52 protein-coding genes, 1 rRNA gene and 4 pseudogenes (1 of these 57 only partly in view) are annotated in these 56,043 nt (G+C 68.4%); 38 read left to right on the forward strand and 19 right to left on the reverse strand.

Translation table 11 applies throughout. From position 1 onward, the window contains the following. The 7 genes and pseudogenes from rrf to recN all read left to right on the forward strand — a co-directional run. A 5S ribosomal RNA gene (gene rrf, locus ACWEO7_RS15155) occupies window positions 1–87 on the forward strand; the annotation flags it as partial. Between the two features lie 668 nt (window positions 88–755). Beyond that, a pseudogene (locus ACWEO7_RS15160) lies at window positions 756–1,820 on the forward strand (tetratricopeptide repeat protein); the annotation flags it as partial. A gap of 287 nt (window positions 1,821–2,107) precedes the next feature. Next, window positions 2,108–2,998, forward strand: a complete 891-nt coding sequence (locus ACWEO7_RS15165; RefSeq protein WP_452423786.1) for an HAD-IIA family hydrolase — start codon at window positions 2,108–2,110, stop codon at window positions 2,996–2,998. Between the two features lie 13 nt (window positions 2,999–3,011). Then, window positions 3,012–3,314 (forward strand): hypothetical protein, encoded by a 303-nt coding sequence (locus tag ACWEO7_RS15170; RefSeq protein ID WP_355080718.1) that lies wholly within the window; start codon window positions 3,012–3,014, stop codon window positions 3,312–3,314. Window position 3,315: 1 nt separating this feature from the next. Beyond that, window positions 3,316–4,137 carry a TlyA family RNA methyltransferase gene (locus ACWEO7_RS15175; RefSeq protein WP_450026189.1) on the forward strand — a complete coding sequence of 274 codons (822 nt, stop codon included), beginning with the start codon at window positions 3,316–3,318 and terminating at the stop codon, window positions 4,135–4,137. Then, window positions 4,134–5,093, forward strand: coding sequence for an NAD kinase (locus ACWEO7_RS15180; RefSeq protein ID WP_452423787.1), 960 nt, complete (start codon window positions 4,134–4,136; stop codon window positions 5,091–5,093). The genes ACWEO7_RS15175 and ACWEO7_RS15180 overlap by 4 nt, the downstream gene beginning before the upstream one ends. Continuing rightward, window positions 5,071–6,855, forward strand: coding sequence for a DNA repair protein RecN (recN, locus tag ACWEO7_RS15185; RefSeq protein WP_452423788.1), 1,785 nt, complete (start codon window positions 5,071–5,073; stop codon window positions 6,853–6,855). The genes ACWEO7_RS15180 and recN overlap by 23 nt, the downstream gene beginning before the upstream one ends. Window positions 6,856–6,864: 9 nt before the next feature. Here recN and ACWEO7_RS15190 read toward each other — a convergent pair whose 3' ends face one another. Beyond that, window positions 6,865–7,284 (reverse strand): SRPBCC family protein, encoded by a 420-nt coding sequence (locus ACWEO7_RS15190; protein ID WP_452423790.1) that lies wholly within the window; start codon window positions 7,282–7,284, stop codon window positions 6,865–6,867. Window positions 7,285–8,006: 722 nt separating this feature from the next. On the opposite strand from ACWEO7_RS15190, the gene steA reads away from it, so the two are divergent. The 13 genes from steA to ACWEO7_RS15255 all read left to right on the forward strand — a co-directional run bounded on the left by steA (window position 8,007) and on the right by ACWEO7_RS15255 (window position 21,674). Continuing rightward, complete coding sequence (gene steA / locus ACWEO7_RS15195; RefSeq protein WP_452423792.1) at window positions 8,007–9,221, forward strand: putative cytokinetic ring protein SteA; 1,215 nt, start codon at window positions 8,007–8,009, stop codon at window positions 9,219–9,221. A gap of 8 nt (window positions 9,222–9,229) precedes the next feature. Beyond that, window positions 9,230–10,174 carry a copper transporter gene (locus ACWEO7_RS15200; RefSeq protein ID WP_452423794.1) on the forward strand — a complete coding sequence of 315 codons (945 nt, stop codon included), beginning with the start codon at window positions 9,230–9,232 and terminating at the stop codon, window positions 10,172–10,174. A 224-nt stretch (window positions 10,175–10,398) separates the two neighbouring features. Then, entirely contained in the window at window positions 10,399–12,120 is a 1,722-nt protein-coding gene (locus tag ACWEO7_RS15205; RefSeq protein WP_452423796.1) for a CTP synthase, read from the forward strand. Between the two features lie 4 nt (window positions 12,121–12,124). Beyond that, window positions 12,125–12,784, forward strand: a complete 660-nt coding sequence (locus ACWEO7_RS15210; RefSeq protein ID WP_452423798.1) for an NUDIX domain-containing protein — start codon at window positions 12,125–12,127, stop codon at window positions 12,782–12,784. Between the two features lie 6 nt (window positions 12,785–12,790). After that, window positions 12,791–13,735, forward strand: coding sequence for a site-specific tyrosine recombinase XerD (xerD, locus tag ACWEO7_RS15215; protein WP_355080735.1), 945 nt, complete (start codon window positions 12,791–12,793; stop codon window positions 13,733–13,735). A 194-nt stretch (window positions 13,736–13,929) separates the two neighbouring features. After that, entirely contained in the window at window positions 13,930–14,190 is a 261-nt protein-coding gene (locus ACWEO7_RS15220; RefSeq protein ID WP_452423800.1) for a cupin domain-containing protein, read from the forward strand. A gap of 190 nt (window positions 14,191–14,380) precedes the next feature. After that, complete coding sequence (locus ACWEO7_RS15225; protein WP_452423918.1) at window positions 14,381–15,325, forward strand: ParA family protein; 945 nt, start codon at window positions 14,381–14,383, stop codon at window positions 15,323–15,325. A gap of 395 nt (window positions 15,326–15,720) precedes the next feature. Further along, a complete protein-coding gene (locus ACWEO7_RS15230; RefSeq protein WP_452423920.1) occupies window positions 15,721–16,680 on the forward strand; it encodes a segregation and condensation protein A in 960 nt (319 codons plus the stop codon). A 55-nt stretch (window positions 16,681–16,735) separates the two neighbouring features. Continuing rightward, entirely contained in the window at window positions 16,736–17,392 is a 657-nt protein-coding gene (gene scpB / locus ACWEO7_RS15235) for an SMC-Scp complex subunit ScpB (RefSeq protein ID WP_355080740.1), read from the forward strand. A gap of 9 nt (window positions 17,393–17,401) precedes the next feature. Further along, complete coding sequence (locus ACWEO7_RS15240) at window positions 17,402–18,478, forward strand: pseudouridine synthase (RefSeq protein WP_452423802.1); 1,077 nt, start codon at window positions 17,402–17,404, stop codon at window positions 18,476–18,478. Between the two features lie 65 nt (window positions 18,479–18,543). Next, on the forward strand, window positions 18,544–19,221 hold the full coding sequence (cmk, locus tag ACWEO7_RS15245) for a (d)CMP kinase (RefSeq protein WP_450021446.1): 678 nt from the start codon (window positions 18,544–18,546) through the stop codon (window positions 19,219–19,221). Then, window positions 19,218–20,636 carry a ribosome biogenesis GTPase Der gene (gene der / locus ACWEO7_RS15250; RefSeq protein WP_452423803.1) on the forward strand — a complete coding sequence of 473 codons (1,419 nt, stop codon included), beginning with the start codon at window positions 19,218–19,220 and terminating at the stop codon, window positions 20,634–20,636. The genes cmk and der overlap by 4 nt, the downstream gene beginning before the upstream one ends. A 222-nt stretch (window positions 20,637–20,858) precedes the next feature. After that, window positions 20,859–21,674, forward strand: coding sequence for an acyl-[acyl-carrier-protein] thioesterase (locus ACWEO7_RS15255; RefSeq protein WP_452423805.1), 816 nt, complete (start codon window positions 20,859–20,861; stop codon window positions 21,672–21,674). On the opposite strand, the gene ACWEO7_RS15260 is transcribed toward ACWEO7_RS15255, so the two are convergent. Together ACWEO7_RS15260 and ACWEO7_RS15265 are read right to left on the reverse strand one after the other, a co-directional pair. Then, window positions 21,671–23,119 (reverse strand): mannitol dehydrogenase family protein, encoded by a 1,449-nt coding sequence (locus tag ACWEO7_RS15260; protein WP_452423922.1) that lies wholly within the window; start codon window positions 23,117–23,119, stop codon window positions 21,671–21,673. The two genes, ACWEO7_RS15255 and ACWEO7_RS15260, sit on opposite strands and share 4 nt — an antisense overlap. Before the next feature lie 96 nt (window positions 23,120–23,215). Then, a complete protein-coding gene (locus ACWEO7_RS15265) occupies window positions 23,216–23,392 on the reverse strand; it encodes a hypothetical protein (protein ID WP_452423807.1) in 177 nt (58 codons plus the stop codon). Between the two features lie 273 nt (window positions 23,393–23,665). Between ACWEO7_RS15265 and ACWEO7_RS15270 the strand changes: the two genes are divergently transcribed. From ACWEO7_RS15270 to ACWEO7_RS15280, 3 genes are read left to right on the forward strand one after another with little or no spacing between them, the layout of a single operon-like run. Further along, window positions 23,666–24,145: a Dps family protein gene (locus tag ACWEO7_RS15270; RefSeq protein WP_450021355.1), complete on the forward strand. Its 480-nt coding sequence runs from the start codon at window positions 23,666–23,668 to the stop codon at window positions 24,143–24,145. Beyond that, complete coding sequence (locus tag ACWEO7_RS15275) at window positions 24,145–24,585, forward strand: anti-sigma factor (RefSeq protein WP_452423809.1); 441 nt, start codon at window positions 24,145–24,147, stop codon at window positions 24,583–24,585. The genes ACWEO7_RS15270 and ACWEO7_RS15275 overlap by 1 nt, the downstream gene beginning before the upstream one ends. Next, window positions 24,575–25,411 (forward strand): RNA polymerase sigma factor SigF, encoded by an 837-nt coding sequence (locus ACWEO7_RS15280; protein WP_450021359.1) that lies wholly within the window; start codon window positions 24,575–24,577, stop codon window positions 25,409–25,411. The genes ACWEO7_RS15275 and ACWEO7_RS15280 overlap by 11 nt, the downstream gene beginning before the upstream one ends. Window positions 25,412–25,417: 6 nt before the next feature. Here ACWEO7_RS15280 and ACWEO7_RS15285 read toward each other — a convergent pair whose 3' ends face one another. Then, complete coding sequence (locus ACWEO7_RS15285; protein WP_452423811.1) at window positions 25,418–25,651, reverse strand: hypothetical protein; 234 nt, start codon at window positions 25,649–25,651, stop codon at window positions 25,418–25,420. 292 nt (window positions 25,652–25,943) lie between these two features. Between ACWEO7_RS15285 and ACWEO7_RS15290 the strand changes: the two genes are divergently transcribed. Further along, the gene (locus tag ACWEO7_RS15290) at window positions 25,944–28,055 is read left to right on the forward strand and encodes an AMP-binding protein (protein ID WP_452423814.1); all 2,112 of its coding nucleotides are present in this window, start codon (window positions 25,944–25,946) and stop codon (window positions 28,053–28,055) included. A 24-nt stretch (window positions 28,056–28,079) separates the two neighbouring features. Here the strand turns inward: ACWEO7_RS15290 and ACWEO7_RS15295 are convergent, their stop codons facing one another. After that, window positions 28,080–29,444, reverse strand: a complete 1,365-nt coding sequence (locus ACWEO7_RS15295) for a WS/DGAT/MGAT family O-acyltransferase (protein ID WP_452423816.1) — start codon at window positions 29,442–29,444, stop codon at window positions 28,080–28,082. A gap of 183 nt (window positions 29,445–29,627) precedes the next feature. Then, window positions 29,628–30,278 carry a DUF6968 family protein gene (locus tag ACWEO7_RS15300; RefSeq protein WP_452423818.1) on the reverse strand — a complete coding sequence of 217 codons (651 nt, stop codon included), beginning with the start codon at window positions 30,276–30,278 and terminating at the stop codon, window positions 29,628–29,630. A 181-nt stretch (window positions 30,279–30,459) separates the two neighbouring features. Here ACWEO7_RS15300 and ACWEO7_RS15305 point away from each other — a divergent pair, with 181 nt between their 5' ends. Further along, window positions 30,460–30,972, forward strand: coding sequence for a hypothetical protein (locus ACWEO7_RS15305; protein ID WP_452423819.1), 513 nt, complete (start codon window positions 30,460–30,462; stop codon window positions 30,970–30,972). Window positions 30,973–31,026: 54 nt separating this feature from the next. Here ACWEO7_RS15305 and ACWEO7_RS15310 read toward each other — a convergent pair whose 3' ends face one another. The 3 genes and pseudogenes from ACWEO7_RS15310 to ACWEO7_RS15320 all read right to left on the reverse strand — a co-directional run. Beyond that, entirely contained in the window at window positions 31,027–31,791 is a 765-nt protein-coding gene (locus ACWEO7_RS15310) for a hypothetical protein (RefSeq protein WP_452423821.1), read from the reverse strand. A 191-nt stretch (window positions 31,792–31,982) separates the two neighbouring features. Continuing rightward, complete coding sequence (locus tag ACWEO7_RS15315; protein WP_452423823.1) at window positions 31,983–32,366, reverse strand: hypothetical protein; 384 nt, start codon at window positions 32,364–32,366, stop codon at window positions 31,983–31,985. 130 nt (window positions 32,367–32,496) lie between these two features. Next, window positions 32,497–32,748, reverse strand: a pseudogene (locus tag ACWEO7_RS15320) (nitroreductase/quinone reductase family protein); the annotation flags it as partial. A 30-nt stretch (window positions 32,749–32,778) separates the two neighbouring features. Between ACWEO7_RS15320 and ACWEO7_RS15325 the strand changes: the two are divergent. Further along, window positions 32,779–32,910: pseudogene (locus ACWEO7_RS15325) on the forward strand (SDR family mycofactocin-dependent oxidoreductase); the annotation flags it as partial. A gap of 50 nt (window positions 32,911–32,960) precedes the next feature. On the opposite strand, the gene ACWEO7_RS15330 reads toward ACWEO7_RS15325, so the two are convergent. After that, window positions 32,961–33,539 (reverse strand): TetR/AcrR family transcriptional regulator, encoded by a 579-nt coding sequence (locus ACWEO7_RS15330; RefSeq protein ID WP_452423824.1) that lies wholly within the window; start codon window positions 33,537–33,539, stop codon window positions 32,961–32,963. Beyond that, a pseudogene (locus tag ACWEO7_RS15335) lies at window positions 33,506–33,908 on the reverse strand (LLM class flavin-dependent oxidoreductase); the annotation flags it as partial. The pseudogene ACWEO7_RS15335 and the gene ACWEO7_RS15330, both read right to left, overlap by 34 nt. Window positions 33,909–34,243: 335 nt before the next feature. Here ACWEO7_RS15335 and ACWEO7_RS15340 point away from each other — a divergent pair. The 7 genes from ACWEO7_RS15340 to ACWEO7_RS15370 all read left to right on the forward strand — a co-directional run bounded on the left by ACWEO7_RS15340 (window position 34,244) and on the right by ACWEO7_RS15370 (window position 41,550). After that, window positions 34,244–35,446: a cytochrome P450 gene (locus tag ACWEO7_RS15340; RefSeq protein WP_452423826.1), complete on the forward strand. Its 1,203-nt coding sequence runs from the start codon at window positions 34,244–34,246 to the stop codon at window positions 35,444–35,446. A gap of 61 nt (window positions 35,447–35,507) precedes the next feature. Then, window positions 35,508–35,735, forward strand: coding sequence for a ferredoxin (locus ACWEO7_RS15345; RefSeq protein ID WP_452423828.1), 228 nt, complete (start codon window positions 35,508–35,510; stop codon window positions 35,733–35,735). Beyond that, window positions 35,735–36,286: a nuclear transport factor 2 family protein gene (locus ACWEO7_RS15350; RefSeq protein ID WP_452423830.1), complete on the forward strand. Its 552-nt coding sequence runs from the start codon at window positions 35,735–35,737 to the stop codon at window positions 36,284–36,286. Before ACWEO7_RS15345 ends, ACWEO7_RS15350 begins: the two co-directional genes overlap by 1 nt. Before the next feature lie 5 nt (window positions 36,287–36,291). Further along, the gene (locus tag ACWEO7_RS15355) at window positions 36,292–37,542 is read left to right on the forward strand and encodes a hypothetical protein (protein ID WP_452423831.1); all 1,251 of its coding nucleotides are present in this window, start codon (window positions 36,292–36,294) and stop codon (window positions 37,540–37,542) included. Between the two features lie 25 nt (window positions 37,543–37,567). Further along, the gene (locus tag ACWEO7_RS15360; protein ID WP_452423833.1) at window positions 37,568–39,169 is read left to right on the forward strand and encodes an acyl-CoA synthetase; all 1,602 of its coding nucleotides are present in this window, start codon (window positions 37,568–37,570) and stop codon (window positions 39,167–39,169) included. A gap of 1 nt (window position 39,170) precedes the next feature. Continuing rightward, complete coding sequence (locus ACWEO7_RS15365) at window positions 39,171–40,292, forward strand: NAD(P)H-dependent amine dehydrogenase family protein (RefSeq protein ID WP_452423834.1); 1,122 nt, start codon at window positions 39,171–39,173, stop codon at window positions 40,290–40,292. Window positions 40,293–40,323: 31 nt separating this feature from the next. After that, window positions 40,324–41,550 carry a cytochrome P450 gene (locus tag ACWEO7_RS15370; protein ID WP_452423836.1) on the forward strand — a complete coding sequence of 409 codons (1,227 nt, stop codon included), beginning with the start codon at window positions 40,324–40,326 and terminating at the stop codon, window positions 41,548–41,550. 59 nt (window positions 41,551–41,609) lie between these two features. Here the strand turns inward: ACWEO7_RS15370 and ACWEO7_RS15375 are convergent, their stop codons facing one another. Beyond that, window positions 41,610–42,974: a cytochrome P450 gene (locus tag ACWEO7_RS15375; protein WP_452423838.1), complete on the reverse strand. Its 1,365-nt coding sequence runs from the start codon at window positions 42,972–42,974 to the stop codon at window positions 41,610–41,612. A 176-nt stretch (window positions 42,975–43,150) separates the two neighbouring features. Between ACWEO7_RS15375 and ACWEO7_RS15380 the strand changes: the two genes are divergently transcribed. After that, the gene (locus ACWEO7_RS15380) at window positions 43,151–44,350 is read left to right on the forward strand and encodes an MCE family protein (RefSeq protein ID WP_452423840.1); all 1,200 of its coding nucleotides are present in this window, start codon (window positions 43,151–43,153) and stop codon (window positions 44,348–44,350) included. A 95-nt stretch (window positions 44,351–44,445) separates the two neighbouring features. On the opposite strand, the gene ACWEO7_RS15385 is transcribed toward ACWEO7_RS15380, so the two are convergent. Genes ACWEO7_RS15385 through ACWEO7_RS15395 form a run of 3 tightly spaced genes read right to left on the reverse strand, consistent with a single transcriptional unit; the run spans window position 44,446 to window position 47,029 of the window. Next, on the reverse strand, window positions 44,446–44,904 hold the full coding sequence (locus tag ACWEO7_RS15385; protein ID WP_452423842.1) for an ATP-binding cassette domain-containing protein: 459 nt from the start codon (window positions 44,902–44,904) through the stop codon (window positions 44,446–44,448). Window positions 44,905–44,918: 14 nt separating this feature from the next. Further along, a complete protein-coding gene (gene sigJ / locus ACWEO7_RS15390; protein ID WP_452423844.1) occupies window positions 44,919–45,839 on the reverse strand; it encodes an RNA polymerase sigma factor SigJ in 921 nt (306 codons plus the stop codon). Next, window positions 45,836–47,029: an NAD(P)/FAD-dependent oxidoreductase gene (locus ACWEO7_RS15395; protein ID WP_452423923.1), complete on the reverse strand. Its 1,194-nt coding sequence runs from the start codon at window positions 47,027–47,029 to the stop codon at window positions 45,836–45,838. Before ACWEO7_RS15395 ends, sigJ begins: the two co-directional genes overlap by 4 nt. A 518-nt stretch (window positions 47,030–47,547) precedes the next feature. Between ACWEO7_RS15395 and ACWEO7_RS15400 the strand changes: the two genes are divergently transcribed. The 4 genes from ACWEO7_RS15400 to ACWEO7_RS15415 all read left to right on the forward strand — a co-directional run bounded on the left by ACWEO7_RS15400 (window position 47,548) and on the right by ACWEO7_RS15415 (window position 52,486). Then, window positions 47,548–47,733 carry a hypothetical protein gene (locus tag ACWEO7_RS15400; protein WP_452423845.1) on the forward strand — a complete coding sequence of 62 codons (186 nt, stop codon included), beginning with the start codon at window positions 47,548–47,550 and terminating at the stop codon, window positions 47,731–47,733. 58 nt (window positions 47,734–47,791) lie between these two features. After that, a complete protein-coding gene (locus ACWEO7_RS15405; protein WP_452423847.1) occupies window positions 47,792–49,636 on the forward strand; it encodes a hypothetical protein in 1,845 nt (614 codons plus the stop codon). 279 nt (window positions 49,637–49,915) lie between these two features. Further along, entirely contained in the window at window positions 49,916–51,040 is a 1,125-nt protein-coding gene (locus tag ACWEO7_RS15410; protein ID WP_452423848.1) for an amidohydrolase family protein, read from the forward strand. Window positions 51,041–51,202: 162 nt separating this feature from the next. Further along, complete coding sequence (locus tag ACWEO7_RS15415; RefSeq protein ID WP_452423850.1) at window positions 51,203–52,486, forward strand: YhgE/Pip domain-containing protein; 1,284 nt, start codon at window positions 51,203–51,205, stop codon at window positions 52,484–52,486. A 27-nt stretch (window positions 52,487–52,513) separates the two neighbouring features. Here the strand turns inward: ACWEO7_RS15415 and ACWEO7_RS15420 are convergent, their stop codons facing one another. From ACWEO7_RS15420 to fabG, 4 genes are all read right to left on the reverse strand, one after another. Then, the gene (locus tag ACWEO7_RS15420; protein ID WP_452423852.1) at window positions 52,514–53,788 is read right to left on the reverse strand and encodes an ABC transporter substrate-binding protein; all 1,275 of its coding nucleotides are present in this window, start codon (window positions 53,786–53,788) and stop codon (window positions 52,514–52,516) included. Next, complete coding sequence (locus tag ACWEO7_RS15425) at window positions 53,785–54,606, reverse strand: carbohydrate ABC transporter permease (protein WP_452423854.1); 822 nt, start codon at window positions 54,604–54,606, stop codon at window positions 53,785–53,787. Before ACWEO7_RS15425 ends, ACWEO7_RS15420 begins: the two co-directional genes overlap by 4 nt. Beyond that, window positions 54,596–55,435 (reverse strand): carbohydrate ABC transporter permease, encoded by an 840-nt coding sequence (locus ACWEO7_RS15430; protein ID WP_452423855.1) that lies wholly within the window; start codon window positions 55,433–55,435, stop codon window positions 54,596–54,598. Before ACWEO7_RS15430 ends, ACWEO7_RS15425 begins: the two co-directional genes overlap by 11 nt. Before the next feature lie 81 nt (window positions 55,436–55,516). After that, on the reverse strand, window positions 55,517–56,043 hold the 3' portion of the coding sequence (gene fabG / locus ACWEO7_RS15435) for a 3-oxoacyl-ACP reductase FabG (protein WP_452423858.1). It continues 226 nt past the right edge of the window; the window shows 527 of its 753 coding nt (coding positions 227–753); its start codon lies beyond the right edge, outside the window; its stop codon occupies window positions 55,517–55,519.

A 56,043-nucleotide genomic window follows, 5' to 3' on the forward strand; every position in this document is an offset into this window, starting at 1 on the left:
GGTCCCATTCCGAACCCGGAAGCTAAGCCTGCCAGCGCCGATGGTACTGCACTCGACAGGGTGTGGGAGAGTAGGACACCGCCGGAACATCCTTTTGTGATAGGGGACCCAGAGTCTGGGTCCCCTATCCGCATTTGAGCACCTGATAGTGCTCCGGCGAACTCGCCGTGCCCGCGCCCCACCGTAGGTGCGTGATTCAATTTGTGGGGATACAGACTTCTCGCGGAACAAAGAAAGGGAGCACCGTGCCGGAACAAAACGACGATCGGAAGCCCTTCCGGCGCGGCACTCCCGATTCCGGGTCCGGCCGGCGAGGCGACAGCCAGGACGCGGGCCGCCGCGGTGGGGGATTCAACCGTCGTGGTGACTCCGGGGAACGCGGCGGCTACGGCAGGCGCGGTGATTCGGGTGGTTACGGTGCACGGGAGGGTTCGTCGTCCGACCGGGGCACTTTCCAGCGCCGCGACAATTCCGGCGGGTCCGATCGTCGCGGAGACAGCGGCGGTTACGACAAGCGCGGCGGCGAGCGCGGTGGATTCGGACGCCGGGATTCCGGCGACCGGCCCGGTGACACCGGTGGTCCTCGTCGCGGCGGTGACGCGCCCAGGCGCGGGAGTTTCCAGCGCCGGGACGAGCCCACGGACCGTGGCGCCGCCGGTCGAGGCGGCCAGGGAGACCGCGGTGGCCCCAAGCGGTACGAGGATTCCGGCGAGCGCGGCGGCTTCAAACGCCGGAGTGATTCCGAAGAACGGCGCGATGAATCGCGGGGTGGTTTTCGCCCGGGCGGCGATTCCGGTAGTCGCGGCGGATTCCGTCGGGGTGATTCCCCGCGCGGTGGATCCGACCGTCGCCGTGACGATTTCGGCGATCGAGGTGATGCCCGCCGCGGCGAAACGGGCGAGCGGGGTGCGTTCAAGCGGCGTGGCGACTACGAGGAGCGCGGTGACGCCGGACGGCGTGGTGAGTCCGGTTTCCAGCGCCGTGACGACGATCGCCGTCGCCAGGGACCGGACCGGGAAGGCCGGCGCGACGTGGGCCGCGAGGCATCGGCACCGCGTGGCGAGGCGCCGCAGGAACGCCGCCGGGGAGGCGAAGGTGCCCGTGTCGGCGGAGGCCGTTCGCTCGACCGCCGCCCGCCGCGGCCGGAAGAACCCGATCTGCCGGATGAGGTGCAAGCGACCGATCTGGACTCGGCAGTGCGGCGGGATCTGCTCAGCTTGGACAAAGGCAACGCGGAGACGGTCGCCCGGCACCTGGTGATGGCGGCGCGTCTCCTCGATGACGACCCCGGGCTTGCTCTCGCGCATGCGAGGGCGGCGCGGCAACGCGCCGGGCGGATCGCGGTCGTGCGCGAGACCGCGGGAGTGGTGGCCTACCACGCCGGTGAATGGGCGGAGGCCTTGTCGGAGTTGCGTACCGCGCGCCGGATGTCCGGTGGCTCGGGGCTGCTCGCGGTCATGGCCGACTGCGAGCGCGGCCTGGGGCGTCCCGAGCGCGCGATCGAACTCGGCCGCAGTGACGAGGCGCGCGCCCTGCGCGGTGACGATGCCGCCGAACTGCGCATCGTCGTGGCGGGCGCGCGCATGGACCTGGGCCAGTACGACCAGGCCGTCGTGACCCTGCAGACCTCTGATCTGGACCCGTCTCGGACGGGCTCGGCCGCGGCCCGCCTCTTCTACGCCTACGCCGACGCCCTGGTCGCCGCCGGCCGAACCGACGAGGGCCTCACCTGGTTCCTGAACGCCGCTTCCGCCGACTTGGACGCGGAGACGGACGCCGAAGAACGCGCCGCCGAACTCACGGGCGACACCGACATCTGAACCTGCGATCGCGGCCTTCGACTGCACGACCTCACCCCCCGTGTCCGGGTCGCTCCCGGTGATACCGAGTCCGGAGCGAATTGCCCGGCGGACGCGGACGTATCGAGGACGAGGCCGCTGGTCGGAAACCGCCGTCGGGGTATGTGATCCGACGTCACGGGAGTGGCTGACGCCACGTCTTTCCGGTCCGCTCGCTGGCGTAGTGTCGGTGTCTCGGACTCGGCGGACGGAGGTCCGCCGGTGATGCGTCGGCGCGGCGCCGATCGGTGACACGGAGTGAGAGTGGTGTGAAGGGACTACGAGAGCGCTACCGAGCCCTGCTGCTGGATCTGGACGGCACGTTGTATCGCGGTCACGCGGTGATCGAAGGGGCGCCGGAAGCATTGGTGGCGGACGGGCAGGCGGACCAGCGGCTGGTGTACGTCACCAACAACGCCAGCCGCGGACCGCAGGTGGTGGCCGCGCATCTGTCCGAACTCGGGTTTCCCGCGTCCACCGACGACGTGGTGACCAGCGCCCAGGCAGCGGCGCGGCTGTTGGCCGAGCGGCTCGACCCGGGTGCGCACGTGCTGGTGGTCGGCACCGACGACTTGGCCGCCGAGGTGGACGGCGTCGGACTGCGGCCGATCCGGCGCTTCGACGGGGACGCGCCCGCCGCTGTCGTGCAAGGACATTCACCCCACACTTCTTGGCCGGACCTCGCCGAAGCCGCCTACGCCCTGCGTGCGGACGCACTGTGGATCGCGGCCAACACCGACCGGACCCTGCCGAACGAACGCGGCCTCGCGCCCGGTAACGGTGCGATGGTCGCGGCGTTGCGCGCCGCCTCCGATCGGGAGCCGATCGTCGCGGGCAAACCGTATCCGCCGCTACTGGAGGACGCGCTCGTCCGGGCCGGTTCCCGCTCCGCTCTGGTGGTGGGCGACCGCCTCGACACCGATATCGAGGGCGCCAACCGTGTCGGTCTGGACTCGTTGCTTGTGCTCACCGGTGTCAGCACGCTGGACGAACTGCGGAAAGCCCCGGACGGGCAGATCCCGACATATGTCGCCGACTCGCTCGACGCCCTCAACCACGCGGTCGTTGCCGCCGAGCCGGAAGCCGATCTCGGTGAGATGCTTCAGCGCAACCCGGGGCGAGCTGTGACGGTCCGCGCGTCCGATTCGGAAATCCGATAGCGTTGACGTCACGATGACTACTCCAACGCCTCGTCCGCACGGCCCCGGTACGGGCGCCGGTGCACCGGGTCCCCGCCCAGGGGCCCCACTGCCCGGTCAGCACCTGCCGGGTGCGCAAGGGCGCCCGGAGCCTGCCGATCCGGATCGAATCCGCGGCGAGGTCGACAGCTTGCTCGCCGAACTCGACTTCCCCGGCCGAAGCGGAGTCGCGACCGACAGCGCCGAAGCCGGAGTCGACATCACCCGTCGCGCTCGCATCCTGGAGCAGGCACATGACGTGCTGGTACAGGCCTTGGCCACGGTGGACAAGATCTGAGGTGGCCAGACGCGCGCGGGTGGACGCGGAACTGGTTCGCCGCGGGTTGGCGAGATCGCGAGAACACGCGGTCGAGCTGATCGGCGCGGGCCGCGTCCTGATAGCTGGAACGGTCGCGGTGAAGCCGGCGACCGCCGTCGAGACGGGCACCCCGCTGGTGGTCCGCGACGAGCCCGACGAGGTGTCGTGGGCCTCGCGCGGTGCGCACAAACTGCTCGGGGCGCTGGAGCGGTTCGAGCAGGACGGGTTGTCCGTAGCGGGTAAGCGCTGTCTGGACGCGGGCGCCTCGACCGGCGGTTTCACCGACGTGCTGCTGGCACGGGAAGCGCGGGAGGTCGTCGCGGTCGACGTCGGCTACGGCCAGCTGGTCTGGCGCTTGCGCAACGACGAGCGGGTCCGGGTGTTCGATCGGACCAACGTGCGCAACCTGACGCCCGAAACCATCGGCGGCACGGTCGAAATGGTGGTGGGCGACCTGTCGTTCATCTCGCTGAGCCTGGTGCTGCCCGCGCTGGCCGCGTGCGCCGCGCCGGGCGCCGACCTGCTGCCCATGGTGAAACCGCAGTTCGAAGTCGGCAAGGAGCGGGTCGGTTCGGGCGGTGTGGTGCGTGATCCCGCGTTGCGCGCCGAGGCGGTGCGCACGGTGGCGGCCGCGGCCGCGGAACTGGGCATGCGTACCGCCGGTGTCGTGGCGAGCCCGCTGCCGGGCCCGTCGGGCAATGTCGAATACTTCTTGTGGTTGCGTAACGACGGGCCGTTCGAATACGACGGTGAGCAGGTCGCTGCGTTGGTCGAGCGTGCGGTTGAGGAGGGTCCACAGTGAACGCCTTGGCCCAGCCCTGCGGCCGGGAGATCTTGCTGGTGTCGCATCCCGGTCGCGCGGAGATCATCGAAACCGCCCACCGGGTGGCGAAGATCTTCGCGGACGCGGGCATCTGCCTGCGTGTACTCGCCGACGAAGCGGACAGTACGCGGTTCGAGTCCGAGCCGGGCGGATTTCCGGTGCGCGTGGTCGAGCACAGCGCGGAGGCGGCGGTCGGCTGCGAGATGGTGCTCGTGCTCGGCGGCGACGGCACGTTCCTGCGTGCCGCCGAGTTGGCGCGCCCGGCCGGGGTGCCGGTGCTCGGGATCAATCTCGGCCGCATCGGTTTTCTCACCGAGGCCGAGGCCGAGCACTTGGACGAGGCGCTCGCGCAGGTGGTCCGACGTGATTACACGATCGAGCACCGGATGACCATCGACGTCACCGTGCGGATCGAGGACGAGGTCGTCGACAGCGGATGGGCGCTGAACGAGGCGAGCATCGAGAACGCTTCGCGCATGGGGGTTCTGGAAGTGGTGCTGGAAGTCGACGGCCGCCCGGTCTCGTCGTTCGGCTGTGACGGCATCCTCATCTCCACACCGACCGGATCGACCGCCTACGCCTTCTCCGCGGGCGGCCCGGTGGTGTGGCCGGAACTGGAAGCGTTGCTGGTGATTCCGAGCAATGCCCATGCCCTGTTCGCGCGACCGCTGGTGACCAGCCCGGATTCCCGGATCGCGGTCGAGTCCGTGGCGACCGGACACGATGCGATAGTTTTCCTGGACGGCAGGCGCACGCTCGCACTGCCCAGCGGTGGACGGGTCGAAGCGGTTCGCGGCGCACAACCGGTGCGCTGGGTGCGGCTGGACTCCGCACCGTTCGCCGACCGGATGGTGCGCAAGTTCCAATTGCCCGTGACAGGCTGGCGTGGCCGACGGCGAACGGAGAGCACAAGTGCTGACAGAGATCAGGATTGACGGGCTTGGCGTCATTTCCACGGCGACCGCGCAGTTCCACGCGGGACTGACCTGCCTGACCGGCGAGACCGGCGCGGGCAAGACGATGGTGGTGACCAGCCTGCATCTGCTCAGCGGTGCGCGCGCGGACGCGGGCCGGGTCCGGCTCGGCGCGTCCCGTGCCGTGGTCGAGGGCCGGTTCACCATCGATGACGTCAATGACGCCGCCCGCGCGGAGGTCGCGCAGGTACTGGAGGCGGCCGCGGCCGAGCAGGACGACGACGGCAGCGTCATCGCGATCCGCACGGTGGGCAGCGATGGTCGCTCGCGTGCGCATCTCGGTGGCCGCGGCGTCCCGGCCTCGGTGCTGGCCGATTTCACCGCCCCCCTGCTGACCGTGCACGGGCAGAACGATCAGCTGCGTTTGCAGCGCCCCGACCAGCAGTTGTCGGCACTGGACCAGTTCGCGGGCGACGCGGTGGGTCCGCTGCTGCGGAAATACCAGGTGCTGCGCCGATCGTGGCTCGACGCCCGCACCGAACTGCTCGAACGGACCGCTCGCAGCCGGGAACTGGCGCTCGAGGCCGAGCGACTCGAGCACTCGTTGAACGAAATCGACGCCATCGCGCCGGAACCCGGCGAAGACGGGCGCATCGTCGACGAGGTGCGCAGGCTCAGCGATCTGGACTCGCTGCGGGAGGCGGCGGCCACCGCGCACGGCGCGCTGGCCGGGCCCGCCGACGCGCCCGAGGACGGTTCCGGCGCGCTGGAGGCGCTCGGCGCCGCGCGCGCCCGCATCGAAGCCGCCGACGATCCGGCGCTGGTCGCGCTCGCGCCGCGCCTGGCCGACGCCATCGCCGTGGTGGTCGACGTGACCACCGAGCTGAGCGGGTATCTCTCGGACCTGCCTTCGGATCCGGGTGCGCTGGATTCGCTGCTCACCCGCCAGGCGGAATTGAAGACACTGACCCGGAAGTACGCGCCGGACATCGATGGCGTACTGGCTTGGGCGCAGGAGGCGCGCACCCGGCTCGGCTCGCTGGACGTTTCCGAGGAGGCGCTGGCCAAGCTGGCCGCCGAGGTGGACACCGCCGCGGAACGGGTGCGGGAGGCGGCGAAGAAGCTGAGCGCCGCGCGGACCAAGGCGGCGGGCAAGCTCGCGAGCGCGGTGAGTGCCGAGCTGGGTGGTCTCGCCATGGGCAAGGCGCGTCTGGAGGTCGAGGTGCGGCCGATGCTCGCGGGCGCGCAGGACTCGGCGCCGCTCACCGTCGACGGCAAGGAATTGCACGCGGGGTCCACTGGCGTCGATGAGGCCGAGTTCCGGCTGGCCGCGCATTCGGGCGCGCAGTCGTTGCCGTTGAGCAAGAGCGCGTCCGGCGGTGAGCTGTCCCGGGTGATGCTAGCGCTGGAGGTGGTGCTCGCTGGGTCCGAGCATGGAGCGACCATGGTGTTCGACGAGGTCGACGCGGGCGTCGGCGGGCGAGCCGCGGTGGAGATCGGCCGCAGGCTGGCCCGGCTGGCGCGCACCCACCAGGTGATCGTGGTGACCCATCTGCCGCAGGTGGCGGCCTTCGCCGACACCCACCTGGTGGTCGACAAATCCGACGACGGCAAGGGCACTGTCAACAGTGGCGTCCGTGCGCTCACCAACGACGAGCGGGTGGTGGAGCTGGCGCGCATGCTGGCCGGTCTCGACGACACCGAGACCGGCCGGGCACACGCGGAGGAACTGCTGGCGACGGCGCGCGCCGAGAAAGCGGGCGCCGAGGTGGCCACGCGCTGAGCGTGCGGGTCAGCGCACCGCTTTCTGCGCGCCCTTGATGAACTGGCCGATCAGGTTCTTCAAACCGAACTCGAGCACCTTGGCCGGCACCGGAAGCGACGGATCGGACTCCATCGTGTAGGAGACGAGAGTGCCGTTGTCGGCGTCGGCGAAGGTGACGATGCCGACGTGCCGCTTCACCGGCGCGCCCTTGACGATCTTGTACTCCATTCGCTCACCTGGCACGAGCTTGGTGATCTCCTCCGTGACACCGACCGGGCCGAGGCCGATCAGGTGCTGCGCGCCGACGCCCTCCCGCTCGGTCAGGCCGGGTTTGACCAGCTTGACCTGCACCGGAACGTAGGGGCTGATGCTCTCGCGGTCGGCGAAGAGCCGGTACACGACCTCACGCGGAGCGGCGATGGCGGCGTCGACGGTGGTGCTGGCCATAAATTCTCCTCTTCCAGTTATGTGTGACGGGCAGCATATAGCTACAGCGGGCGCGGCTCGGGGATCGTGTCGTCCGCATCACAATCGGCGGCGAGCGGTTCGGGTGGCCGGTGTTCCGCGCCGCTGCCGCCGCGGGGGCGAAGTGTCTGAGTCGATGGGCGGTGACGACGGGCGTCGAGCGCGTAACCAGTCCCATCTACTAGTTATCTCCGTGAAATGTCTAGTCGCGGATGCGGATCTCGGTTGCCGGCCCCGAGGATGACCCAGGGCGATGGGTAGTCCGCTGCCGTCAAAGGGTTGTGTTTCAAGGATGTTCGCGTGTGGTGTAGATATCGAGCGAATCTATGTCCGTAATGTCTGTTTAGTAATCTACTATTGAAGTCAGTAAGTGAAAGACGGGTGAATTCCGCTGAACATTGAGTAGCGAGCTATTCGCTATGTGTTGGAAGTGCACTGCGTCGCGCCGTCAGTGTGACTCGAAGCGGGATTCGCAGCTCAATTGCTGGTGGGGTCGACCGTGGGGAAGTGTCTGATGGTCGACCTTCGGCAGTTTGTGGCGAATTCGCTGCCTTACTACACGAGTACAGGGATTACTCGGTGAATCGAGTGAAGGCGGTGTTGTCGGCGAATTGGATTGCCAATGCATAGCGCGATATCGAACCGGGCTGTGTGAGACGGCGCGCCTCCACCAATGGTTGAGGGTTTGCGGTCATCATCGCTGCATGAAGATGCCGGCGCTGTTGTCGAGAAACACCGAAACGCTTCCTGGTCTGATCGGGACGGCCCGGGTGGATCGCAACACCCGGCGGCTGCTCGGCCGGATCGGGCCGGGCGACATCGTCGTCCTCGACGAGATGGACCTCGATCGGATGACCGCCGACCGGCTGGTCGAGGCACGCGTCGGCGCGGTGATCAATACCTCGCCGTCCATCTCCGGCCGTTACCCCAACCTGGGCCCCGAGGCGCTCGTGTCCCACGGGATCCTGCTGCTGGACACGGTGAGTTCGGATGCGTTCAAGCGGATCAAAGACGGTGTCAAGGTCCGCGTCGACGGTGGCGTGGTCTACGCCGATCGGCTGATCAAGAAGGAACCCGAGGTGCTCGTCGAGGGCATCGAGCTCACCGGGCCTGCCATCGCGGAGCGGATGATCGAGGCGCGCAACGGTCTGGCCGATCACCTCGAGGCCTTCGCGGGCAACACCATCGAATTCATCCGGACCGAGAGCGCGCTGCTCATCGACGGGTTCGGCGTCCCGGAACTGGATCTGGTGATGAAGCAACGGCACGTGGTGGTCGTCGCCGACGGCCCGGACCACGCGGAGGACCTGCAACGGCTCAAGCCGTTCATCAAGGAATACGCCCCCATCCTGATCGGGGTGGGGCGCGGCGCGGACACCCTGCGCAGGCGTGGATACCGGCCCGACGTCATCGTGGGCGATCCGGAGGAGATCACCACCGCGACGATGAAGTGCGGCGCCGAGGTGATCCTGCCCGCCGACACCGATGGCCACGCCAAGGGGCTCGAACGCATCCAGGACCTCGGCATCGGCGCGACGACCTTCCCGTCCTCCGGTTCGCCCGCCGATCTGGCGCTTCTGCTGGCCGAGCATCACGAAGCCGCGCTGATCGTCACCGCGGGAGCGCCCGCCTCGCTCGACGACTTCTTCGACCGGGGCCGCCGCGACAGCAATCCGGCCACCTTCCTGACTCGGCTCAAGGTGGGCACGAAGCTGATGGACGCCAAGGCGGTGGCCACCTTGTACCGCAACCGCGTGTCCGGAGTCGCCGTCGCGCTGGTGGTGCTCGCCGCGCTGGTCGCGGTGATCGTCGTGTTGCTGGCGTCCAACAGCGGCGGCGACGTCCTGGACTGGGGTGTGGACAACTGGAACCGCTTCGCGCGGTGGGCGCAGGGGCAAGTCGGAGCTCGAGAATTCTGAGGAGAACGATGATTTCGATGCGCCAGCACGCCATCTCGATCGTCGCGATCTTTCTCGCGCTCGCGATCGGTGTGGTGCTCGGATCCCAGACGCTCGCGGCCGATCTGCTGTCGGGCTTGCGGGCGGACAAGGCCGACCTGCGGCAGCAGGTCGATGCACTGACCGAGCGGAACCGCCTGCTCGACGAGCAGACCGCGGCCGCCGACCGGTTCATCGCCGGTTCGTCGGGCCGCATTCTCGGCGGTGCGCTGGCCGACCGCAGTGTCGTCGTGTTCACGACCCCGGACGCCGATCCCGGGGACGTCGACGCGGTGACCAGAGCGCTCGCGGCCGCGGGCGCGGGCGTCACGGGACGGATCGCGCTCACCGAGGCGTTCGCCGACGGCAGCGAAGGCGATCGGATGCGCACGGCCGTCACGAACGTCATCCCGGCCGGGGCGCAGCTGCGTACCGGCGCGGTGGACCAGGGCAGTATGGCCGGTGATCTGCTCGGCCTGGTGCTGCTGCTCGATCCGGCCAACGGGCAAACCCGGAGCACCCCGGAGGAACTCGGGCTGGTTCTGGAGACCCTGCGCGGCGGCGGCTTCCTCGCCTACGGCGACACACCGGTGCGACCCGCGCAGCTCGCGGTCGTGATCACCGGCGATGGCGCCGCCGCGGCCCAGGACGGCGCAGGCTCGAATACCGCGCGCTTCGCGGGCGCTCTGCGCGGCCGGGGTGCGGGAGTGGTGCTCGCCGGTCGCGCGGGCGCCGCCGACGGGCAGGGGCCGATCGCCGTGGTCCGCTCCGACGCGGCGCTCGCGGCGCAGGTGAGCACCGTCGACAATGTCGAGCGCGAGCTCGGCCGGGTCACGACCGCGCTCGCGCTCACCGAACAGCTCAACGGGGGCGCCGGACGCTACGGCACCGGCGCCAAGGCCGCCTCGCTCACCCTGGCCGTCGTGCCTGGCTGACCAGCCGGAAGACTGTCGTCGGGCAACTGGAGGATGCGCACGCAGGGGCCCGGATCGATCGCTGTCACGGGCGTCGCGGCACCCGCTTCCTCCGCACGTCGGCGACCGCGACGAGACGCGCCCCACAGTCCGGCCGCGCGGGCTCTGATCGATGTCCCGCGATCGGCGGGCAAACGCGCGTGGCATTCGAACGGACGGGCGGATTCGTGTTACCGTGAAGACCCGTGGGTCAAACACGGATTCAGGCGCGAACGGACACGAAGCACATCTTCGTGAGCGGTGGTGTCGCCTCCTCATTGGGTAAAGGTCTTACCGCCTCCAGCCTCGGTCAGCTGCTGACGGCGCGTGGGCTGCGCGTCACGATGCAGAAACTCGACCCGTATCTGAACGTCGATCCCGGCACGATGAACCCCTTCCAGCACGGCGAGGTGTTCGTGACGGAGGACGGCGCGGAGACCGACCTGGACGTCGGCCACTACGAGCGCTTCCTCGATCGGGACCTGTCCCGCGACGCGAATGTGACCACCGGGCAAATCTATTCGTCGGTCATCGCCAAGGAGCGCCGCGGCGAGTATCTCGGCGACACGGTGCAGGTGATCCCGCACATCACCGACGAGATCAAGAGCCGGATCCTCGCGATGCGCGGCCCGGATCTGCAGGGCCAGACGCCGGACGTGGTGATCACCGAGATCGGCGGCACCGTCGGCGACATCGAGTCGCAGCCGTTCCTGGAGGCCGCCCGCCAGATCCGCCACGACGTGGGTCGGGACAACGTCTTCTTCCTGCACGTCTCGCTGGTGCCCTACCTGGCGCCCTCCGGGGAGCTGAAGACCAAGCCGACCCAGCACTCGGTGGCGGCGCTGCGCAATATCGGCATCCAGCCCGACGCGCTGATCCTGCGCTGCGACCGTGAGGTCCCGCAGGGGCTGAAGAGCAAGATCGCGCTGATGTGCGACGTCGAGGTCGACGCCTGCATCTCCACGCCGGACGCGCGGTCGATCTACGACATCCCGCGGGTGCTGCACCGGGAGGGCCTGGACGCCTACGTGGTGCGCAGGCTGGGCCTGCCGTTCCGCGACGTGGACTGGACAGTGTGGGGCGACCTGCTCGACCGGGTGCACTCGCCGCGCGAGACGGTCGAGGTGGCGCTGGTCGGTAAGTACGTCGATCTGCCCGACGCGTACCTCTCGGTCACCGAGGCGCTGCGCGCGGGCGGATTCGCCTCGCGGGCCAAGGTGAACATCCGCTGGGTGCCCTCCGACGAGTGCGAGACTCCCGCGGGCGCGCAGCACGCGCTGCGCGACGTCGACGCCGTGCTGATTCCCGGCGGCTTCGGCATCCGCGGCATCGAGGGCAAGGTCGGCGCGATCCACTACGCGCGTACCCGCGGCATTCCGCTGCTCGGCTTATGTCTCGGATTGCAGTGCGTCGTGATCGAGGCGGCGCGCACGGTAGGGCTGGCGGAGGCCAACTCGGCCGAATTCGAACCGGACACGCCGCACCCCGTCATCTCCACCATGGCCGACCAGGAGCAGGCCGTGGCAGGCGAGGCCGATCTCGGCGGCACCATGCGGCTGGGCGCCTACCCGGCGACCCTGGAGAAGGGCTCGGTCGTCGCCAAGGCCTACGGCAGCGAGCACGTCTCCGAGCGTCATCGCCACCGTTACGAAGTGAACAACGCCTATCGCGACAAGGTCGCCGCGAGCGGCTTGAAGTTCAGCGGCACCTCGCCGGACGGGCACCTGGTCGAGTTCGTCGAGCTGCCCGCCGACGTGCATCCGTTCTTCGTCGCCACGCAGGCGCACCCTGAATTGAAGAGCCGGCCGACCCGCCCGCATCCGCTGTTCGCGGCGCTCATCTCGGCGGCGCTGAAATACAAAGCGGCCGAACGACTTCCGGTGGATATTCCGGGCGAAGAACTGGCGGGTGCGGCGGAACAGGCGTAGTGGCATGACCAACGGGGGCGCTGCCGAGCCGGGCAGCCACGACTTCGAGATCGAATCCAGCAAAACCGTCTACAGCGGCGCGATCCTCGCGTTGCGGCTCGACCAGGTGCGGATGCCGGGTGGCCGGGTCGTCGAACGCGAGGTGATCGAGCACCACGGCGCCGTCGCGGTCGCCGCGATCGACGACGACGGCAACGTGGTGCTGATCAACCAGTACCGCCATCCGATCGGCAGGCGGCTGCTCGAACTGCCCGCCGGGTTGCTCGACGTGCCCGGGGAGGACCCGCTGCTCGCGGCGCGCCGTGAGCTGGCCGAGGAGACCGGGCTGGCCGCCCGGGAATGGGCGGTCCTGGTGGACGTGGCGCTCTCGCCCGGGTTCACCGACGAAGCGTTGCGGATCTACCTGGCTCGCGGGTTGTATGAAACCGATCGACCGGAGCCGGAATTCGAGGAGGCGGACCTGGAAGTGGTCCGCATGCCGGTCGACGCGGCGGTCCGCGCGGCGCTGAGCGGGGAGATCGTCAACGCCACCGCGGTCGCGGGCGTGCTCGCGCTGGCGGCCGCGCGGGCCTGCGGCATCGAACCGCGGCCGCCGGACGCGCCATGGGACGGGCAGCCGACGAATTTCCTCCGCCGCAAGGCGGCCCAGAAGTCCGAAGACTGACCGGAGGTGCTCGGTCGCGAGCTCGACACCTACCTCGACCACCTCACCGTCGAGCGCGGCGTCGCGCCCAACACCCTGAACGCCTACCGGCGTGATCTCGGTCGGTATCTGGACTTCCTGACCGGGCGCGGCATCGGCTCGCTCGACCGGGTCGACGAGTCCGACGTCGCGGAATTCACCATGGCGCTGCGCTCGGGCGGTCCGGGGCACCCGCCGCTGGCGGCGAGTTCGGTGGCCCGCGCGCTGATCGCGGTGCGCGGCTGGCATCGCTTCGCCGCCGCGGAGGGTTTGACCGACACCGATGTGGCGCACGCGGTGAAGCCGCCCGCACCGGGGCGCAGGTTGCCCAAGGCGCTGCCCTACGACCAGGTGCTGAAACTGCTGGAGGCGGCGGGCGGCGGCCAAGGCGATCCCGCTGCGGGCGTAGACGGCGGACCGCGCGGCCTGCGTGACCGCGCGCTGCTGGAATTGCTGTACTCCACCGGCGCCAGGATCTCGGAAACGGTCGGGCTGGACGTCGACGATCTCGACATCGAGGAACGGGCGGTCGTCCTGCGCGGCAAGGGCGGGAAACAGCGTCTGGTGCCGATCGGGCGGCCCGCGCTCGCCGCCGTGGACGCGTATCTGGTGCGGGGGAGGCCCGTGCTCGCCGCACGCGGAAAAGCCAACGCGGGAGCACTGTTCCTGAATGTACGCGGCGCCCGGCTGTCCCGGCAGAGTGCCTGGCAGGTCCTGCACACCGCCGCCGAACGCGCGGGCATCGCGGCGGCGGTGTCGCCGCACACGCTGCGCCACTCCTTCGCCACGCATTTGCTCGACGGCGGCGCCGATGTGCGGGTGGTGCAGGAATTGCTGGGCCACGCCTCGGTGACCACGACTCAGATCTACACTTTGGTGACGGTCAACACCCTGCGCGAGGTCTGGGCCACCGCGCATCCCCGCGCCCGGTAATCCGTTGCGGGTCGGGAACTTCGCGTGCGCGATGCTTCCGCTGCCCGGCGGCGGCTCCTTCCGGCTGTTGGAGGACAGCGAGAACTCCGAAGGGCTGTTCGGCGCCGATCGGCTGACCCTGGCCGCGGGTGCGGACGGCACCCGTCCGCACCATCACACGAAGTCGACCGAGATCTTCTATGTGCTGGGCGGCAATGGATTTCCTCGTCGACGGTGCCAGGACCGCGGTGAGCGAAGGTGGCCTGGTGGTGGTTCCGCCGGGCGCGGTGCACGCCTTCGGGGCCACCGCCGACGGACCCGCCGAGTTTCTGGCTGTGCTCACACCCGGTATCGTCCGCTTCGAGTACTTCCGGCAACTCGGCCGGATCGCACGCGGGGAGGCGGACTGGGACAGCATGAACGAGTTGCGCGACCGGTTCGACGTTCATTTCGATGGCGGACCGCAGTGGCGTTGACCAGCGCGGTACGAACACGCCGCGCGCAGGCGCGGCACTCGAGTGCCGTCAAGCGGTAGCGTCTATCGAGAGCTGGACCGCACGAAAGCGAGGTCGGCACCGATCGGCCTCGCTACGCTCGGCGAGGCAACCGGCAAGGACGTATAAGGAGCAGCGGATCGTGACGACAGCCGGCGCGGCAGAGCCGCCGATGGGTGCTGGGGCGGAGCCGCTTACGGGCTCGCGACCGGGTCCGTACTCGGACGCCGCGGCGGAAACGCTGTGGGGCCATGGAGTGGAGCCGGTCCCGGAGGACGCGACGCTCGGCCCGACCGGACGGCCGTTGCGGCTGGTGCCGGACCCGCCGCCGGTCGGCCAGCACGGTGACGCGCTGATCGTGGCCATGTGCAATCAGAAGGGCGGCGTCGGCAAGACCACCTCCACCATCAATCTCGGTGCCGCACTGGCCGAATACGGCCGTCGCGTCCTGCTCGTCGACCTGGACCCGCAGGGCGCGCTGTCGGCGGGTCTCGGCGTCGCCCACCACGATCTCGACCTGACCGTGCACAACCTGCTCATCGGTTCCAAGGTGTCGATCGACGACGTGCTGATGCAGACCAGGGTCCCGAACATGGACCTGCTGCCCAGCAATATCGACCTTTCCGCCGCCGAGATCCAGTTGGTCAACGAAGTGGGCCGGGAACAGACGCTCGGCCGCGCGCTGGAGCCGATCCGCAACCGCTACGACTACATCCTCATCGACTGCCAGCCTTCGCTCGGTCTGCTCACGGTCAACGCCTTGGCCTGCTCGGACGGCGTGATCATCCCGATGGAATGCGAGTACTTCTCGCTGCGCGGGCTCGCGCTGCTCAACGACACCGTCGAGAAGGTGCGGGACCGGTTGAATCCGCGGTTGAGCCTGTACGGAATAGTGGTCACCATGTTCGACTCTCGACTGCTGCATTCCCGCCAGGTCATGGCGCGGGTCGTCGAGGTGTTCGGTGACCTGGTCTACGACACCGCCATCGCGCGCACCGTCCGTTTCCCGGACGCCAGCGTCGCGGGCGAGCCGATCACCACGTGGGCGCCGAAATCCAGTGGCGCCGAGGCGTATCGGTCGATGGCTCGGGAAGTCATCCACCGATCCGGCCGGTGACCGGCCACTCGGACCCTTCGTCTGCGTCCCACCACAACCCGTCCGGCCAGGGGTCTTCCGCGGGCGGACCGACATCCACGCCCGACGACCGCGAGCTTGATACCGGTGGGCCGGCCCCAGCCGCACCTGGGCGGGGTCCCGCACTCGGAAACGCGGCCGCCGCCTTCATCGCTGCGGGGCGGGACGCTGCCCCCCGGCGCGCGAACCCGGCCGTGGTCGGAGGCGCCACGCCCCGGCCCGCACCGGAGGCGGAGGCCTCCCCGGCACGGGACGGCGCGGACGAGCCGTCTCCGAAACCATCCACGCCGCCCACCGAGGGTGTCGCGCGGGAGGACTCCGAGACGGTGGGCGCTCGGCCCGCTGACGTGCCGGACGCACAGGGCGGTTCGTCAGACGTGCCGGACGCAGGTGGCCGTTCGTCGGCTACGCCCGGCGGTTCGGACGCCTCTGGCTTTCCGCCGGACACATCGGACGCATCCGATCCATCGCCCGGCACGTCGGAGGCGAAAGAACAGCCGACGGGCGAGCCGCAGGCCTCCGGATTCCGGCTGCGACTGAGCAACTTCGAGGGGCCGTTCGACCTGCTGCTCACCCTGATCAGTTCGCGCAAGCTGGACGTCACCGAGGTGGCGTTGCACAAGGTCACCGACGAGTTCATCGCCTACACCAAGGCGCTGACCGCGAACATGGCGCGGCAGAACACCTTGCGCGCGGACAAGATCCTGGATCAGACCACGGAATTCCTGGTCGTCGCCGCCACCTTGCTCGATCTGAAGGCGGCGCGCCTGCTGCCGTCCGGGGAGATGACCGACGCCGAGGACCTCGAACTGCTCGAGGCGCGCGACCTGCTGTTCGCCCGGCTGCTGCAGTATCGCGCGTTCAAGCAGGTCGCCGAACTGCTCGGCGAGCTGGAGGCGGCCGCGCTGCGCCGCTATCCGCGCGCGGTCGGCCTGGAGGAGCGCTACGCCGGTCTGCTGCCCGAGGTTAGGCTTGGTGTCGGGGCGGCCGAGTTCGCCGCGATCGCCGCGGCGGCCTTCCGGCCCCGTCCGGTACCCAAGGTCGGGCTCGACCACTTGCACACGCACGCGATCTCGGTGGCCGAGCAGGCGGCACTGGTGCTGGAGCGGCTCAAACAGCGTGGTGCGGGTGCGTGGACATCCTTCGGCGAGCTGGTCGCCGACTGCGAGGTACCGGTCCAGATCGTCGCCCGCTTCCTGGCGCTGCTCGAGCTGTATCGCGGCAAGACGATCGAGTTCGATCAGCCCGATCCGCTCGGTCCCTTGGCGGTCAGCTGGATCGGCGACGAGGCCGCGCAACAGGTGGACACCGTGACTATCGAGGAGGACTACGGGTGAGCGAGCACAGCGCGCGTTCGCGCACGGCGGAGGCGAACTCCGGTGAGGCGCGGTCGTGAGTGAGGCAGTGGTGGAACTCACCCCCGAACCGCTCGCGGACGCCGATTTCCGCTCGGCGCTGGAGGCCATGCTGCTGGTCGTGGACGTTCCCGCGCCGGTAGATCAGCTCGCGGCCGCGCTGGGCGACAGCACCGAACGCGTCGAGCGGACCCTGCGCGAGATGTCCGCGGAGTTGTCGGCGCGGTCCAGTGGGATAGATCTGCGTTTCGTCGGTGACGGCTGGCGCTTCTATACTCGCAGCGAGTACGCGCCGTATGTGGAGCGGATGCTGCTCGACGGCTCCCGATCGAAACTGACCCGGGCGGCCTTGGAGACGCTGGCGGTGGTGGCATACCGTCAGCCGGTGACCAGGACCAGGGTCAGCGCGGTGCGCGGCGTGAACGTCGACGGGGTGATGCGCACGCTGCTGGCCAGGGGTCTGATCGCCGAGGCAGGCGTGGACCCGGAGACCAACGGGACGCTGTACCGCACCACCGAGCTGTTCCTGGAACGGATCGGACTCGCTTCGCTGAGCGATCTGCCACCCCTGGCGCCCCTGCTTCCGGGCGTCGACCTGATCGACGAGATCAACGAGAGCCTGGAGACGGACCCCCGGTACACCAGGTTGAGGAAACCCGCCGAGGCCGATTTGGACCTCGGCACCGAAGAATGACAGGACACCATGAATACGCCCGCTCGCCGAGATGGCACACCGGATCGTTGGAAACGCGGCGCACAGCCCGACCGGGGCGGCGCGAGCCGCAACTCGAGCTCACGCGACGCCCGTTCGGCCCAACGGGGTGTCGCTGCCCGCGGCGCCCAGCAGGGCGGCGGGGGCCGAGCGGACCGACGCGGATCAACCCCGGCTCCGAACCCGCAGCGGCACGCGGCCGCGGCGAACAAGAAGAAGCCCAAGCCCCAGCGGCAGGTCGCGCCACCGCCGCTGCTGAGTAACGCCAAGCCCGCGCGCCACCAGAACGTGGAGCCGGACTCGTCCGGCGGCCACACCAAGCTCCCGTGGGGCGAGGGGGAGCGGTTGCAGAAGGTTCTCGCCAAGGCGGGCGTGGCCTCGCGCCGGGCCGCCGAGGAGATGATCGCGCAGGGCCGCGTCGAGGTCGACGGCATGATCGTGCGCGAGCAGGGCCTGCGTATCGACCCGCAGCACGCGGTGGTGCGCGTCGACGGCACGCGCGTGGTGGTGCGCGAGGAACTGGTGCACGTCGCGCTGAACAAGCCCAAGGGCTGGCAGTCCACCATGTCCGACGATCTGGGGCGCCCTTGCGTCGGCGACATCGTGGCCGAGCGGATCGCCGCGGGCCAGCGGCTGTTCCATGTCGGGCGACTCGACGCCGACACCGAGGGCCTGCTGCTGCTGACCAACGACGGCGATCTGGCGCATCGGCTGATGCACCCGTCCTTCGAGGTCTCCAAGACCTATCTGGCGACGGTGCAGGGCGAGGTCAACAATCGCGCGGTCGGCAAGCGGTTGAAGGAAGGCCTGGAGCTGGAGGACGGTCCCGCCAAGGTGGACCGTTTCCAGGTGCTCGAGCTGGGGGAGGGACGTTCTCTGGTGAAGGTGGTGTTGCACGAAGGGCGCAAGCACATCGTGCGCCGCCTGCTCGACGCGGTGGGTCATCCGGTCATCCGGCTGGTCCGCACTCATATCGGCCCGGTCGCGCTGGGCGACCAACGGCCCGGCACGCTGCGCGTACTCGGCCGCGATGAAATCGGCAAACTCTACGAGGCGGTGTCGTTGTGAACGGTGTGGAGATCCCGGTGCAGGCGCCGGCGCGGTTGGCCGGTACGAGCCCGCTGGTGGTCGCCATGGACGGGCCGTCGGGTACCGGGAAGTCCAGCGTGTCCCGGCACCTGGCCACCCGGCTCGGCGCCCGGTACCTCGACACCGGCGCGATGTACCGGGTGGCGACGCTGCGCGTGCTGCGGGCGGGCATCGAACTGACCGACTCCGCGGCCATCGGCGCCGCGGTCAAGGAGCTGCCGCTGTCCATCGGCACCGATCCCAGCCGCGAGGTGATCGAGCTGGACGGTGAGGACGTGCGGTCGGAGATTCGCGGCGACGCGGTCACCAAGGCGGTTTCGGCGGTCTCCGCGGTGCCCGAGGTGCGTGAGCTGCTCGTCGCCATGCAGCGCGATATCACGGCGACCGCGGGGCGGATCGTGGTGGAGGGACGCGACATCGGCACCGTCGTGCTGCCCGCCGCCGACGCCAAGATCTACCTGACCGCGTCCGCCGAGGCGCGGGCACACCGGCGCAATCAGCAGAACATCGCCGAGGGCCGGGGCGACGACTACGCGGGCGTGCTCGCCGACGTGCAGCGCCGCGACACCCTCGACTCGACCCGCAAGGTGTCCCCGCTGCGGCCAGCCGAGGACGCGGTACCGGTCGACACCAGCGAACTGTCCATGGACGAGGTCATCGACGAGCTGTATCGCGTTGTCGCGCAGCAGGTCTCGACGTGTGGAGCCGGAGGGGACCGATGAGTGGGGACGTACTCGCAGGCGACGGCGTCTGGAGCGACGAAGCCGACTGGGAACTCGCCGACCTGGAGGGCGAATTCGAGGACGCGGCGCACGTCGCGATGCCGACGCTGGCCGTGGTCGGCCGCCCGAACGTGGGCAAGTCGACGCTGGTGAACCGCATCCTCGGCCGCCGCGAGGCGGTCGTGGAGGACATTCCCGGCGTGACCCGCGACCGCGTGTCCTACGAGGCGAACTGGGCGGGTCGGCGGTTCCTCGTCCAGGACACCGGCGGCTGGGAGCCCGACGCGAAGGGCCTGCAGCAATCGGTGGCCCGCCAGGCCGAACTGGCCATGCACACCGCCGACGCGATCCTGCTCGTGGTCGACGCGGTGGTAGGCGCCACCGCCACCGACGAGGCGGCCGTGAAGAAGCTGCGCCGCTCCGCCGTCCCGGTGATCCTGGTCGCCAACAAGGTCGACGACCAGCGGGTGGAAGCGGAAGCGGCGGCGCTGTGGTCGCTGGGACTCGGCGAGCCGCGCATGGTCAGCGCCGCCCACGGCCGTGGCACCGGCGACTTGCTCGACGACGTGCTCGAGGTGCTTCCCGAGACTCCGCGGGAGGGGACCGGCGGCGTCGGCCCGCGTCGCGTGGCGCTGGTCGGCAAGCCGAACGTCGGCAAGTCGAGCCTGCTCAACAAGCTGGCGAACGACGAGCGCTCCGTGGTGCACGATGTCGCGGGCACCACGGTCGATCCGGTCGACTCCCTCGTCGAACTGGGCGGCAAGGTCTGGAAGTTCATCGATACCGCCGGGTTGCGCCGCAAGGTGGCCAATGCCAGCGGCACCGAGTTCTACGCCTCGTTGCGCACCAAGTCGGCGCTGGAGGCATCGGAGGTGGCGATCATGCTGGTCGACGCCTCGCAGCCGATCACAGAACAGGATCTGCGGGTGATCAGTATGGTCGCCGATTCCGGACGAGCGTTGGTGCTGGCGTTCAACAAGTGGGACCTGGTCGACGAGGATCGTCGGCTGCAACTGGAGCGTGAGGTCGACCGCGACCTGGTCCGGGTGCCGTGGGCGCAGCGAGTGAACATCTCCGCGCACACCGGCCGCGCGGTGCAGAAGCTGGTGCCCGCGATGGAGACCGCGCTCGAGTCCTGGGACAAGCGCATTCCGACGGGCAGGCTCAACACCTGGCTGAAGGACGTGATCGCCGCGACCCCGCCGCCGATGCGCGGTGGCAGGTTGCCCCGCGTACTGTTCGCCACCCAGGCGACCACCCGGCCGCCCACGTTCGTGCTGTTCACCACCGGCTTCCTGGAGGCAGGCTACCGGCGCTTCCTGGAGCGCAGGTTGCGCGAGGAGTTCGGTTTCGACGGCTCGCCGGTCCGCATCTCGGTGCGGGTGCGGGAGAAGCGGGATCGTTCGAAGAAATAGGCGACGACGGTGAGGCCGCGGGATCCCCGTTGCCTCGCCGTACCAACTGCCCGGCAGGCTCGATGTGGCCCGCCTCGGGCGACTCGCGCGGACAGCCTGTGCCGGATGTGTACCTCGGTGGCAACCCCTCATTGGGAATGAAAGCTAATTGTTAGCGGACAAACGTATGTGATCGATAATCGGGTCAAAATGCCTAATAAAACGCGACATCTTCTCGTGTAGATGACGATATGGGCAGTGCTGCCCACAACTGCGGCAAATAGCTGGCATCATCCGGGCATGGGCATTCCCAGCGTGCTGCCGGAACCGCCGGCCGTCCTGACTCCGTTCGAGACGGGATGGCCCGTGCGCCTCGCCGACACCGATCGTGACCAGCGCCTTCGACTCGACGGTGTCGCGCGCTACCTGCAGGACGTCGGCTATGACCATCTCGAGGTCCTCGAGGACGGCGATATCCATCGCCTGTGGGTGATCCGCAGGACGGTGATCGACGCGCTCAAGCCGCTCGGATTCGGTGAGTCGGCGACGTTGCGGCGATGGCCTTCGGCGACGTCGACCCGGTGGTGCACGATGCGGGTCCAGATCGGCGGCAGCGCTGGTGGGCTCGTGGAGACCGAGAGCTTCCTGATCCATTTCGGCACCGAATCAGGCGTACCCGCGCGGATGAGCGACCGGTTCCTCGCCCCCATGCTCGCCTGTACGACCGAGCACCGGCTCCGCTGGAAAGCCGAGCTCACCGATCCCATGCCCGCGGCGGGCGAGCCCGGGGTGCAGATCCGGCCCTTCCCGCTACGGGCCACCGACATAGACCTGCTCGACCATATGAACAACGCGGTCTACCTCACCGCGCTCGAAGAAGTCCTGGCCGATTACGCCGAACTGAAATCGGGTCCGCACCGTGTAGTGGTCGAGTACGGGAAACCGGTGCGATGCGGCGAGAACGTCGAGCTCGTCGCCCGACGGACCGATTCGAGCCTGGACGTGTGGTTCGCCGTCGGCGCGGACTGCCGGGCGGTCGCCCGCGTCACCCCGCGCTAACCGGCCAACTGTTCGACGGTCGCGTGCGCGCCCCTGGTGCGCAGGCTGTCCAGCGCCGCCAGATACGCGGTCACGAACCGGGGGTGGTCGATCAGGTCACCGAACAAGGATCGTTCGCCGAGGAAAGCGGTGGGTTGCTCGCGCTGCCGCCGCGCGAGGGGGACCAGCCGGTCACGGAGCCGGTCCACGATCTCGATCGGGCGCCCGTGCTCGTCCACGCCCTCCGCGTAGCGTGCCCAGCTGGCGACGACCGCCGCCGCGCAATCGATCGGGCCGCCGCTGCCGAGTTGCGCCCGGACAACCGGAAGCAGCCACTTCGGGATCCGGTCCGAGGACTCCGCGCACAGCCGGGCGATGGTGTCGCCGATCGCGGGATTGGCGAACCGGTCGAGCAGCGTTCGCTTGTAGTCGCCCAGGTCGACCCCGGGGACCGCGCGCAGCGTCGGCGTCGCCTCGGCGTCCATGTAGCGGGTCAGGAAACGCCGGAAGACCGGATCCTGTGCCGCTTTGTGCACCAGCCGATAGCCGCTCAGGTACGCGAAGTAGCACAGCGCCTGGTGGCTCGCGTTCAGCAACCGAAGTTTCATCAGTTCGTAGGGGGTGACGTCGGCGACGACCTGCACGCCGACCTCTTCGAAGGCCGGACGGCCGAGTCCGAACGAATCCTCCAGCACCCACTGCGCGAACGGCTCGGTGACCACCGGCCAGCGGTCGGTGAGCCCGTAGCGCCGCTCGATCTCGCCGGTCGCTCCGGGCGGGGTCACCGGGGTGATCCGGTCCACCATGGAATTCGGAAAGCGCACCTGCTCCGTCACCCAGGCTCCGAGCCCCGGATCGCGCAGCGCGGCGAACGCGCCGAACATCCGGCGCGCGACGTTCCCGTTGCCCTCGATGTTGTCGCAGGACAGCACGGTGAACGGCGCGATATCGCGGGATCGGCGGCGGGCCAGCGCCTCGGTGACGAGCCCGAAAACGGTACCGGGCGGCGCGTTCCCGGTCAGATCGGCGCGGATTCCGGGGTCATCCGGGTCGAATTCCCCGGTAGCGGCGGCGATGTGGTAGCCACCCTCGGTGATGGTGAGTGAGACGATCCGGGTCGACGCATCGGCGAGCTTCGCCACGACGGTCTCGGGATCGTCCGGCGCGTACCGGTAGTCGACCAGCGAGCCGATCGCGCGCGTGGTCCACGTGCCGTCCGGCGCGACCGTCGACAGCGTGTACAAGCCGTCCTGCGCCCGCAGCACGTCGCGCATGCGTCGATCGCCGGGCAGCACGCCGACTCCGCAGATGCCCCACCCATCCCCGAGGCCGCGTTCGAGCAATCGGTCGACGTACATCGCCTGGTGCGCTCGATGGAAGCCGCCGACGCCGAAATGCACTATGCCGGTGGTGATCCGCGATCGGTCGTAGCCCGGCGTCGAGATCCGAGCGGCGAAGTCGGGCATCGTGGCCGCCCGTAAGGGCGTGGCGGTCCGTTCCGGCATACCGCGCCTCCCGTGTTGTGTGGATCACACCATAGTGCAGCAGGTGTCCGGAGCCGGTCAGCCCGGCGCGGGCGGCAGCAGCGAATCCATGCCGTGCCGTCGAGCGCCGAGTACTCGTTCGCAGTTCGCTCGCTCGACGTCGGCGGAGAACTGCTCGGTGTCCCGGCGCGCCCGCGCCGGAGTCGGCGTCGCCGATGAAACGGCCGCTACGTCCATGGGCTCTTTCTCGGTCATACCTCACGGTGACCGGAAATCTGTCCAGCCAGCAACAATAGTTGCCGATATGGCAAAGATCTGTGAGTGATCGCTCATTCCGGGGCAGATGACGGTACGCCCTCCGAGCCGGCGATCACCGCCGTTCTCGTGCTCTTTCTGTCCGCTGCGCGACCGACGAGGGGCGGGGCGCACACCCCGTTTCGTCCAGCTGTAGAAGCTACCGGGGGGTTTATCGACACAGAGCTGGGTAGACCGTCGGTGTCCCGATCGATGGCAGAAAGGTTCAGCGCGATGTCCCAACCCATCACCAGTACTTTGAACCCGGAGCAGCAGCGCGTCGCGGGAGAAACTCTCCAGGGGACGGTGGTCGACCTGATCGACCTGTCGCTGATCGCGAAGCAGGCGCACTGGAACGTGATCGGCTCCAACTTCCGTTCGGTGCACCTGGCGCTGGATGAATTGGTGACCGTGGCACGGGAGTTCACGGACTCGGCCGCGGAACGCGCCACCGCCGTGGGAGTCAGCCCGGACGGGCGCGCCGCGAGCGTGGCCGAGGATTCCGGCGCGATCGGCATCGGCGAGGGCTGGCAACAGGACACCGACGTCATCGACACGATCGTCGGCAACCTCGCCGCCGTGATCAAGCGGCTGCGTGAACGCATCGCGGCGACCGAGAAGGCCGATCCGGTGACCCAAGATCTGTTCCTGGCGATCGCGGCGCGGCTGGAGCAGTTGCACTGGATGTGGCAAGCGCAACTCGCCACGGTGTGATGCGGGTGATCACGTGCGCGTTCGGCGCGCTCGCCACCGAGACCGCCACGGTCACGGTGCGGATCCCCGCCGACGCGCGACACCTCGCCTTGATCCGCGCGATGACCGACACCGTGTGCCTGGTCGCCGAGGTTCCGCTCGACGCCGCCTCGGACATCCGCTTGGCGATCAACGAGGCCGTCACGATGCTGCTGGCGGACGCCATGCCGGGCTCCATGCTCGGCTGCGCGTTCACCTACGGCCTCGGCCGGATGAGCGTGCGTGTCGACGCCGTCGCCGTGGTCGGCGACGAGTTCCGCAGCGATCCGTTGAGCTGGGAACTCGTGCGGATGCTCACCCGCTCTCTGTCAATTTCCCGTGACCCTTTTGATTCCGAACTCGGCGGGTACCCGACCGTTATCGAATTCAGTTGGGAACGAGGACCATTTGATGACACGTGAGTTCACGACCGACGGAAATGGCACGGCGAGGCGCACCCGGGGTGACAGCTACGACAACATCGAGCCGTGGTTCGAGAAGATGGCCGCGATGGACGAGGGTGATCCGCACCGCGCGGCGCTGCGCGAGGAGGTGACCCGGCGTTGTCTTCCGCTCGCCGAGCACATCGCCAGGAAGTTCTCCGGCCGCGGCGAGAACTATGAGGACTTGCTGCAGATCGCCCGAGTCGGGCTGGTGCTCGCGGTGGACCGTTTCGACGTCTCGCGCGGCAGTTCCTTCCTCGGATTCGCGGTCCCCACCATCATGGGCGAGGTGCGCAGGCACTTCCGCGACAACACGTGGTCGCTGCGAGTGCCGCGCAGGCTCAAGGAGATCCAGCTGCGCGTCGGCCCGGTCACCGAGACGTTGTCGCATCGCCTCGGCCGGATGCCGACGGCCAGGGAGATCGCCGAGGAACTGGACGTCGACCTCGGTGAGGTGACGCAGGCGCTCATCGCGGGCAACGCCTACCAGGCCAATTCGCTGGACGCGGCAGGCCGAGAGGACGGCGACGGTGCGCCGCAGTCGCTCGCCGACACGCTGGGCTCCGAGGAACCGTGCTACGACCTGCTGGAGCAGGCGATGGCGGTGCGTCCGCTCATCGCCGAGTTGCCGCCGCGCGATCGGCAGGTGCTGGTCATGCGCTTCTACGAGTCGCGGACCCAGAGTCAGATCGCCGAAGAGCTGGGTGTGTCCCAGATGCAGGTGTCGCGCATTCTCGCCAGGATTCTCAAAGACCTGCGCGAACGCGCGCTCGGCCCGGAAGAACTCGTTTCGAGCGCGGCCTGAGTTCGCTCACGTGCGTGGACGGGCGGCCGCGCCGGTCATCGGTGCGGCGGAGACCTCGCCTGTCCAGCCGCAGGGCAGGGCGCAGCTGGCGATGATCTTGGTCTCCAGGTCACCGTTGTCGTAGCGCAGCGTGGTGCTCTCCGCGTAAGCGGGATATCCGCACGCTCGGCATTTGCCGAAGAAATCGAGGATCTCCTCGGCGCGGGCGTGCGCGATTCGTCGTGCGGGCTTGTCGTCCATAGCCTCTCCAGCCAGCGTGCGGTCCTGCCGAGCAGGCGTCTGTGACGTTAGGTCGGAGGTCGCCGCCCGGCGGGAGTTCGGATGATCGTTGGGCTGATTCACAGGTGCCGCGCGGGTGATTTGGGCCGGTTCCCAGGTTCAGGTGAATGCTGGGCAATCGCAGCGTATTTCCTGCGTATCGCTGGTAGTGGCGACGATGCCCTGGCTACTTGACCTCGCTTGTGACTGACGTTACAAAGGAGCTACCCGCCGACCCGAAGTTCTTCGAACCGGCCGACGAGAAGTGCACAAGTTGGTTACCGATGTCATCGACGTAGTCGCCGAATTCGCGATCGCCCGCAAGACCATCTGGGATCTGCTGCTCGAACCGCAGACATATCCGCGCATGTTCACCGGTATCGGCGCGTGCGAGCAGATCCAGTCCGCCGACGGCGATGTGGTCTGGCAGATGCGCGTCGGCACCTACGGGTCGGGCATACGCACCCACCAGATCCGGCTCAGCGTGGGCCGGTGGTACGAGAGCTTCGAGATGCAATACGCCGCACTGGGCAGCTTCGCGTCGGTGCGACTGCACGGAGACGAGGACCGCACCAAGGTCACTGTCACGTATTTCGCGCCGAGCCGGGTACACCCGCGGGTGGGTGAGCTGTCCAATATGGCGATCGGCGAGTGGACCAAGGCCGGACTGAAGCGGGTGGCCGACGTCGCCAAGGGCGCGCGGACCTCCTTGGTCGTCAACGGCGAGGATTCGCCGATCCGGCGCAACGCGGGTGTGGCGCGGCAGATGGTGGCCACCGGCGTGGTGTTGCCGGTTCGTTTCGATCGGAGTCTCAAACAGCTGCGCTCGCTGGCGAAATGGGGTTTCAACCTGGCGGGCGGATACGCCGCGGGCGCGGCGTACGCCCCGGAGCGGACCGCGATCATCGACGACCGCGGCACCCGGTCCTTCGCCGACATGCACGAGCGCACCAACGCGCTGGCCGCGGCGATGGCCGCGCACGACCTCGGCCCGGGCGACGCCATCGGCCTGCTGGCGCGCAACCACGCGGCCATGGTCGAATGCATGGTCGCCGCAGGCAAATTGGGTGTGGACGTGGCACTGCTGAACGCCGGGCTGGCGGGCCGCACCATCGAGGAGATCGTCCAGCGCGACCGTCTGTCGGCGCTGTTCGTCGACGGTGACCTCGAGGAGTTGGTGCGCTATCTGCACGCCGACATCCCGCGCTACAACACCGACGAGCGTCCGCCGGTACCCGACCGGACGACCGTGGACCAACTGGTGGCGGAGGGGCACACGACTTTCCGCACGCCTGCCCAGCCGGGACGGCTCGTCGTGCTCACCTCCGGGACCAGTGGGACGCCCAAGGGCGCGCGCAGGCCGCATCCGAAGGGCTTCGGGTCCATCGCGGCATTGCTGTCGCGCATCCCGATGCAGGTGAACGAGATCATGCTGATCCCGGCGCCGCTGTTCCACACCTGGGGGTTGGCCGGCCTGCAACTGAGCACCGCGCTGCGCGCGACCGTGGTGCTGCCCGAACGGTTCGACGCGGAGGACTGCCTGCGCCGCATCGCCGAGCATCGGGTCAACACGGTGATCGTCGTGCCGACCATGGTGCAGCGCATCCTCGACCTCCCCGCGCACGTGCGTGCTCGCTACGACACCTCCAGCCTGCGGCACATGATCAGCTGCGGTGCGCCACTGGCAGGCGCGACCGTCGAGCGGTTCATGGAGGCCTACGGCGACGTGCTCTACAACGTCTACGGATCCACCGAGGTCTCCTGGGCGACCATCGCGACCCCCGAGGACCTGCACACCTCGCCGACCACGGCGGGACGCCCGCCGCTGGGCACCAAGGTCGCCGTGCTCGGGCCGGACCACCGCAGACTCCCGATCGGCGCCACGGGACACATCTTCGTCGGCAACCACATGCTGTTCGACGGCTACGTCAACTCCGCGCCACCGGACGAGGCGCACGGCATGCTCGACACCGGCGACCTCGGCTACCTCGACGCCGCGGGCCGGTTGTTCGTCGCGGGACGAGACGACGAGATGATCATCTCCGGTGGCGAGAACGTCTTCCCGCGCCCGGTCGAGGAGGCGCTCGCGCACCTGCCGCAGGTCAGCGACGTCGCCGTGGTCGGTGTGCCGGACCACGAATTCGGCCAGCGGCTCGCGGCGTTCGTGGTGAAACGCGAAGGGTCCGGCCTGGATTCGGACATGGTGCGCACCTACATCCGCAACCGCTTGAGCCGCTTCTCGGTGCCGCGCGACGTCACCTTCCTCTCTGCGCTGCCGCGCGGCGACACCGGCAAGATACTCAAGCGTCTGCTGGCCGGTCCCGGCGCGGCCGAACCGGAGCTACCGCCGTCGATCAACGGTCTGGGCACCGCGGGATCGCCCTGACCGTCCGGCGGCAGCGCCCGGCGGTCAGTAGACGGTGTCCTCCAGGTCGGTCAACGCGGATTCCAGGTGATCGAGCAGCCTGGCCACGTCCGGCACGCTGCGGCGGCAAGCGACGATGCCGATGTCCAGGCTGTCGGCATTGCTGGTGAGGGTGATGTTCACCGCCTGCCCGTCGATCGGGATCGACAGCGGATAGCTGGCCGCGACGCGGGCTCCATTCCAGTACTGCGGTTCACGCGGTCCCGGAATATTGGAGATGACGATGTTGAACGGCGGGCTGGTCAGGGCGGCCGTGGCGGGAAGCAGCAGTGACAGGGCGAGGGGACTGAGCGTCAGCGCCGACAACGAGACCGCCTGGACGGGGGACAGCGCGCGGTAGATCTCTTTGCTGCGATGCATCGAGGAGCTGATCGCCGCCAGCCGCGCGGCCGGGTCGGGCAGGTCGGTGGCCAGATTGCACAGCAGTGCCGCCACGGCGTTGCCCCCGCCGTCACCGTCGTCGGAGTCGGGACGCAGCGAGACCGGCACCATGGCGATCAGCGGCTTGTCCGGCAAGGCGACGTGTTCGAGCAGGTAGGTGCGCAGCGCGCCCGCCGACATTGCCAGCACCACGTCGTTGAGCGTGGTGCCGGTCATCTTCTTGACCTGGCGGATCCGGTCCAGCGGCCACGAGCGGGCGGCGCAACGGCGGGCCCCGCCGATCGGGACGTTGAACATGGTGCGCGGTGCGGCGAAGGGCAGCGTCAACTGCTGCTCGAGCAGCGCGGTGCGGGCCAGGCGCAGGGCCGAAGGCGCCGAGCCCGCCGCGGCGAGCAGGGCGCGCGCTCGAGCGCCGAGCGTTTGCCTGTGCGGGGGATTCGGGCGGTGCCCGGTCGAAGGCGGGAGATGCCAGGGCACCAGCGCTTCGCCGGATTCCGGGTCGGTGGTGAGCGTTCGCTGCAACAGGCGCTGGGCGCCGACGCCGTCGATGAGGGCGTGGTGCATCTTGGCGTACAGGCCGACCCGATCGCCGGCGAGCCCTTCGACCAGATGCGCTTCCCACAGCGGCCGGTGCCGGTCGAGCAGGGTGCTGTGCAATCCCGCGGTCACCTCGGTCAGGGCGTCCAGGCCACCTGCTTCCGGCAGCGCCCACCGCTGGACGTGGTAGTCGAGCTCGACGGCGCTGTCCACGGTCCAGGCCAGCTGTGGAGTGCCGAACAGGCGAGCCGGGCGCTTGCGGAACGTGGGGTGGAAGTTCTGGTCGGCCGCCAGTGTGGCGTACGCGCGCCGGGCGAATTCGGGTCCGGTGCCCTCCACGGGGTCGAAGATGGACAGCGAACCGACGTGCATCGGATGCTCGCGTGATTCCGCGATGAGGAACAAGGCGTCCACCGGCGAGATGAATTCCATGGGCAGTTCCCTCCTGGCGACGCCGCGGCCTCGCCACGGTCTGGTTCCGGACGTGGGGACGGCCGCCGGACTGCTCATGGCGCTGGGAGATCTACGCCGGTCGAACGACGATCCGCCAACCGATGATTCGATGCCGAATCCGGACCGGCTGGGCGGTTCGTCGCGAAATTGTGCGCGCGGGCCTCAGGACAGGCGGCTGACCGGCCAATCCTGCGGCAGTGCGAGCCGTTCGCTGATCATGCTGATCGCGCTGTGCAGGGCCTGGATCTCATCGATGCCGCTGGCCAGCGACGCGCCCTGCTTGCTGATATGGAACCGGCACAGGTGCTGGCGCCGGTCGGCCGCCAGATACGGCCTGCCGATGATGATCGACAACGAGCTGTCGGCTTCGTAGAGGGTGCGGGCCGCGATGAGCGCCTGCGGCTCGTAGGCGACCGTCGTGGCGGCGCGCGAGGGACGGGTGGGCGCGGCGGGGAAGCCGGGGTCGGACGGCTCGGTCACCGCGAAGTGCGCGCCGTGGCTGTTGGCCTGCCGCAGCTCTTGGGCGATGTCCTGGAACGCGCGGTAGAGCGCGGCGATGGAATCGACGCCGTGCGCCCACCGTTCGCCGATTCCCTGGATGCGAAAACCGCACACCACACCGGTGTCACCCGGTGCCATCTGCGGTTTCCCCACCTCGATGGAGACCTCTCGCGTGGCATCGGAGACGGTTCGGGTGGCGATCACCTCCCTGATCCGCCGCCATCTCATGCTCGCGATCGCACCGCCGTGTTCGGATTCGCGCACTGCGGACGTGGTCGTGTCACCAGTGACCCGCGCCGGTATCGCTCTCATGATGTCTGGAGTACCCAAGTTGGACCCCCGTTTACCCTGCGGTTCGAGGTGACCTGGAACGCAGTGTGAAGACACGCCGTATCGGCAAAAGGGCTACCGGACGGTTAACGCGCCTCGCGTTTGGCAGGCTGTCGCCGAGGGTGTGATGGTGGGGCCGCGACGATGAGGAGGGGCGGACGAAGTGGTAACGATTGCGCAGTTGCGAGCGGTTCTGTCGATTTTGCGCGTCGACCCGGACGAGGTCGGCGCACGGGCGGGTGAGACGGGTCTGCACGGTCCGGACGCCGAACGTGTCCTACTGATCGGTTTGCTACACCGGATCGCGAGCAGCGAGCTGCGCGACGTCGTCACCACCACGATGGACGACGAGGAGGCCGCACGGGCCGCCGCGGTCAGCACCCTGCCGGTGAACGGGGAGAACCCCACCGAGCAGGCGCGTTTCGACGCACACTGGCTGCACGACCGTATCGGCGCGCTGGCGGCGGGCACCACCGTGGAACCGGTGCCGGTGCTGCTGGACGCCGCCGCGCGGTCGGCGGACGCGGCCGAGGTCCTGCTGCTGCTCAGCCGCAATCCCCGTGGCCACGACGCGGACACCAGATGGGAGCGTGCGCTCGACGATCTGGGACGCGCCTATCACTTGATCAACGACGAGCGCGTGGGTCGCTCGAACACGACGACCGCGCCGCTGTAGCGACGCGGTCGGTCGGAAGTCCGCCCGGCGGCGCGCTGCGCCGCCGGGATTCGGCTACTTGGTCTGGACCGGAGCGGTTTGGACGGGCTTGTCGGCGAAGCGGGTGGTGCCGTCGGCCGCCTGCAACGTGGTGAGCAGGTCGACACCCGCCACGACGAGCGTGGGGCCGCCGACCGCGATGGTTCCGAGGATGCCGCCGAGGCTCGCGCCGGTCAGCAGACCGGCCACGCAGCCGACGGCGATGGTGACCAGGCAGCCGATCGTGGCGCCGATCGCGGTGCCGACGAAACCGCCTATGGCGGTGGCGAGCCCGAACTGGCTGGCGAATTCGTCACGGGCGCGCTGGTTCTCGGTCATGGACGCGACCGGCTTGGCCACCAGTGGCTCGGTGATCGCGATGCCCTCCGGCCTGGACGGCTTCAGCTCGAGCACGGTGCTGTCCTTCTTCAGCTCCGGGCGGACCGGAATGGCGGTCCCCGCGATCCGGAAGTCGAGCGGCAACGTCATCGTGACGTGGCCGTCGCGGTCCCGGATGTCGACCACGTCGATCACTTGCGCGATGTCGGCCGGGGCGCCTGCGTGGTCGACGAGCACCCCGTTGCGATCGGTTAGTCGCGCGTTCTCGTCGCCCGCGGGCTGATCGCGCAGTGCCTTGGACAACTGGAAGGTTCCGCCCCGGAGCGCGGCGACCACCGACTGGTCGACGATCTTGGCCGAGTAGGTGATGTCGGGAGCGGGCTCGCCGTGGGCGACGCCCGCGGCGACGGTCAGCGAGCCGATGGCGAGTATCGCTGCCGCAGTGATGCCGCGGAGTTGCATGTTACGTCCATTCCTTCATCGGGTTCACCTGCGTCCAGCACGGCCGGACCCGCGCACTCCGGCGGCGCAAGGGCAGTCGTCTAGGGTCGCTGAGCAGCCTAGCAGCGCCCACAGCTACCGATGAGCGTTCCGGCTCGACCGGTCGGAGATATCGAAAAATTCTCCGACCGGCCGAGTTTCGGATCCGGCGCTCAGCGCGCCGTGGCCAGTTCGCCTGTCCGCTCGGCGCGCAGGATCGTCGCGCTGGTGCCGGGCGGCCATTCGAGTCCCGCGTCGAGCCGGTCGAGCACCTCGGTACCGGGCCGCGGATTGCGGGACCGCTCGATCTCGCTGATCACCTTGGCCGGCGGGCCGCCGTTGCTCGCCACATCAGCCTGGGTCCACTTCATCTCGCGCCGCCGCGCACGCACGCGGGTGGCGAGCCCGTCCAGATCGAGCACGATGGCCGTCTCGACCTCGTCCGGGGGCGGCGGCGCCGGTCGCGCCGGTGCGCCGCGCTCTTCCTGCTGGTGCTTCTCCCGCAGCATTCCGGCGGTGATCAGCCTGGACCGTTTCCGCCTACCCATCTTCGCCACACGCTCTCCCATCCTCGGTCGAGTCGATCGATTGCGTCGCACTGCTCCGGCGGGCGGGCGGCGCCCATCGCGCCGGGAACGCTGAACATCATGGGGGAGGGTGGCCGCGGACCTCGCTCGACGCGCCGGGTCAGTGCGGCCGGTCCTCCGGCTGGAGAATGAGCACCGGGATCTCGCGCTCGGTCCAGGATTGGTAGGTGTCGAAGTCCGCGTAGAGGGCTACGAGCAAGGGCCACAAGCGATTCTTCTCTTCCTGGCTCGCCACGCGGGCACGGACGCGTCGATGCTCGGCCCCGACCTGTACCCGGGTGACGGGATGCGCCAGGAGGTTGAAGTACCACTGGGGGTGATTCGGTAACCCGCCTTGCGAGGCGACCACCAGGGAACCGGCGACGAGCACCGTGGAGGAAACATGGAGCGGGTCAGCGGCAAAGTCGTTCTGGTGACCGGTGCGGGACGGGGGCAGGGGCGCAGTCACGCGGTCGCGCTGGCCGAGGAAGGCGCCGACATCATCGCCTTCGACATCTGCGCCGACATACCCAGCGCGCGTCGCTCAAATTGGGCCTGGCCTGAAGTGACGCGGAATGCGCCGCGTCACTTCAGGATGAGCAGCGCGGACCGCTCGATGCGGTCCGCGATGTCGGAATACGATTCGTAGCCCATCCCGGCGTGGACAAGCGCACCCGCGTAGAGCAATTCGAGCGATTTCAGAATATCCGCGTCGGGATTTCCGGACAGCGCGTGCGCGAGGCGGGTGCGAATTTCCAAGCCGATGCGCGTCCGCAAATGCTCGACGTCGGGGTCGCGGCCGAGCAGCGCGCTGGTGACCGCGCCGGACAATTCCGGTTCGTCGGCGACCAGCAACGCGATGCTGCGGAGTTCGGCGATCACCCGCACGGTGGCGTCCGGATCCTCGCTCACCGGGGATGGTTGTGCGCGCAGCCTGCGCCAGAAGATCTCCGCGACCAAGTGTTCCTTGGAGGAGAAATAGGTGTACGCGGTGGCGGTGCCGACCTTGGCGTTGGCGGCCACCATCCGGATGGTCATGCCGGCGAAACCCTCCCGGGAAAGCACTTCCAGCGCCGATCTGGTGAGCTTGTCGACGGTGTCGGCCTGCTTTCCGGACAAGCGCCGCCGCGTCGCTTCGACGGTTCTGGAATCGCTTTCGGACATGTGTCTAGATGGTAGTGTCGCCATTTCGTTCGAGCAACTTTCCTGCTCTCGTCCCGGCTCCACAGCGCCCGCATCGCCGCCAGGTATTCGCGCAGCACGGTGCGCCGCTTGTTCGCGGGTACTCCGTGATCGGCGAGTTCGTCGTTGTTCCAGCCGAATCCGGCCCCCAGCACCACCCGGCCACCGGAGGTAGCGGTCGTCGGGTAGCGACGCGTCGCCGGTCTGCGGGTGCGCCGCGTCGCGCGCGACCGGGATGTGGGTGTGCTCGGGGACGTAGAAGGAGGCGAAGCCCGCCTGCTCGGCCGCTCGGGCCGCCGCGGCGGGAGTGATGCCACGGTCGCTGGTGAACAGGACGATGCCGAATCGCATGGAAATCCTTGTCTGGTCGTTCGGCGAGCTGCCGTGCGCTCCCCGCGTGACGGCATCGGCGAAGGTGGCCGCGCGCTGCGAACCGCCGTGTCTGGACAGTTGTATGGAGCATAGTCCGATCGCCGGACGGCCTACAAGAACGTGTTCTTGATTCGAGGTGTGTATCGGTCGGGAGATCGGACGGCGGATTTTCTTCTCGCGAGATCGCTCGTTCGGGATTGTCCTGAAAAACTGACAGTGGTACCGTCCAGACAGATGTCCAGCTCTGTGTCTCTCTGAGGTGTCGCGTGGACGATCCTTGTTGAGAACTTGTTATCGAATTCGGAGTGTGGGCGATGACGGCTGTGGTGGGGCCGCTGGTGTTCGATCCGTATGACTACGGGTTTCATGAGGATCCGTATCCGACGTATCGGCGGCTGCGGGAGGAGGCGCCGCTGTACCACAACCCGGATCTGGGATTCTGGGCGTTGTCGCGGCACGGGGATGTGGTGGGCGCATTCCGCGACAGTGTGCGGCTGTCGAGCGCCAACGGAGTGTCGTTGGATCCGGCCGCCTGGGGTCCGCACGCGCATCGGGTGATGTCGTTTCTGGCGATGGACGATCCCCGGCATATGCGGATGCGGCGGTTGGTGTTCAAGGGGTTCACGCCGAAACGTGTCGCGGAGATGGAGGACCGGATCCGGGAGTTGACGCTGTCGTATCTGGAGCCCGCGTTGTCCGGTGCCGCGTTCGACTGGATCGATGAGGTGGCGGGCAAGTTGCCGATGGATGTGATCTCGGAGTTGATGGGGGTTCCGGTGGTGGATCGGGTGGAGATTCGGCGGTTGGCGGATCTGGTGGTGCACCGTGAGGACGGCGTATTGGACATCCCGATGGCCGCTGTCGAGGCATCGATCAAACTGCTCGGCTACTACACGGAGATGGTGGCCGAGCGTCGGCGCGCCCCGAAAGAGGATCTGACCTCGGCTTTGCTGGATGCGGAGATCGATGGTGACAGGCTCGCCGATGCGGAGATCATCGGTTTCCTGTTCTTGATGGTGGTGGCGGGCAATGAGACCACGACCAAATTGCTGGGTAATGCGTTGTATTGGGGTGCGCGTTATCCGGGGGAGTACGCGAGGGTCGTCGCGGATGCGGATCTGGTGTCCGGCTGGGTGGAGGAGACCCTGCGCTATGACACCTCCAGTCAGATGGTCGCCCGCACCGCGACCGAAGACCTCGCGTACCACGGCGGGGTGATTCCGGCGGGGGCGAAGGTGTTGTTGCTGATCGGTTCGGCCAACCGTGATCCGGCGGTGTTCGGCGACGGTGACAGTTTCCGCCTCGATCGTGCCGATCGGTCCGGGCTGGCCAGTTTCGGTGCGGGCGTGCATTTCTGCTTGGGGGCGCACCTGGCCCGTTTGGAAGCGACCGTCGCGCTGACCGAGTTCGCGTCCCGAGTGCGGTCCTACGACGTCCTCGAGTCCGGTATCGCCCGTGTTCATTCGTCCAATGTGCGTGGCTTCGCCCACCTACCCATCGCCGTGGAGACCCGATGAGCCGTCCATTCCAATGGATCCGCATGCCGGGATCGCCGCGCAGGCCCGTGCGGAGCCGCTCATGAGAATCCGCGCCGATCTCGATCTGTGCCAAGGACACGCGGTCTGTCAAGCCGAGGCTCCCGAGGTGTTCACGGTGCCCCGACGCGGGCAGGTCGAAATCCGGCACGAGGTACCGGACGCCGAACTCCGGCCCGCCGTGGCGGACGCGATCCGCTATTGCCCCACCCAAGCCCTGTCGATCGCCGACGAAGGCGCGACCGACTCCGCTCCGAAAGGTACCGACTGATGCCACGTTTCGACCGCGCCGAGCTCGACGAGATGATCCAGCGCTGGATCGTGGAGAACCAGCGCTGCGAGGAGAAGGGCGACTGGAAGCCCCTCGCGCAGATGTACACCGAGGACGCCACCTACGGCTGGAACTACGGACCCACCCAGGAATTCATGGCCGTCGGACGCGGCGAGATCCGGGAGCTGGCCCTCGGCCAGGAGATGGCCGGGCTGGAGGGCTGGACCTACCTGTACCAGGAATTCGTGGTCGACGACCGCACCGGCACCGTCATCGGGTTCTGGAAGCAGATCAGCGAGGCGACACGACCGGATGGGCGCAACTACTCGCCCGAGGGTATCGGCGGCAGCTGGTTCCGCTACGGCGGCGACTTCCAATGGTCCTGGCAGCGCGACTTCTTCGACTTCGGCAATGTCTCGGCGCTGTTCGTCGAGATGATCACCGACAAGGCGCTCACCCCGGGGATGCAGAAGCGCATCGAGCGCTCGGTCTCCGGCGCGCCGCTGCCCGGCTGGTATCGCGTCGGCGAATCGCCCGCCTCGCTGTGGTGACCGACATGGCCGGACCACAGAGCCGTTTCGCCGACCTGGACCGCGACACCCTGGCCGCGCTGCTGCCCGAACTGCTGCTGTGCGGGCACCTCATCGACCGCTCCGGCATGGCGCACTCGATCGCCGCGTTCGGCCGCGAGGGCATGACCGAGATCGCCATCGAGGAGTGGCAGGTGGCCAGCCCGGTCTACACCCGGCGCATGCAGCGGGCGCTCGGCTTCGCGGGTGACGGCGTGGAGACCATCTTCAAGGGACTGCAACTGGACATCGGCGCTCCACCGCAGTTCATGGACTTCCGTTTCCGGGTCGACGACCATCACCACGGCGAGTTCTGGCTCGACCACTGCGGTGCGCTCGCCGACGTGGAACCGATGGGCGAGGACTTCGTCGTGTCGATGTGCCACGACATCGAGGACCCGACCTTCGACGCGACCGCGCTGGCCACCAATCCGCATGCCCAGGTCCGGCCGATCCACCGCCCGCCCCGCCGTCCGGCCGATCGCGAGCCGGTGTGCGCGTGGACGGTCGTGATCGACCCCGCGCACGTACCGCCGCCGGTGCCCGCCAACGCCGACCTGGTCGCCGGGTCGGTGGCGGCCGGACTGGATCTGGCCGCGATCGACCCCGCCGACGAAGGGCGGCCGGACTACTCCGGCCCCTTGCTCAGCGATGTGCGTTTCGCGGATTTCTCCCGCTCCGCGCTGGTTCGGCTCGCCGACGAGGTATGTCTGCAACACCACCTGCTCACCCTGGGTTTCCTGATCGCGGTGCGCGCTCGGGTGGACGCCGACGCGGCGCTGGAGATCGGACGTAAACAGTTCGCGGGCATCGCCGGGCTCACCAGTGAACGCCTGCGCGATTGTCTCGGTCTCGGTGACGACGCCGCCGCGCTGGCGACGGTACTGCGGTTGCACCCCGCTCTGAATCCCCTGCCGTACACCGGAATCGAGATCGGGGCCGCCGGCGACACGGTCACGGTGACGTTCCCGGCCGCCAGTGGCGCGCACGCCGACGGCACGTGGCCTTCGATGCTCGACCCCGAGCACCTACAGCCGCTGAACGCCCTCGTCCGCGGCGTGAACCCGCGTTTCTCCGCCGAGGTCGTCGCCGCGGGCGAGGACGGCTGGCATGCCGCGATCACGCTGGGCGACACACCGTTCCGGGAGGCGACGGAGGTCGCGCTGACCCGGTTCAGCACCGGCGCGGCCTTCACCTTCACCGACCGGGGGATACCCCTTCCGCTCACCGTCGTCTGACCGCACCACCCAGAGATGGAACGACATGGCCAACAACTTCGCCGACCTCTTCGAGCACTCCGTGGACGCCATGCCCGAGCGGGTGGCTCTCATCCAGTCCGGCCGTCGCGTGACCTACCGCGAACTCGACATCCGCGCCAATCGGCTCGCACACCATCTGGCGAGCATCGGTGTGGGCGCGGGAACGCACGTGGGTTTCCAGATGCACAACAGCATCGAGACGATGGAGACGCTGATCGCGTGCTTCAAGCTCGCCGCCGTCCCGATCAACATCAATTACCGGTACGGCGTCGCCGAACTGGCCTACGTCTACGAGAACGCGGATCTCGAAGTGCTCGTGCACCACTCCTGTTACGGCGCCGCCGTCCGGGAGGCCGGGGAGCGAACGCCCGGATTGCGGCACATGATTCGCGTCGCCGACGAATTCTCGCCGGACCTGGACGATGTGGCGACGTCGTACGAGTCGGCCCTCGCCGCCGGAGCGACGGACCGTCCGGTGGTCGAACGCAGCGCCGACGACCTGTTCATGATGTACACCGGCGGGACGACCGGCATGCCGAAAGGCGTCATGTGGCGGCAGGAGGATATGTGGCGCGTCCTCGGCGGCGGCATCGACTTCTACACCGGTGAACCGGTCGCCGACGAGTTCCAGCAGTCCCGCACCGGCGCCCGGATCGATCCGAGCGCCTGGCTGGTGCTGCCGCCGCTGATCCACGCCGCCGCCATGATGCCCACCTTCACGGCGCTGTGGTCGGGCAACACCGTGATCTTCGAGTCCCGCTTCGACGCCGGACGCGTCTGGCGGACCGTCGCCGAGCAACGCCCGCAGGTCATGGTGATCACCGGCGACGCCATGGCCAGGCCGCTGATCGAGTCGTATCGGAGTGAACCGGTGGACGCCTCGTCGCTGCTGGCCATCGCCTCCGGCGCCGCGCTGTTGTCGCAACCGGTGAAGAACACGCTGCTGGAGACGTTCTCGTGGGCGGTGGTCTCGGACTCCATCGGATCGTCGGAGACCGGGTTCGGCGGTATCGGGTTCGCCCAGAAGGACGACGATCCGGCGCGCGGCCCCCGCGTGCGGACCGGCCGCGGTGCGGTGGTCGTGGACGACGACGGCCGCCCCGTCGCGCCCGGTTCGGAAGGCTGGCTGGCCAAGACCGGCAACGTGCCGATCGGTTACTACAAGGACCCCGGCAAGACCGAGAAACTGTTCAAGTCCGTCGACGGCGTGCGCATGGTCGTCACCGACGACCGGGCCCGCGCCGAGACCGACGGGTCGATCACGCTGATCGGCCGCGGCAACATGGTGATCAACACCGGCGGCGAGAAGGTGTTCGTCGAAGAGGTCGAAAGCGTGGTGAAAACCCACGCCGCGATCTTCGACGCGGTGGTGATCGGCGTGCCGCATGAGCGCTGGGGGCATCAGGTCGCCGCGGTGGTGTCGCTGTCCGGGCCGGTCGAATTCACCGCCCTGCACGCGCACGTGCGCAAGTTCCTGGCCGGATACAAAGTACCCAAACAGGTCTGGGTCGCCGACACCATCGTGCGCGCGCCGAGCGGCAAACCCGACTACCGGTGGGCCAAGCAGTACGTGGCCGGTCGAGGGCCCGACCACAAGGCGGACTGACATGATCCGGGTGATCCAATGGGCGACCGGCGGGGTCGGGCGGGCCGCCATCGAGGGCATTCTCGACCATCCCGAACTGGAACTGGCCGGAGCCTGGGTGCACAGCGCGGACAAGGACGGCATGGACCTGGGCGAGCTGGTCTGCCGCCCGCCGGTGGGGGTGCGCGCGACCACCGATGCCGACCGCTTGCTCGCCACGCCGGCCGACTGCGTGCTCTACAGCCCGTTCATGGCCGACGCCGCGACGGTGCGCGCGATCCTGCGGTCCGGCAAGAACGTCGTCACACCGCTGGGCTGGTTCCATCCGCGCCGCGCGGAGCGGGAACGGTACGACGAGCTGTGCCGAGCCGCCGGAGTCACCCTGCACGGGACCGGAATACATCCCGGCGGCATCACCGAGAAGATCCCGCTGGTGGTGTCGGCGCTCTCGGGGGCGATCACCACGGTGCGCGCCGAAGAGTTCTCCGACATCCGCACCTACGGCGCGCCCGAAGTAGTCCGGGACTGGATGCTGTTCGGCGCCACGCCGGAGCGGGCCGCGTCCAGCGTCATGGCGAACGTGCTCGCGGGCGGCTACAGCCAGTCGGTGTGGATGATCGCCGAAGCGCTGGGCATCGCGCTCGACGAGCGGTTGCGGGTGACGCACGACATGGCGGTGGCCACCGCGCCGATCGATTCGCCCATCGGCCCGATCGCGCCCGGGCGCGTCGCCGCGCAGCGCTTCCGCTGGGAAGGGACCGTTCGCGGTACTCCGGTGATCACGGCCGCGGTGAACTGGTTCATGGGCACCGAGAACCTCGACCCGCCTTGGACCTTCGGACCCATGGGGGAGCGATACGAGGTCGAGATCGTCGGCGATCCCGGCGCGACGGTGACCTTCACCGGTATGCACGCGCACAGCGCCGCCGCGGGTCTGGTGCGCAACCCCGGCATCGTCGCCACGGCCATGCACTGCGTGAACTCGATCCCCTACGTCGTCGCCGCCGAGCCGGGTGTGCGCACGTATCTCGAATTGCCGCTGGTCGCTGGTCGCGCCGCCGCATGGCTGCGCGACTGTGACGCGGCCTGCGCGTTGCCCGCCGAGGCCGATCCCGACGCCGCGCGGCGCACTTCGCCGCGCTGACCGGCTCGCATGTTTCATCTAGGAGGTAGCAATGGCGGCTCCGGCATTCCCGGTCGGATTCGATTTCACCGACCCGGCGCTGTGGGAGAACCGAAGTCCGGTCGCGGAATTCGCTCAGCTGCGACGGACCGCCCCGGTGTGGTGGAACGCGCAATCCGACGAGACGTCCGGTGGTTTCCACGACGGCGGCTACTGGGTGGTCAGCAAGCTCGCCGACATCAAGGAGATCTCCAAGCATCCGGAGCTGTTCTCCTCGGAGCGGAAAGGGGCCATCATCCGCCTGCCCGGCGACATCACGCCGGAACAGATGGCGCTCACCGGCGCTCTGCTGGTGAACATGGACCCGCCCAAGCACTCCAAGATCCGGCGGATCATATCCAAGGGCTTCACGCCGCGGGCGGTGGAGAACCTGCGCGCCGCGCTCACCGAGCGCGCCGAGCGGATCGTGCACGAGGCCAAGAAGTCCGGCGGCGGCGACTTCGTCGAGCAGGTCGCCTGCGAACTGCCGTTGCAGGCCATCGCCGAGCTGATCGGCGTGCCGCAGGAGGATCGAAAGAAGATCTTCGACTGGTCGAACCAGATGCTCAACTACGACGACCCCGAGTACGGCGATCCCGCGATGGCCTCGGCCGAAATCCTCGGTTACGCATGGCATATGGCCGAGCAGCGCCGTGCCTGCCCGGTGGGCGACATCGTGAGCGAGCTGGTGCACGCCGACGTCGACGGCGAGGCGCTCGGCTCCGACGAGTTCGGTTTCTTCGTCATCCTGCTCGCCGTGGCAGGCAACGAGACCACCCGCAACGCCATCACGCACGGGATGAAGGCGTTCGTCGATCACCCGGAACAGTGGGAGACCTACCGGCAGCAGCGTCCACGTACCGCGCCCGACGAGATCGTGCGATGGGCCACTCCGGTGACCGCCTTCCAGCGCACCGCGACGGAGGACCTGGAACTCGGCGGGCAGCGGATCCGGCAGGGTCAGCGGCTCGGATTGTTCTACAGCTCGGCGAATTTCGACGAGGAGGGCTTCGAGAATCCGTTCACGTTCGATGTCCTGCGCAATCCGAATCCGCACGTGGGTTTCGGCGGCACCGGCACGCACTACTGCGTCGGCGCGAACCTGGCCCGGCTGGAGATCGATCTGATGTTCAACGCCATCGCCGACGCGATGCCCGGCCTGCGGCAGGTGTCCGATCCGGTGCGGCTGCGGTCCGGGTGGATCAACGGCATCAAGAGCTGGCGGGTGCGCTACGAGTAGCTGCCGGGCGCGGGGTCCCCGTCACGCGACGGGGAGCTCTCGCGTGCCCGGCCACGTCGTCAGCTGTCGTCGTTCTTGCGGCGCCTGCGGTAACGAACGGTGCAGGGCTGCGCGAGCTGCACGACCATCTTGGAGTGGTCGTTGCGGTAGCTGTCCGACGGCTGGACCATCTCGAACTCCCAGTCCCGCAACAGCAGCGAGAAGATCGCCTTCAGCTGCATCAACGCGAACGCCGCGCCGACACAGCGGTGGCGGCCCGCGCCGAACGGAATCCAGGTCCAGCGATTGACGAGGTCGGCTTGGTTGGGATCGATATAACGTCCGGGATCGAAAGCGTCCGGGTCCGGGAAGTCCTCCGGGATCCGATTCGAGATCGCGGGAGTGGCGGCGACGTGATCGCCCGGCTCGATCCGATGACCGCAGACGTCGAATTCGCCGCGCGCCACCCGCATCAGGATGATCAGCGGTGGATGCAGGCGCAGCGTCTCCTTGAGCACGGATTCCAGCATCGGGATCTGGCGCAGCGCGCCGAAACTGATGTCCGAGCCGTCGGCGTAGAGCTCGTCGAGTTCGGTGACGACCCGGTCGAGCACCTCGGGGTGGCGCAGCATTTCGATGATCGTCCAGGCCGCCGTGCCGGAGGTGGTGTGATGGCCCGCGAACATCATGGAGATGAAGATGCCGGTGATCTCGCTGGCGCTGAAGCGCGGTTCGCCGTTGTCGCCCGGGATCGAGATGAGCACGTCGAGCATGTCCCGGTCGTCCTTGCCGGCCGGCGGGTCGGCGGCCCGGCGATCCATGATCCCCTGGACCAGTTCGACCAACTCGGCCCGCGCCTGATCGCGGCGGCGGAAACTCTCGATCGGAGCGTAGGGGTCGACGTAGGCCAGCGCGTCGGTGCCGCGTTCCAGGTCGTGGTAAAGGTGCGCGAAGCGGTCGTCGAGGTCGTTGCGGAACTTCACGCCGATCAGGCAGGCCGAGGAGGTGTAGATGGTCAGCTCGGCGAAGAAGTCGAGCAGGTCGATCTCGCCCTCGTCACCCCAGCGCGCCAGCATCCGCTCCACCTCACGGGCGATGGTGACGGCGTGCCCGCGCATGTGTTCGGCGCGCAGCGCCTGGTTGTGCAGCATCTCCTTGCGGCGTTCCGGGCTGGCGTCGAAGACGACGCCTTCGCCGAAGATCGGCTTCATGAAGGGGTAGGCGGCGGCCTGGTCGAGGTCGTCGTCGCCGGAGCGGAAGAAGAACTCGTTGGCCTCCGCACCCGACAGCAGGATGACCTGGCGCCCGGCCAGGTCGAACGAGCCGACGTCGCCGCACTCCGCGCGGACCCGGCGCATCAGCCCGATCGGGTCGACGCGGAACTCCTCCAGATGACCGTGCTCGTGGTCGCCTCCGGATACCCGCTGCGGTTTCACCAGAGTCATTGGAAATCCTTCCCCAGATAAGTGTCCAAGTTTTATGATGGACACGTGTCTGGACAGTACTACGGTTAGCGAGCCTCCGGCAAGACGCGGACCGCGACCGGCCTCGGCTGTCCGGGCCACAGGTGTGCGGCCGTCTGCGCACAGCCCGTGACGAGAAGTGATCGGTGGTTTCGAGGATGAGTTTCGGCAGCCGAGCCATGCTGACGACGTGGCGGTTGCTTCGGTTGAAAGTCGCCGGAGCGGCGCTGATCCTGTTCGTCGTCGCGGTGGTCGCGGTCGCCGCGTCGATGTACGCCGGACGCTTCCGCTCGACGGTGGCCGTCACCGTCGAGACGCCCCGCTCCGGCCTTGTGCTCGACACCGATGCCAAGGTGCGGATGCGCGGCGTGGAACTGGGCAAGGTCAGCGCCGTGGAGTTCCGGGGCGACCGGGCGCGTCTGCGCCTCACGCTGGATCCCGAACTGCTGCGGCTGGTGCCCGCCAACGCGACCGTGGACATCCGCTCGACCACCGTGTTCGGGGCCAAGTACGTGAATTTCGTGGTGCCGAGCGCTCCTTCGCCGACACCATTGCGCCCCGGCTCGACGATCCGCGCGGAATCGGTCACCGTCGAATACAACACGCTGTTCCAGCGTCTGAGCGATGTCCTGGCGAAGGTCGACCCAGCTGAACTCGACGCCACTCTTGCCGCCTTGGACACGGCGCTACAGGGGCGTGGCGACCGGCTGGGTGACCTGCTCGTTCGCACCGACGACCATCTGCGGCAAATCAACCCGAGCCTGCCCGCGCTGCGACGGGATCTGTCGTCGGCCGCGCAGGTCACCGGGCTCTACGCCGACACCACTCCCGACCTGCTCCGCGCGGCCGCCGACGTCACCGCGACCGGCGGGACGCTCGCCCAGGGCGCGGAAGACCTGGATGCCGTGCTGCTCAACCTCATCGGCCTGGCCGACACCGCCCGGTCGGCGCTGACGGAGAACGAGCAAGGGCTCACCGCTGTGCTCGAAACCCTGCGACCCACCAGCTCGCTGCTCGATACCTACTCACCCGTGCTGTATTGCGTGGTCACCGGCATCGCGAAAGCCCTTCCCGCGGCCGAGGCCATCATCGGTGGAATCAAACCCGGGGCCATCTTCAACGCGAGCTTCATGTACGGCGCCCAGCCCTACGAATATCCCGACGACCTGCCGAAGGTGAACGCGACCGGCGGGCCGCGTTGTGCCGGGATCCTCGATCGGGTTCCCGACAGCCACGCCGACTATGTGGTCACGGATACCAACGAAGGCGCGCCGTTCACTCCTTCCATGGCGGTCATACCGAGCGCGCCCAAGGTCTTCCAGATCCTCTTCGCCGGTATGCCCGGAGTGCCGCGCTAGTCGGCGGCCGCCGCCGGCCGTAGTCGAATTCGCCTTCGCCGAGGACCTCCGCGGCGATCGTCTCGGGCGAGGACGGGCTACCGCCCGCTCACCACTTATGGGCACCGGCTGATGGCGGTTTCCGGTGGGGGTTCGGTGGTCGTGCCTACCTCCGGTTCGGTCGCGGCTCGCAGGACGGTGTGCGGGTCGCCGTGGTCGGTCACCCGGCCGTCCCGCAGCAGCAGGCAGTAGTCCGCGCGCAGGGCGTCCTCGCGCCGGTGCGTGGCGTGCACGACCGTAACGCCGTGGGCTCCGACGTGGCGGACGGTGTCGGAGATCTCCTGCTGCGCGGACGAGTCCAGGCCGGTGGTCGGTTGGTCGAGCAGCAGGAGGTCCGACTCCTGGGCGAGTGCCTGTGCGAGCAGCGCCCGTTGGCGCTGGCCTCCGGAGAGGCTGTCGAGCCCGCGCTCGGCCAAGTCGGTGATGGCCATCCGGTCGAGGCACGCGCGGACGATGGCGCGATCACCGCGACGGACCACTGAAAGGATGAAGATGACGTTGTCGATGGGATGCACCAGGTGGCGCGGGATTACGCCGTGGGCGTTTCAGTGCGGCTGATGGCGCGCGGGATTTCGAGGGCGGCCAGTTTGTCGGGGTTGCGGATGCCGTAGCCGCTGACGATCTGGTCGTCGGCGATGTCGAACACGAGGACGGCTTCCAGTTTGTCGCCTATATAGCACGCGAGTGCCGGTTGACTGTTGCAGTTCACTGTCTCGATGCGTACTTCCGGTCGCCGCTGCGCGTATCTGAAGACCGCCATGAGAATCGCGCCCACTCGTTCGGCGCCGACCATGACCAGCTCCGGCAGTGCGGTCACCTTGCCGCCGCTGTCGGTGGTCCAGGTGATGTCCGGCGCGAGCAGCGACAGCAAGCCCTCCATGTCCCCGGTGCTCGCGGCCGTGATGAAGCGTTCGGTGACCGCGGCGGTTCGGACGGTGTCGACGGGGCCGTAGCGCTTGCGCCGGGAATGGACATGGTTGCGGGCGCGGCGGGCGGTCTGATGCACGGCGTCGACGGATTTCCCTGTTGCGGAGGCAATTTCGTCGTAGTCGAAGCCGAATACCTCACGCAGCACGAAAACCGCCCGCTCGGTGGGGGTGAGCGTTTCCAGCACGATCAGCATCCCCATCGAGACCGATTCGGTGAGTACCACATCGCTCGATGCGTCACCGTCGGTGAGCAGCAGCGGCTCGGGCAGCCACGGTCCGACGTACTCCTCGCGACGACTGGCGCTGGCCCGCAACGCATTCAGTGCCTGCCGCGTGACGAGCTGGGCCAGATAAGATTTCGTATCCCGGACCGTGGCCAGGTCCACCCGCCGCCACCGTAGATAGCTGTCCTGCAGCACGTCGTCGGCTTCGGTTGCCGAGCCCAGGATTTCGTAGACGATGGTGAACAGCAGCGGTCGCAGGTGAACGAAACGCTCGGTGTGCTCGTCGGTGGAGGTCATGGCTTCGGAACTCCCTGCGGCTCGGCTGCGCTCAGATCCTTACGCCTGCCCAAGCCCAGGAAGGTCGGGATCGCGCCGGGTTTGCGGGCTTCCTTGCGGATGGTCCCGATCGGGCCCGCGAGACCCACCCGCTCCTTGATCCACCCGGCCACACGCCCGCCGATGTACATCGGCACGGGTGTGTCGTCACGCCGGCTGAATTGCATCGCACCCGCGCGGCTACCCAAACCGACGGTGCAGGCGGTGAAGGCCACGTCCAGCACAGCGGGTTCGTCCCCGGCGATGCGGGCCAGTACATTGTCGGCGGCCTGCGCGCCCAAGGGTTGGGCGGCATAGCAGCTCATCCGCAGCGGGCGGCCCGAGGGCGCGACCGCGTCCCCGGCGGCGACGATGCGTTCGTCATCGATACTGGTCAACGTCTCGTCGGTCAGCAGCCGGCCCAGGTCATCGGTGCGCAGCCCACTGCGTGCCGCCAGTTCGGGCACCCCGAATCCGGCGGTCCAGATCGTGATCGCACCGGGCAGCGCCGCGCCGTCGGTCAGGACGACCCCGTCGCGCCGCACCTCGCCCACCCGCGCGTGCTCACGCACCTCTACTCCATTCTCGGACAACCACTTCACCACCGACCGCCGGGCCGGATTCGAGAAGTTCGCCGCCAACTTACCGCCACCCACCAGTGTCACGGTACGGCCCTGCTCCACGAGTTCGGCGGCGGTCTCGATGCCGGTGAGCCCGCCGCCGACGACGACAATCGGCGCCTGGACCGGCACGTCCGCCAGCGCCGCGCGTAGCCGCTGGGCGTGTTCGAATTCGGCGATCGGGTAGGCGAATTCGGTGGCACCGGGCACCGACGCCGGCACCGCGGCGGTGCTGCCGACCGCGTAGACCACGTAGTCGTAGTCGAGCGCGCGCCCCGAACCCAGTTCCACCCGGCGGGCGGCGGTCTCGATGCGGATGGCATGATCGACGATCATCCGCACCCCGGCGCCGAGTAGCGTGTCGTAGTCGATGGCAGCCTCATGGGTACCGGCCACGAACTGGTGCAACCGCATGCGCTCGACGAACCGCGGACGCGGATTGACCAGTGTGATCTCGACATCGCGACGCAGCTGCAGCCGATTGGCCGCCACGGCACCGGCGTAACCGCCGCCGATCACAACCACTTTGGTGATGGCATTGAAATCAGTCATGCCCTCCAGACACGCCACATCGTCCAGATCTGACACGAAGTGACAGTCGTCACGTTCGCGGCCCGTCGCCAGCCCGCCGAGATCGTCGGCTCGTGTACCGGTGGAGTGCACGAAAATCGACAATCCAGGGTGGCCTGCGGGTCCGCTCAGCGCAGGTATCGCGCCGCCGATCTGGAACATGTGCACTCGGAGGATGACGGCTTCCGGCGGCCCCCGGCCTCGCCGCAGGGCGGTCCGATGACGGATGCAGAACAACAGACGTCGACGCTGCGGGTTCGGCACTGGTCGCCCGGCTGGGGCGCTGTCGAGATTCACGCCCGCCAAATCGAGCGGTGTTGATATTCGCGACCAAGGTGGTGCCGAGATTCGCGACCAGAACCGGACGCCGCGGCGACAACGCGCGATCCCGCTGGTCGCGCCCGAGGGAATCGCGTCGGGACAGGTTAGGTCGACCGGATGCCGCTGCGGCACGAGCCGGATGCCTCCAAGGCCGAGTGGTTCACCGAGCGTCGTGATCCATGGGCGCAACTGTGTTCGATCGGGCCGAGCGGGTTCGCGTGGTTCGTGCGACCGAGAACGACCTGCCCTGGACCGGCATCATGTGCAGCGCCGCGCTGATCGAGGCCTTGCGGGACGACGCGGAACTGGACGTCGAGGAGACCGTGCCGTCGGGCGATCGGCCCTACTGGCGGGAGGGCACGTGAACGCTTCGTAGCCGTTGAGGCGCGATCCCCGGCACGACCGCCGCTACGGTGGGTTGGCATGGACACTGCTGCGCTCGCCGTGCCGGAGTCGGCGCGCGTTCCTCCGGTGTCGGCGCTGGGCCGCGTCCGGAGGATCGTGAAGACACAACCAGTGGTCGTCGTGGCCGGATGCCTGGTCGTGGTGCAGCTGGCCGTCCGTTGGTGGGTGGCCGACAGCGGCTTCTTCTATTGGGACGATTTCATCCTGGTCGGCCGGGCGGCTCGCTACGGGCTGTGGTCCACCGATCTGCTGCTGTACGACCACGACGGGCACTTCATGCCGTTGGCCTTCGTCACGGCCTGGGCGGTGAACGCGGTGGCGCCGCTGGTCTGGGCGGGGCCGGTGACGGTGACGGTGCTCATGCAGCTGGGTGCGTCGGTAGCCGTGGTGCGCATGCTGCTGCTCATCGTGGGCCCCCGCTGGCCGCTCCTGATACCGCTGGTCTTCTATCTGTTCTGCCCCCTGACCATCCCGGCGTTCGCTTGGTGGGCCGCCGCTCTCAACGCGCTGCCGCTGCAATTCGCCCTCGCCTGGATGATCGGGGACGCGGTGTCGCTGGTCCGGAGCGGTCGCCGCCGATACGCGCTGTCCGGAGTCGCGGTGCTCGTGGTGGCGTTGCTGTTCTTCGAGAAGTCGGCGGTCGTTCCGTTCGTCGCGTTCGCCGTGACGGCGCTGGTCCGCCACGTCGACGGCGGCGAGTCCCCGATTCGTGTGGTGGCGCGGCGGGGCGCGGCGCTGTGGATCGGATCGTCCGCGGTCCTGGGCTTCTGGACCATCGCCTATCTCGCGGTGGTCGCAGGCCCGGGACTGCCCGATGACTGGGACGAGTTGCGCGATCTGCTGCCCGGCGCGGCATCCCTGGGAATCGTGCCCGCGCTGTCCGGCGGTCCGTGGGTGTGGGAGCGGTGGCTGCCGTCGACGCCGTGGGCGGATCCCCCCGGCTGGGCGGTGGTAGCGGCCTGGCTGGCGCTGGGCGCGGTGGTGGCGCTGTCGATGCGCGCCCGGCAGCGGATCGGGGCGGTGTGGCTGACGGCCGCTGTCTACGTCGTGATCGCTCAGCTGGCCGTCGCGTTGGCTCGTGGCGGACCGAACACCGCGGGGGAGTTGATGCAGTCGCTGCGCTACTTCGCCGACTCGGCGGTGATCGCGGCGGCCGCGGGCGCGCTCATGGTGCGGGCTCGCCCCCGGCCGTCCTGGAATCCGCGGCGCATCGGGCTTCCCGTCCGGCAGCTGACGGTCGCGGTGACAGCGGTGTTCGTCGCGAGCAGTCTCTGGTCCACCTGGACATTCGTGCGATCGTGGCGGGTCGGTCCGTCCGAAACTTATGTCACCAACGTGAAATCGGCGCTGCGCGCATGGGACGGCGCGCCCCTGCTCGAGCAGGAGGTGCCGTGGAACGTGTTGAATCCGATGGCCTATCCGCAGAATCTGACCAGCAGCGTGCTGGCGTCCGTAGCCGCCCCAGGCACGTTCGCGGTCGCGACACCGCACTTGCGGATGATCACCGACGACGGTGCGATCGTCGACGCGGCGGTCTGGTGGAACCGGGCCGTCCTCCCCGGACCGGAGCCCGGCTGTGGCTACCGCGTCGACGGAACTCGGCCGGTGTTCGCGCGTCTCGACGGCCCCATGCTCGCGAACAAGTGGACCGCGCAACTCAATTACGTGGCCAGTCGTGATGGCCGGATCAGCGTCGCGCTGGAACACGGTGAAGCGGTGTCTGCGCCGGTCCAGAAGGGACTGAACACCGTGTTCGTCCGCCTGGTCGGCAGCGGCTCGGCGCTGCGAATCTCCGCCGAGACCCCGGGCCTCGACCTGTGCCTCGGCGTCGGGCCGGTCGGCGTCGCGTCGTACGACAACTGATTCTCTGACCGGATCGCGGACACCTCCGCCTTTCGATCCACTTCAGCGGCTCAGTAGCCGATCATCTCCGCCAACGGCGATGACTCGGCCGTCTTCCATGCGGTTCGTCTCCGCGTAGGTACGCCTCGACAGTTGAATCTCTCCACGGTCCTGACCATTTCCTCATTTACTCTTGACGATACTTTCGTCGTATCTGATGATTTCATCGCATACCGTACGGCGGTGCGAGAAGCATCGGCGGACCGGTCCGTTTACCCGTCCGGACGAGTGAGGACTGCTATGACCGATTCCCGATTCCGCAGGAAGACGAGCAGGCGTCGCGCCTTGGGCGGCGTTGTCGCCGGAACGCTCGGCATCGCCGCTACGGCGGCTATCGCTCGAGCGACCCCGGCTCGTACCGGGCAACCTGCGCCGTCGGGTACCTACCGAATCGACCTGCACGCGCACTTTCTGCCGCCGGACTACCGCGCGGCCCTGCTCGACCACGGTCACGTCACCATCGGCGGATATCCGACGCCGGATTGGTCCCCGGAACAGGCGCTGGCGTTCATGGACTACTACGGCATCCAGGCGCAGGCGCTGGCGGTCTCCGACCCCGGCGTGTCGTTCCTGCGTGGCAAGGAGGCGAACGACCTGGCCCGCTACTGCAACACGTATGCCGCAAAGCTGCTGCAAACGCATCCGAAGCGATTCGGCGCCTTCGCGGTGCTGCCGATGCCCGACGTTGCCGCCTCCGTCGCGGAAGCCGTCTACGCGCTGGACGAACTGCACCTCGACGGTGTGGTGCTGCTGTCCGCCTACGACGGCGTCTACCTCGGTGACCCGCGTTTCGAGCCATTGCTGATCGCGCTGAACCAACGCAGCGCCTATGTCTTCGTGCATCCGGCCGCCATCCCCGCCGAGGCCAAACCGAAGCTGCCGCTGCCGGACTTCCTCGAAGAATTCACCTTCGACACCACGCGCGCGGCGACCTTGATGATGGCCACCGGCACGACGCGGCGCTACCCGAACATCCGTTTCCAGCTCGCGCACGCGGGTGGGACACTTCCGTTCCTGTCCCACCGCGTCAGCGTCGCGTCGCAAACGGTGCTCGGCGAACTGTGGCCCGACGATCTGCCCAGGCCGTCGGTACTCGACACACAACGCCAGATCGCGAACTTCTATTACGACACCGCGCTCAGCGGATCGGCCGCGGCGATGGCGAGTGTGCTCGCCGTCGGGAAGCGCGAGCACGTCGTCTTCGGTTCCGACTGGCCCTTCAGCGCGCTCACCCTGCCGCAGACCGGCACGCACGATCCTGCCCCCGGGCTCAGCGACATCTTCGACGCGGATCAGCGGATGGAGGTCGAGCGGATCAATCCGCTGCGGCAGCTGCCCCGCTTGGCCGCGGCGATCGACGCGTGAGCGCCGGGCCACTCGCGATCGACGGCGCGCAGGGTTTCCCGGCGAAACTCCGGACCACGATTTCGGGATGTCCGCGCGCACGGGTGAAGATAACCAGCAGTTCGCCGAATACGTCCGCGCCGCCGAGCAGTCTTTTGTCCCGCCGCGAGAGGAGCCGGTTCCATGGCAGCGAAACCCACGCGAATCCGTACCTGGATCCGACCCCTTGTCGTCGTCACGCTGCTCATGGCGTTGCTATCGGTGATGTATCTCGGGTACGTCGTCAACCCCGAGAAGAATCTGCACGACCTGCCGCTCGCCGTCGTGAACCAGGATGCGGGCGACACACTCGCCGGGAAACCGGCCAACGTGGGCAACCAGATCACCGCAGCGCTCACCGGGAACATCCCGGCCGACAAGGTCGACCTGCGCGTCATCGGCATCACCGAAGCGCAGTTGCTGATGCGCGACGGCAAGATCTACGGCGCGATTGTCATCCCGAGTGATTTCACCAAGCGGCTCGCGATCCTCGGCGCCTCCGGTGTGGTATCCGGAAAGGTCGACCGGCCGGTGATCACCGTGCAGACCAATCCGCGCACCGGCACCTACGCCACGCAGATCACGCTGCGTATCGCCGAACAGGCACTGGGCGCGGTCAACACCACGGTCGGACAGCAGCTCACCGCCGCGGTGGACGAACAACTGCGGTCCTCCGGCGGACCCGCGCCGCAATTGGCCGGAGCCAGCCAGTTGCTGCTGGCCGAGCCGATCGACGTGGTGATCGCGCCGTATCGGCCACTGCCCGAAGGCACCGGCGGCGGGTTGTCGGCCTTCTTCTACACGCTGCTGATCCTGCTGGCCGGATTCACCGGCGCCATGATCATCCACACCATGGTGGACGCTTCGCTCGGATTCACGCCGACCGAGTACGGGCCGTGGTACGTGCACTATCCGCCCACTCCGATCTCCCGGCTGCGCACATTGCTGCTGAAATGGGGCGTGCTCGCCGTCGCCGCGCCGATCGTGTCCGGTGTGTTCCTCGGGGTCGGTACGGCCCTGGACATGCCCATCGACAAAGCCTTGCTGCTGTTCCTCTATTCCGCGTTCGCCATCCTCGCCGTGGGCGCCACCGCGCTGTCGATACTCGCCGCCTTCGGCGCCGCGGGCATGCTCGTCAACCTGATCCTGTTCATCGTGCTGGGGTTGCCCTCGGCAGGCGGAACCGTGCCCATCGAGGCGACGCCTACGTACTTCGCCTGGCTGTCCACATTCGAGCCGATGCATCAGGTCTTCCTCGGCGTCCGCGCGATCCTGTACTTCGAGGCCAGAGCCGCGGCGGGCCTGGAACGCGGTGTCTGGATGGCGTTGCTCGGCCTGGTCATCGGCTTGTGCTCCGGCGCGGCGGTGACGGCGTTCTACGACCGGAAAGGATTGACGCGCACCGCGAATCGCGGCACCGCACCCTAAGGCGGCCGGATCGTCCCCGGCGCTCGCTCAGTTCTCCGCGACGGCGGCCTCGGCCGCGGCCTGGGCGCGGGACAACGCTTCCGGCACCGGAATCCGGCCGAGATACATTTCGGCGAAAATCGGGTCGACGGCGCGGAGCGCGGCCGAGAAACCCGGTCCGCCACCAGAGGAGATGCGTGGGCCGCGGAGTACGTCGAAGAAGGGGGAGACGTCCACGCCCTTCCCGGCCCAGTAGTCGCGATAGCGCTGCTGTTCGGACACGACTGCCGGGATGGTGGCGCCGCCCTCGCCCAGGTGGCGGTTGCCCGCGCCGCTGCCGAGCCAGGCCAGCACCCGGCGCACCGCGTCGGGATGCCGGGTGGCCGCGTTACCCGCGACACCGATCGCGTTGTTCGTGCTCACCCGCCCCGCTGGGCCCGCGGGCAGCAGCGCGACGCCCCACTCGAAGCGGGCCTGTTCGGAGATTTGCGCGAGATTGAATGTCCCGGACTGCAGCAGCGCCAATTTGCCCTGTAAAAAAGCGTTCTTCGCGAAGTCGGGATTGGTGTTGGTGTCCGCGGGCGATGGCGCGAGTCCGTCGGCGATCAATCGCACCAGATAGTCGAACGCCGCCACGCCCTGCGGGCTGTCGAAGACGAAATTGTCGTGGTCGTCTTGGAAACGCGCTCCGTTCGAGCCCAGATAGGGCAGTTCGATGGACTGGAAGTCGTGACCCGCGTTGTACGCCCACGGCGCGACCGCCGCCAGTCTGCGCAGCAGTGGACGCAGGGTGTCGTCGTCGCCGGGACTCCACCGCATCGCGGTCAGCTCCGCGGGATCGATGTGCGCGGCCGCGAGCAGGTCGCGGTTGTAGTACACCCCGGTTCCGGCATCGACGAATTGCGGTACAGCCCAGAGCTTCCCGGCGCGCGTGTACTGTGCGACCGCCGAGGGGTCCCAGGCACTCGCGGCCTCGGGACCGAGCGTCGCCCCGATGTCGAGCAACCGCCCGGCATCGGCGTAGTCCTCGTACAGATTGGTCCAGAACAGATCGTCGGCAGTGCCACCGGCCACGTCCAGGCGGAGTTTCTGCCGATACGACGACCACGGCACCACCGTGATCCGCACTGCGAGGTCCGGATTCGCCCGCTCGAACTCCGCGAGCGAGGCCTGGTAGGCGGGTACGAGACTCTCGTCCCAGATCCGCAACCCCACCACGGTGCGGCCGGACCCGTCGCCGTCACGGCCGAGCCACAGGGCCGCCGCGACCAGCAGTGCCGCGGCGAGTGCGAGGGCGAGCACCACGCGGGTCGATGTCCTCATTTCACCCCTGTCCACGCGATCGAGCGCAGCACTTGCCGCTGGCAGATCACGAACAGCACCACCAGCGGCGCGATGGCCAGCGTCGTGGCCGCCATCACCAGGGTCCACTGCGCGTTGTAGCGGGTCTGCAGATTCGCCGTCGCCACCGTCAGCACCTGCCACGAGCGGCCGCTGCTCGCGACCAGCGGCCACATGAAGTTGTTCCACTGCGAGACGATCGTGATGAGCGTCAAGGTCGCCAGCACCGGCCTGCTCATCGGCACCATGACGTGCACGATGATGTCGAGGGTGTTCGCGCCGTCCAGCCGCGCCGCGCCGATCAGCTCCTGCGGAATCGCCCGAAAGTACTGACGCAGCAGGAAGACCGCGTAGGGCGATCCGAACACGAACGGCAGCACCAGCGCCCAGAAGGTGTTCAGCAGGTCCAGGTGCGCGAACATCAGGTACAGCGGGATGAGAGTCACCATCGGCGGCACCATCATGGTGCCCAGATACACCCAGAAGAGCGCATCGCGGCCCGGGAAATCGGTGCGGGCGAACGCGTATGCCGCCAGCACCGAAGTGACCAATTGGCCGCCGGTGATGAACACCGTCATCAACGCGGTCACCAGCACCGCACGCCCGAACCCGTAGTCCAGTACGGTCCGGAAGTTGTCGGCGGTGACCGGATGCGGCAGCGCCAGCGGCGATCCGGTCGCGAACTGGCCGGGTGTCTTGACGGCGGTGAGCGCGCTGAGCAGCAGGGGCGCCACGGTCAGCAACGCTCCGGCCGAGAGGACCGCGTAGGCGGACGCCGAACGTAAGCGATCAGAACTCATAGGTCGTCCGATCCCGGAAGTAGCGGTGCTGCGCAACGGTGATCGCGAACATGACCGCGAACACCACGAGCGCCATGACGGCGGCGCGGCCGGGCCGTGCGGCGTCGAATGCCTCGGTGAAGATCCGCATCGCGAGCACATCGGTGCGGTCGCCCGGTCCGCCTTTGGTCAACGCGTATACGGTGTCGAAGGTCTGGAACGCGGTCAGTACGCCGGTGACCAGTACGAAGAACATGGTGGGCCGCAGTAGCGGGAGGATCAGCCAGCGGATCCGGCGCCAGCCGGTGGCCCCGTCCAGCGCACCGGCGTCGAGGATCTCGCCCGGGATCGCGCGGATTCCGGCCACGAAGAACAGCGCCACGTAACCGAAGTTCGCCCATACGCTCACCGCGGCCACCGACGGCAGCGCCAGCGCCGGATCCGAGAGCCATTCCACCCGCCGGCCGAGCGCGGCGTTGACGGCGCCACCGGTGGGAGCGAACATCCACTGCCACACCACACCCACCGCCACCGGTGCGCACATCCACGGCAGCGCGTACATGACCCGGATACCCGTCGCGCCGCGCCGCCGGGCCAGCAACGCCGCGACCGCGAAACCCAGCGCCGTCTGCGCGGGCACCACGATCGCGGTCAACGCCAGCGTCACCAGCAGGGCGTGGCCGAACGCGGCGTCTCCCAGCACCGACCGCCAGTTGCGCAGTCCGACGAACTCCATCGGTCCCAACAGATTCCAGCTGTGCAGACTGAGCCAGGCCACCACCAGAATCGGCAGCACCAGGAACGCGCCGACACCGATCAGGCTCGGCAGCAAGAGAATATAGCTCGTCATGCTGCGACGAGCTCACGCCGATTCATGTGCTGCGACGTTACCGCCCCCGCCCGCCCCGGCACGGCGGGCGGGGGCGAGTCGTCAGTTGGTCGGGCCGCCCGCCACGTAGATCACCTGGCCGGAAACGAAACCGGCGCCCTCGCTCACCAGGAACGAGGCGGTGTGCGCGATGTCCTCGGGTGTGCCGACGCGCTGCACGGGGATCTGTGTGGCGGCGGCCTTCTGGAAGTCCTCGAAGGAAACGCCGACGCGCGCGGCGGTGGCGGCGGTCATGTCGGTGACGATGAACCCGGGAGCGATGGCGTTGGCCGTGACGCCGAACTTGCCCAGCTCGAAAGCGAGGGTCTTGGTGAAGCCCTGCAAACCGGCCTTCGCCGCCGAATAGTTCGCCTGGCCGCGATTGCCGAGCGCCGAAGTGCTGGACATGTTGACGACCCGTCCCCACTTCTGCTCGACCATGTGCTTCTGCACCGCGCGGGTGAGCAGGAAGGCGCCGCGCAGGTGCACGTGCAGCACCGCGTCCCAGTCTTCGACGCTCATCTTGAACAGGAGGTTGTCGCGCAGGATGCCGGCGTTGTTCACCACGACCGTCGGCGCGCCCAGTTCGT

Source organism: Nocardia sp. NPDC004260 (assembly GCF_053603155.1).

What these genes read in the sequence shown, in the direction of transcription:
- ACWEO7_RS15360 (WP_452423833.1), top strand. Translation starts at nt 37,568, where the DNA reads ATGGCCAACAACTTCGCCGACCTCTTCGAGCACTCCGTGGACGCCATG.
- ACWEO7_RS15355 (WP_452423831.1), top strand. Translation starts at nt 36,292, where the DNA reads ATGGCCGGACCACAGAGCCGTTTCGCCGACCTGGACCGCGACACCCTG.
- ACWEO7_RS15265 (WP_452423807.1), bottom strand. Translation starts at nt 23,392, where the DNA reads ATGACCGAGAAAGAGCCCATGGACGTAGCGGCCGTTTCATCGGCGACG.
- ACWEO7_RS15330 (WP_452423824.1), bottom strand. Translation starts at nt 33,539, where the DNA reads ATGTCCGAAAGCGATTCCAGAACCGTCGAAGCGACGCGGCGGCGCTTG.
- ACWEO7_RS15280 (WP_450021359.1), top strand. Translation starts at nt 24,575, where the DNA reads ATGACACGTGAGTTCACGACCGACGGAAATGGCACGGCGAGGCGCACC.
- cmk (WP_450021446.1), top strand. Translation starts at nt 18,544, where the DNA reads ATGGACGGGCCGTCGGGTACCGGGAAGTCCAGCGTGTCCCGGCACCTG.
- ACWEO7_RS15310 (WP_452423821.1), bottom strand. Translation starts at nt 31,791, where the DNA reads ATGCAACTCCGCGGCATCACTGCGGCAGCGATACTCGCCATCGGCTCG.
- ACWEO7_RS15220 (WP_452423800.1), top strand. Translation starts at nt 13,930, where the DNA reads ATGGATTTCCTCGTCGACGGTGCCAGGACCGCGGTGAGCGAAGGTGGC.
- ACWEO7_RS15170 (WP_355080718.1), top strand. Translation starts at nt 3,012, where the DNA reads ATGACTACTCCAACGCCTCGTCCGCACGGCCCCGGTACGGGCGCCGGT.
- ACWEO7_RS15350 (WP_452423830.1), top strand. Translation starts at nt 35,735, where the DNA reads ATGCCACGTTTCGACCGCGCCGAGCTCGACGAGATGATCCAGCGCTGG.
- ACWEO7_RS15285 (WP_452423811.1), bottom strand. Translation starts at nt 25,651, where the DNA reads ATGGACGACAAGCCCGCACGACGAATCGCGCACGCCCGCGCCGAGGAG.
- ACWEO7_RS15415 (WP_452423850.1), top strand. Translation starts at nt 51,203, where the DNA reads ATGGCAGCGAAACCCACGCGAATCCGTACCTGGATCCGACCCCTTGTC.
- ACWEO7_RS15190 (WP_452423790.1), bottom strand. Translation starts at nt 7,284, where the DNA reads ATGGCCAGCACCACCGTCGACGCCGCCATCGCCGCTCCGCGTGAGGTC.
- ACWEO7_RS15380 (WP_452423840.1), top strand. Translation starts at nt 43,151, where the DNA reads ATGAGTTTCGGCAGCCGAGCCATGCTGACGACGTGGCGGTTGCTTCGG.
- der (WP_452423803.1), top strand. Translation starts at nt 19,218, where the DNA reads ATGAGTGGGGACGTACTCGCAGGCGACGGCGTCTGGAGCGACGAAGCC.
- ACWEO7_RS15410 (WP_452423848.1), top strand. Translation starts at nt 49,916, where the DNA reads ATGACCGATTCCCGATTCCGCAGGAAGACGAGCAGGCGTCGCGCCTTG.
- steA (WP_452423792.1), top strand. Translation starts at nt 8,007, where the DNA reads ATGAAGATGCCGGCGCTGTTGTCGAGAAACACCGAAACGCTTCCTGGT.
- ACWEO7_RS15270 (WP_450021355.1), top strand. Translation starts at nt 23,666, where the DNA reads ATGTCCCAACCCATCACCAGTACTTTGAACCCGGAGCAGCAGCGCGTC.
- ACWEO7_RS15275 (WP_452423809.1), top strand. Translation starts at nt 24,145, where the DNA reads ATGCGGGTGATCACGTGCGCGTTCGGCGCGCTCGCCACCGAGACCGCC.
- ACWEO7_RS15365 (WP_452423834.1), top strand. Translation starts at nt 39,171, where the DNA reads ATGATCCGGGTGATCCAATGGGCGACCGGCGGGGTCGGGCGGGCCGCC.
- ACWEO7_RS15240 (WP_452423802.1), top strand. Translation starts at nt 17,402, where the DNA reads ATGAATACGCCCGCTCGCCGAGATGGCACACCGGATCGTTGGAAACGC.
- sigJ (WP_452423844.1), bottom strand. Translation starts at nt 45,839, where the DNA reads ATGACCTCCACCGACGAGCACACCGAGCGTTTCGTTCACCTGCGACCG.
- ACWEO7_RS15400 (WP_452423845.1), top strand. Translation starts at nt 47,548, where the DNA reads ATGGGCGCAACTGTGTTCGATCGGGCCGAGCGGGTTCGCGTGGTTCGT.
- ACWEO7_RS15375 (WP_452423838.1), bottom strand. Translation starts at nt 42,974, where the DNA reads ATGACTCTGGTGAAACCGCAGCGGGTATCCGGAGGCGACCACGAGCAC.
- ACWEO7_RS15430 (WP_452423855.1), bottom strand. Translation starts at nt 55,435, where the DNA reads ATGACGAGCTATATTCTCTTGCTGCCGAGCCTGATCGGTGTCGGCGCG.
- ACWEO7_RS15200 (WP_452423794.1), top strand. Translation starts at nt 9,230, where the DNA reads ATGATTTCGATGCGCCAGCACGCCATCTCGATCGTCGCGATCTTTCTC.
- ACWEO7_RS15260 (WP_452423922.1), bottom strand. Translation starts at nt 23,119, where the DNA reads ATGCCCGACTTCGCCGCTCGGATCTCGACGCCGGGCTACGACCGATCG.
- ACWEO7_RS15345 (WP_452423828.1), top strand. Translation starts at nt 35,508, where the DNA reads ATGAGAATCCGCGCCGATCTCGATCTGTGCCAAGGACACGCGGTCTGT.
- ACWEO7_RS15225 (WP_452423918.1), top strand. Translation starts at nt 14,381, where the DNA reads ATGGGTGCTGGGGCGGAGCCGCTTACGGGCTCGCGACCGGGTCCGTAC.
- ACWEO7_RS15425 (WP_452423854.1), bottom strand. Translation starts at nt 54,606, where the DNA reads ATGAGTTCTGATCGCTTACGTTCGGCGTCCGCCTACGCGGTCCTCTCG.
- ACWEO7_RS15255 (WP_452423805.1), top strand. Translation starts at nt 20,859, where the DNA reads ATGACGATATGGGCAGTGCTGCCCACAACTGCGGCAAATAGCTGGCAT.
- ACWEO7_RS15340 (WP_452423826.1), top strand. Translation starts at nt 34,244, where the DNA reads ATGACGGCTGTGGTGGGGCCGCTGGTGTTCGATCCGTATGACTACGGG.
- ACWEO7_RS15300 (WP_452423818.1), bottom strand. Translation starts at nt 30,278, where the DNA reads ATGAGAGCGATACCGGCGCGGGTCACTGGTGACACGACCACGTCCGCA.
- ACWEO7_RS15210 (WP_452423798.1), top strand. Translation starts at nt 12,125, where the DNA reads ATGACCAACGGGGGCGCTGCCGAGCCGGGCAGCCACGACTTCGAGATC.
- ACWEO7_RS15405 (WP_452423847.1), top strand. Translation starts at nt 47,792, where the DNA reads ATGGACACTGCTGCGCTCGCCGTGCCGGAGTCGGCGCGCGTTCCTCCG.
- ACWEO7_RS15370 (WP_452423836.1), top strand. Translation starts at nt 40,324, where the DNA reads ATGGCGGCTCCGGCATTCCCGGTCGGATTCGATTTCACCGACCCGGCG.
- ACWEO7_RS15420 (WP_452423852.1), bottom strand. Translation starts at nt 53,788, where the DNA reads ATGAGGACATCGACCCGCGTGGTGCTCGCCCTCGCACTCGCCGCGGCA.
- ACWEO7_RS15395 (WP_452423923.1), bottom strand. Translation starts at nt 47,029, where the DNA reads ATGACTGATTTCAATGCCATCACCAAAGTGGTTGTGATCGGCGGCGGT.
- ACWEO7_RS15295 (WP_452423816.1), bottom strand. Translation starts at nt 29,444, where the DNA reads ATGGAATTCATCTCGCCGGTGGACGCCTTGTTCCTCATCGCGGAATCA.